The organism is Paenibacillus germinis, from assembly GCF_013141785.1.
Lineage (GTDB): Bacteria > Bacillota > Bacilli > Paenibacillales > NBRC-103111 > Paenibacillus_E > Paenibacillus_E phytorum.
In genome coordinates this window covers 1-57,671 of record NZ_WHOC01000028.1, presented here as the reverse complement: position 1 = coordinate 57,671, position 57,671 = coordinate 1, and the positions used below count along the sequence as shown (strand labels likewise).

The window sequence follows — 57,671 nt, the reverse complement described above, 5'->3', positions numbered from 1 at the left end:
AATGACTTTCTTCAGATTTGGCATTTTGTCCAAATAGGGAGTCAAATCAAGGAATGCTCCTGTGTCGGCAAAGTTTTGAATATCATCCTGTTTAACAAGCATCACATCAGGCAGTGTATTCGTTGCGATCAACGTTTTCTTTTTATCATCGTAGTTGCTTTGAGGGACACTTTGAAGATTTAGTTTTACATTTTTACGCTTTGAAATTTCCTGAACGGCTTTTGAATTGGCCACGATAGCTTGCGATGCGTGTTCGTACCTCATCCAAGTCAACGATAGCGGTTGGGCCGACACTGGGGTGCTTGACGCACCAGCAGTAGTTGCCGGAGTCGCCGTATTATTCGTTGAAGTCGTTGAACTGCTTCCACAACCGCTAAGCACACTTGATAGCACTAGTAATGAACCAGTTACTGCCATAATCCCCTTTTTTGATTTCATCGAATAAATCCTCCCATGTAATTGGTTTGCCTTACACGAGGATCATAGCACACCATTTTCGAGCATTTGAATATCCAAATTGGCGTTTAAAGCACCGTTTTTCCGCTATTCTGACCTTGATTCATTTCTCCGCTATGATGCAAAAAGTCGTAATGCACGATAAAAAATCACGGTAGGTCGATTCACTTTCCCTCCATGCACCAAGGCAGGAGCACTTCTTCGCTCAGTCACCAAGAATATCAGCCTGCAAAGTCGGAGTAGCCTTCGTGACACAAGAAGACCGCACCCAGCTAGGGAAGCGGTCTTCTTATCGAATATTATTTATATAACGGCCTCAATTGTGTACAATCCCGGTAGTCAGCGGGTCAAATACCGATCTTCGGCATCGTACCTACAAGCAGTTTACCACCTTCATGTTCGGCTACTTGCTGCTAGCATTACCTGGCACAACAACGACTCTTGTTGTTGCAACAAAGCCGCCGTCCAGCGTTGTCGCAGTAATTTCCGCTTTTCCTTTACTTACACCTGTAACCAGACCTGTTAACTCATCTACCATGGCAATACTGGAATCACTGGAACTCCACAAAATTGTTTTATTGCTTGCATTGGCAGGAGATACGGTTGCAACAAGTCGTTCAGAGTTGCCTATGCCTATTGCAATATTTTTCTTTTCAAACTCCACCGTTTGCGCAGCAATCGCTGCCGGATCAACGTACAAATATACTCTCAATGGTGCTTTGAAGAACGGCAGCATCTCGCTTGTTACACCCTGTGGAAGCATTGTCTCATCAACAACACCGGTAAGGTTGCTAATTAAAGCATTCAGTTTATAATTCGCTTTAATAGCTGCAACATCCCAATTCACTGGCAAATCAACGGAAGGAAGCACACCGTTCGCTGCCCCCGGTTTATAGGAGGTATATGCTTTAATTGTTGATGGGAACAGGGCTTTAATCGCACTATCGGTTGCCGTACTGATATTGAAAGATGCAGGAACTGCAATTTCACGATCGAAGCTTTCATATTCTCTAATAATGTTTATAGTATCACCTTGCTTAATCCAGTCCTCGGTAATTCTGGAGAACGCAATATTTTTATAGCCGCTCAAGGATTGATTAGCAGAGTCCTTATCCAGCGACGAGAAGAACCGGCTGAAGCTGATCAGGATATCCCCATTATCTCCTTGCGTTATGGCAGGGTAATGGTAGCTTCCCGTACTGCTTCTTGTATCTAGGGCAAGATGCCTTCTGTATTTCCACGTTCTTCCTTCATCGTCTGATAAGGCGACAGCCAACGTGTTCCGGTTCGATTCCGTATCTACGTGAACAAATGCCCAATTGCCGCTCTTCAGCTGTAGAAGGTCGTGACCTACACCCGGATCCTGCAGTTCAGGAACGTCCTTGACCGTTGACCACGTCAATCCCTTGTCTTTAGACTCGGAAGCCACCACACGATAAGGTCTTGGACCATTGTCACGCATATAAGCTACAATCGTGCCGTCTTGTCTTTGAGCCATCGTGGCCTGAATGTTGGCGACACCCACAATTGGCTCACTCATCTCCCAACGAACCGAGTTATCCTCAAGAGGTTTGGAAGGATCATACTCTGTAAATGCCATAATGCTCATTTCCAAGACATCCGAATACAGGGGCAGAAGCAAACGAACTTTGCCGTTGCCAAGATCTACTGCAAACGGCTTGTCTTTGGTTTGCCAGCCGATCCGACGGGCGAGCGGATAACCTGAACGAGGCTCATAAATTTTGTCCGCAACTGTCGGAGCGTACAGATATTTAGTCGGGTCGCCGCCACTGAGCTGCATAATCTGCGTGACTAAACCATCAAATTCAGCTTCATTCACTTTACGGCTCATACCTGCTCCGCCATCTGCAACTGGTTTGAACAGATACTCTTTTTGGTCAGCAAGCTTGGCTTTTACTGTATTCACGAAACCTTTTGCCAACTCTGGGCGCGCAACAACAGGTGGTGTAGCCCAAGAAGGTCTTGATGTTGCCCCAGGTCTATCATCGAGCGACAGACTTATATGATCGTCTGGGCTGTTCGGATCGACTGTACCGCCGATGTTTTTACCGAGTTTAATCCCAACAGTTTCAGAAAATGTCCATTTAGGCACTTTATTGCCAACCTCTTCAATCTCATAGCTACCTTTTTCGGCATAAGCATATCTCGGTTGGGAAGTTTGCCATCTGCCCGCCAATACGGGATACCAGAAAAACCAGAGACGGTCGCCGGAATCAACGTATACGACAGGATTAATATCAGCAATATCTTGAGAATCGGTCATTACAAACGGTGTCTTCCACGTTTTCCCACCATCCACTGATCGCGCTCCCATAATTCGTGTCGTAGTCGCATCTCGTTCGCCATTTCCCTGAAACCATACACATAACAACTCTCCGCTTGGCAATTCTACAATACTTGACCCGTGTATGTGGTCGCCTATATCACCATTATCCTTGATTGGATTAAAAATATTTACAGCTTTATCGGAAATGTTGAGTGTTCCCGTAGGAGCAGCAAAGGCAGGAACAATACTTGTTGCAGAGATTGCCATACAAACAATCAGTGAAGTGAGTAACTTGAATTTCCTTTTCATCTACATGACTCCTTTCATTGGGTAACCTTAATGATGAATTTAAAAATGGTTCCGTAATTGTTGCTTACAGCAGTTATCATTGCAGTTCCTGTTTTAATTGCAGTCACGTTCCCGGTCGTAGTGTTAGTTGTAGCTACAGCAGGCAAATCTGAAGTCAAAGTAAGTGTATCGATGGCTGCATCGGACGATTGTCCGCTTATCGTTAGGTTGTAGGTCAGTTGTGTAGTTTGTCCTACTTGCAGTTCAATTGTCGGCAACATTGTAACACTGTCAAAAGTCGGTGAACTTCCTGCGCCGTAAGTTGCTGTCACAACAGAATCAAACAACGTCCCAATTTCGCTGCTTGCGATCTTAGAGAAGCCAATCGTTCTGTCTTCGCCACCACCAACTTTAGGAATTTTATACGTATAGTTCATCAAAGCGTTCCCAGCACTGTCAACGAGAACCGATGGATATTCATAGCTCTCTTTGTTGTTCATGCCATCCTTAATCATGATCGGCTTCCAGGTCAATCCTTCATCGGATGAAAGCAATAAACTGAAAGAATTTCTATTTCCGTCTTGCGTCGTCTTAATTTCGCTGCGTGCGGTTTCTTGATTTGTAGCTATCAACCAGTTGCCATTTGGAAGCTTGGAAAGTTCAAAGCCGCCATCGTTTTTCAAATAAGGATCAACTTTCGGAACACTCCACGTAACTCCGTAGTCGGTTGAATCCGAGTATGTCGTGTGCCATGCCATGCGTCCGTTTCTGCCATCTAACTTACCGCTTCTAAAATAACCGCGAATCGTACCATCATCCTTTTGAATCAACGAGCCTTGAATCGTACCAGATCCAACAATGGGGTCACTAAATTTCCAAGTGATACCATGATCATCGGTATACGCGCAAACTGAATTTGCCAACGAATCCGAATATAATGGCAAAATCAATCTTTTGGTTACGCCATCAGCAAGTGTTACTTCAATCGGTTTATTTTTTGTTTGCCAGCCAAGTCTGCGGTAAATGGGTCCCCATGTATTAACGTTATTGTCTGCACCAGAAGCACGCTCAATTGAATTTTGAACAATTGGCGGCTCATATTTGGAATAAGTAGAACCAGTAACTGTATAGACTCCCTGTGTAAGCATCGTGATGACTTCATCTGTTCTACCCGCATATACATCGTCGTAAGGCTTTGCGGAATTCAAATATGACATGTACTGATCATATTTATTTCTCATCGAGACAACAAAGCTGTCTGTAATAAAACGCGTGCCGCCAAACTTTGAAGTTACGGATACATACTTTGACGGGTCCAGAGGACTCGTTGGCGTCACTTTACTTGGATTTACAAACTTAATCTCCGCACCTTTGATGCGATAATTCCAATTTCCATTTGAGTACGTACCTTCGCCAAACATGCCATCCCCAACATTGGTGTAAATTGGCTGTGGATAGTGCCACTTCGCATTTCCGCCATTGCGAGCGGCATACTCGTAGTTGCCAATATCCGCATACATAAATTTAGTTTGAGTAGATACCCATTGGCCATTGTAAATAACGCCGTAGAACAACCATAGTCTTTGTTGGCTATCTACGAAAAGAACCGGGTTATTATCTGGGAAATCCCATGTATCATAAACAACAAATGGTTCTGTCCAAGTTTTCCCACCATCCTTCGAGCGAGAACCGATCAGTTTCGTTAAATTCCCATCTCTTTCTCCATTTCCGTTAAACCATACAGAGAAGAGCGTGCCATCTGGCAGTTCTACCATCGTGGAACCGTGATTGGCAATGTTGTCGACGGGCATCATGATAGAATGACTAATGCCCTGCGGCGCTGCTGCATCCGCAACTACAGAACTAAACATACTAAAAATTAACATTAGAGACAAAAAGAGACTTACACGTTTCATCTTCTTCAAACTGGGTCACTTCCTTTCATATTGTTAATAACAACTAATTCTTTATCTTAAAAGAAATTTGACGCATCACCGAATCGGTCTGTATCAAAAATTCTATTAATTCAACTTGCGAGTGTATACGTTTACATGATATTTCGTCGAATAATTCGTTGAAGTCATTGAACTGCTTCCACAACCGCATTTCATCTAATAAATCCTCTCATGTACTTGCTTTGCCTTACATGAGGATATTAGCACACCATTTTCGAGCATTTGAATATCCAAATTGGCGTTTTATAGCACCGTTTTTCCGCTTTTCGGACCTTGATTCATTTCTCCCCTATGATGCAAAAAGTCATATTACACGATATCCGCCACGTTATAAAAAAAGCCATTCCTAGGAATGGCTGGGTCAGTGCATTTATCGGACATCACATTAAATCATTCCAATATTTTTTATGTATCTTTATCACGATTTTCTTTATGCGGGTGCTTTCTGCTGCGCAGCAACAAGGACGATGAACATCCGTAGGGAAGATAACGACAAACATGCCGGGTTTTAAATAAATCACCGATTCTTCCTCGATGCTAAAGTCGTAAAACGCAATGTCTATCCGAACCTTCGAACTTAAAGACTTCAGACAAATGGTTTTCTCAATCTGAAACGGCATGGATTGCATTCGCGCCGTCAATAAAATGATGACCTCATCCGGGTCGTCTTTCACAATTTCATAATCCCACGGCACAAGAGCTGACTCTCCACGGTGCAACGTCGCACCTCGATAAACATGAGTTTCACTGACCTCTGGAAACATTTCCTGCCAACCGCCAAAATAGGTCATTTGATAGTCCGAAAATAGGGGCTGGGGCAGCAATAGGTTTCTGCTCGCAAACCAAATGAGATCGCTGTCGGTTCGCTTATGCAACTATCGGGCTGGCTCTGCCCCCCTATCTAAAAGTAAGGTAATGTGTAACACTTCATTCTCGAGCGAAATCGCACGATGACCATTAACCCTGAGGTCGTCCTGAATCCGGCATTTGAAATTCCTGATTTTCCGATACATAGAGCTTCCCAACTCAGCGCCTCTTTTCTTCAAGTTCATCTGTCAACTGAGAGACATAGGCAATTAATTCATCTGCAATCCGCTCATGGCATTGGTCAAACGGTAAGATCGGCTCTCTCACGCGTGAGGTATCGTATGTCCCTTGCCTGTATAGGAGTCGTTTGAAAAAGTGGATCGACACGTCCAGATGCTGGTTCGCGAACGCCAAAACGGGAAGGAGCCGATAAAATAAATTAACAGCCTCCGCTCTCTTCCCTTCCGCGTACATTCTGTATATCGCGGTATACACTTCATGCATACCAGTAGGCATAAAGGCATGAATCCCACGGTCCAAGCCCTCAATAAACTGTGTCACGGCCCATCCTCCGGCAACATGCAGGCCGCCGCCCGTCGCTTCCAGGACCTGACTGTACTTTACACCTGCTGGAACCACCTCGATTTTATAGCTGCGGAACGCCTCAATCTCGCGGAACAGCTTGGCGATTAGCGGAACAGGCACACCAAAACCGGAAGGATCCCAGTCTTGCAGCATCAAAAAGCCAGGATTAACACCGGCAATCTCCCGCACATCCCGCTCGAATTGCCGGTCATCCTGATACGGAATATTCACCAGAATTCCAGCACACCCAAGTCCGATGAATTGTTCTGCATACTTCAACCTTTCAACAGGAGAATAGGCTGTTGCTCCTCCGATGACAGGAACACGTCCGCATGCTTCCTCCACCACAACCCGGGTCATGCGCAGCCTTTCCTCTGGCGTCAGGTGATACAGTTCCGCAGCCAGACCGGGCACGAGAAAGCCCACTACTCCCGCGTCCATCGCCAACCGGACATTCCGCCGTAGTGAAGCCTCGTCAAGCTCATTCTGTATGGTGAACGGGGTGTTCAAAACCGTAATAATGCCGCGCATTGTTAACGGATCCACAGTTGCCTCACTCCTTGCTTTCACGATGTTCTTACATCCGTTCGAATTACTGCATGATGCATTCACCCTTCTCCATTACTAGTTCGAAATGCATTTTCGTACTCATCAGGATGCGGCTTCATAAGCTATTAACTTGACCATAATAGGAGCCGTATACATAGGTTTTAACTATGAATGGCAAATTTTTGTGCAAGCGGAAAGCACACAATTTACTATCAATTTGATTTTTCTTGATTATTCCGGATGTTATCCAAATAAGACGTCAGCTCGTGAAATATACCGCTTTCTTCTTAGCACAAGCACGGAACATGCGGTCATGCCCCCTTAGTGATACATATTAGTACGCCTCACTGTTCAGGGATTGCTTCGACGGCGCAACCTCAGTATAAGCGCCTCGCGAAAGTGATGAACATCACCAAATTGCCATATCATGAACCATTTTAGCGCCTCCAGGGTATGTTCCATTTCTCCGCCTATGTTTCATTTTTCTTCCACACTGCGGTGTAAAGAGGAAGCATGTGCATTTCAGTCGTCCATAGGCACCATTTTCCAGAATAAGTAAACATACAAAAGCCGCTCGTGTGAACGATCTAATTCACATGAGCGGCGATATACTTTTATTTTTGCAACAAATTGCGAATGACTTGGGCTGCTTCTGCTCGTGTCGTCATTCCGTCAGGAATAAATTGACCCGATGCGCGTCCTTGGATTAAACCAAGTTTCGCCGCCGCTCTGACAAATTCCAATGCCCAAGGAGCTACTGTAGATTCGTCATTAAATGAAGAGCTTGTATTCCCTACTGGTTTCGTTCCATTGATGCTTGCATAAGCGCGCATCATCATTGCTACCATCTCTTGACGTGTGATGCGGGCGTTTGGTTCGAAAATCGTGTCGCTCTTTCCTGCGACAATCCCCGATTTTACAGCCAAAGCAACCGAATCTGCATACCATGCATTGGAAGCAACATCTGAAAACTTTTGCTCACCCTTCGTTTTGAGGTTAAGGGATCTGACAATCATCGCTACGAATTCAGCACGAGTAACGGACCGTTCAGGCTCGAAATTCATTTCGCTAATCCCCTCAACAATATGCTGGGACGTTAATATTTGAATCGTGTCCGCAGCCCAATGAGTTGATAGAACGTCGGTAAACGTTCTCTTGAGTTCGAGGATTGCATATTTACTGAAGTGATATACCTCTGCAACCATTTCCCCATTCCTATTTTTTCCACCGATAAATTCAAGCTTTCCATCATCGGCAATATAGTAGATTGCGGATAATGACTGGTTCATAGAAGGATCGGATTTCAAATGAATCGTAATGGCTTTGTCAAACTTCGACAATTCAAAAATTTTCCCTTCCTTTGTAACAATATGCAAGCTAAGTTCGTACACTTCACCCGATATTCTAATCTGTACTTGATTGGGAGCCAAACCTTTTGCGATAATTTCGCGCCCTTCTAAATTGGATAACGCCTCTTTCTTCAGTACAATTTTACTTTCCTTCAATTCATCAGCAGATACCTTAATTGCCAACTGCTGAATTAATTCAGACGGTATATTTAATGTAACTTTGCCCATCTCAAGCTTAAGTTGATTGTGAGCAAGCAGTTCCGCTGTGTTAGAAGGAAGCTCAATTTCCTTGACATCACCGCTAACGGTGACTGTGGCGACCCCATTCCCGATATGTCCCGAAATATCGCTCGCTTTTACGACTAGCACTTCAGGTTTTTCGCTTATTGGGTTGACTTCTTTTTTAGGTGTGTTGTCATTTGGAGCCGTGCTTTGGCCATCATCAGGGTTACTACTATTCACTGTTACCGTACAAATTGCTGTAAAACCGCCATCTGCTGTTTTCACGGTAATCGTGGCCGTTCCTGCTCCTACTGGTGTCACAACGCCATTGCTGTCCACTTTTGCTACCGCTGTATCGCTCGAACGCCATGTTACCGTTTTGTTCGTCGCATCAGTAGGATTAACAGTTGCTACTAGACCATACACGGAACCCGACACACTCATCGTCAGTTCATTGACATTCAGCTTAACGCCGGTTACTGCAACATTCAATGTATTCACAGTCACTTCGCATGTTGCCTTAAAGCCGCCTTCCGCTGTAATCACGGTAATCATGGCCGTTCCTGCTCCTACAGGCGTCACTACACCATTGCTGTCCACTGTCGCTACCGCTGGATTACTCGAATTCCATGTTACTGCCTTATTCGTAGCATTGTCCGGGTTAACGGTTGCAACTAGAGCGTACACGGAACCTGAGACACTCATTGTCACTTTATTCTGATCGAGCGTAACGCCCGTGACATTAACATCCTCCGCTACATTTACAAATATCGGATTCGAATACATCCATAAATCTTTATAATTCCGCGCACTCTTAGATTCATATGAATTATCTACAAGAGCAACGTCAAAGATTGGATTTCCGTATTCATCTGTTTCATTCTCCACGCTCGGAGCAAGATTAGTCGCCCGCAGCCTGAAATATTGGTTTTTACTTACCTTACCAAGATCATAGGTCATGACGTTCCATCCGTCTTCGACCTTCCAGTCATTACTATTGAAGGTGTGGATTACTTTTGTTGTACCATTGGTGTCTTTGTTATAATCTGCTGTTCCAGATTCAATCTTACCGGTCACTTCTCCGGCGATAAGATCAATATGATGGACTTTTACAACATCTCCATTATTATTCTTTTCAGGGCTTTTGAAGCGGATTGTGATTTTAGCATTGTCCCCTTGTTTAACCTGAAGCTCTTCACCCATTTCTTTCTTGTTATCCCCATTTGTTATATGAAAGTCGAGCGCGTTCATTAGATCTCCAAATACGGAAAACGATTTACCTGACCGCATGCCATCCACGACGGCTTTCATATCGCTACCCTTTACCCATGTATAGTTCTTTAAGTATTCGCCTGGCCAGTAATCAGGAGCATGAAAATCAGAGTTTCCGAAAACCCAAAATTTCCTGCCCTCTCCTAACAAAGCATCCCAAAATCCGCCAACCTGCGCAAGCTTATAATCTACACCGCCATATGATCTAGCTTGAGGATCCGCTGTAGAACTATAACCACCTCTGCCGCCCTCCATCTGGTTACCCAGCATGCCTTCAAATCCAAAGCTTATATTCGGCGCCGCATTGTTAAAATCGCGGAAATCTGATATGGAATACTTCAGCTTCCTTGAGGGGTGATTGATCAGAAAATAACTGGTATCCGCATAATTTTCCTTAAGCCATTCGATCCCTTTTACTGCATCCTCATGTGTTTTATTTACCTTAGGCAGACCTGCATTCGTCCACTTCTCAATGTCTTGCAGGGTAAACATATGTTCGAATTTGCTTACGGCTTCTGTATCATCTGTAATAATTCCCACCGATGCATGCTCGTGTGATGGGACATCCCACTCGAATCCCGGAAACATGATTTTATCTTTATACTGTGTACTTAATTTATTTAATTTAGGTATGGCGTAATCGTTGATTGACTGAGAACGCGGAATTTGTTTTCCTATTTCTTTAGCCTCATCATCTCGATGAGATAGTCTCATATGATCAGCAGTTGCAACCCAATCAAGGTTATACTTATCAAACGCATTATGTATTAAATCTGTGAGCGAATTATTTGCGTCATCCGATAATGACGAATGGTTGTGGAACTCTCCTACCATCCATCTAGGTATATCCTTCGCAACACTTACAAAGATCGGATTCGAATACATCCATAAATCTTTATAATTCCGCGCACTTTTTGCAGCAGGTGTATCTTCTGCAAGAGCAATATCAAATAGCGGATTTCCGTCTTTATCTGTTTCATTCTCCACGTTCGGAGCAAGATTCGTCGCCCGCAACCTGAAATATTGATTTGCATTTACCTGACCAAGATCATAGGTCATTACGTTCCATCCGTCTTCGACCTTCCAGTCTTTGCTCGTGAAAGTATGAATCACTTTTGTTGTATCATTGGTATCTTTATTTTCGTAGTCCGCTGTCCCGGGTACAAGCTTGCCGGTGACACCGCCCGCTATAAGGTCAATATGATCAACCTTTACAGGATCTCCATTGTTGTTCTTGTCAGGGCTTTTGAAACGAATGGTGAGCTTAGGGCTATCCCCATTTTTCACAAGAAGTTCTCCACCCATTTCTTCCTTACTAGCACCGTTTGTAATAGTAAAGTCGAGCTCGTTCATCAAGTCTCCAAACACAGAAAATGATTTTCCTGAACGCATGCCATTCACGATGTCCTTCATATCGCGACCTTTTACCCATGTGTGGTTCTTAGCGTATTCGCCAGGCCAGTATCCACTGCCATTAGGAAAATGGAAATCAGAATTCCCAAAAACCCAGAATTTCCGGCCTTCTCCTAACATAGCATCCCAAAATCCGCCAACCTTCGCTAGCTTGTAGTCTACGCCGCCATAGGATCTACCTTGAACATCTCCATTATGATCATAACCACCTCGGGTGCCCTCCATCTGGTTCCCCAACATGCCTTCAAAACCAAAACTAACTTCTGGAGCCGCATTGTTAAAATCGCGGAAATCCTTTATGGTATATTTCAGCTTTCTTGAAGGATGATTAACAAGAAAATAACTGGTATCAGGATAGTTATTTTTAAGCCATTTGATCCCGTTTATTGCATCCTCGTGCGTTTGGTTTGTTTTGGCCAACTCTTTATATTTCTCAACGACCTGATCACCAAACATTTGTTCAAATTTACCCACTACATCTTTGTCTTCTGTTACAATCCCCACAGATCCGTGCTCGTGGCCCGGAATATCCCATTCAAATCCTGGGAACATGATCTTATCCTTATACAATTCTTTCGATTGGTTCATCTTTGGAATTGCATAATCATTGATGGACTGTGAACGCGGGATCGTTTTATTTAATTCTTTCCCCTCATCATCTCGGTGAGATGATCTCATGTGATCGGCGGTTGCAAGCCAATCCAGATCGTAGATATCAAAAGCATTTTCCAATACACTTGCGAGACTTTCCTGTGCATCATCTGATAAGTAAGTGTGCGCATGAAATTCTCCGCTTACCCATCTTGCACCATCCGTTTGCGGTTTGCCGCTAACAGCAGCCTCGTTACCGAAAACCTCCAATTCTGCGAGCCCCACGTTACTCCCTGTACCACCACTAATTTCAAACTTCAGGGAGGTTATCGTTTTCGCGGGAAAGGTAAACGTCGTTGGCTTGCCTCCTGGATCGATATTAGACACTTCCATAGTACTGCCGTCGCTGAAAGTAATTAAGCCGCCATTCGCATTATCATTTATGTTGGGTCTATCATACACATTAATTTTAGTGATCTTAACCGCTTCCGGCCATTCTAATTTTATCCATGGTTTCGTTTCACCTTTGGAAGCCCATTCATATTGATCCATTACAATGGGCTTGCCATCTTTCACGTTTTTAACTGGATAATCCGAGTTGTATTCAGAAGATGCGGTCACGATTGCTTTCTTAGCCACATTCACTTTCCTCGGAGTAGAATAGTCTAATACAGTAACCGTAAATTGTTTTGTATCCTTTTTACCATCCTTTGTAATGGTGGCTGTCAACGTAACTACTGCATTCCCTAAGCCGGCCGCAGGGCGATGTACGGTACCGTTCGTTACAATAACTGCAGGGTTGCTAGATTCCCAGCTGATCGTAGTCCCATTTGCTCCTGTAACTGGAAGTACCAGATTTCCTGTTACTTCGTTCATCTCTATATTACCAAGATTAAGCAAGCTTTTATCTTTCAATACCGGATATTGTACGATTGATTCCTCAACTATATCCTGTACGGCCTGGTTAACAACGGGATGATCCGCCCTAAAACCAAATGGAAAAACCACACTGTCCGTATCTATTGCGATTTGATTATAATCAAAAGAAAGCTTATTATCTGATGACAAAGAAATCTTCATATGTACGAAATCTTCGCCACGTGCTCTGCCGATAATCAATGGAATACCGTTAACTACCGTTTTTAGATCTCTGTGACCATGAGCCCCCAATACAGCATCTACACCTTCCAGCTGCTTGGTAATGTCAAATATCGGACCTTTTGTGTCATCATCATTCTCCTCGTGAATATTTGCCACAACAATTTGAGCGCCCTGAGCTCTCGCTGCAACTGCTGCTTTGTTTACTTCAACTGCAATATCCTTGAAAACATAAGCATCAACCGTCCCAGGCAGGGCATATTGTGTATCTCGCGTCACAGAGCCAATAACCGCAATTTTGACACCGTCTTTTTCAAATATTTTATAGGCATCAAGCACTCGTTGATCGTTATTTTTATAAAAGAGATTAGCCGCAAGTAAAGGGAACTTGTTGCTGCTGTACACATCTTTGGTGACCGAATCAAGTCCCCAGTCAAACTCATGATTGCCCACCGTCGATGCTTCCATGCCCATGGCATTGAAAACCTTCATGACAGTCAATCCATGTATCAAATCGTAGAGATTCTTATCCTGATAATTATCTCCGCCTCCAAGAACTAGCGTGCGATCCGGGTTCTGACTTCTTATTTCTTCAATATTACGAGCCAATACCGCTGCAACAGGCTGATTCTCTCCGTTAACCAACGTTCCATGAAAATCTGGAATCTGAACAATGTCAAAAACCTTGTCATCCGCGGCTGCAAAAGCAGTGGGGAGAGGAATGCTCTGACTGAGTAATACAATAACTAGTGAAACAATAGAAAATAACTTGCTAGCTTTTTTAATAAACAATGTTTCGACAACTCCTATTGGTATATAAATTTGTGCCCGTTGCAACAGAGTTATTGTATCAAATAGTATATAAAGCCGTTGTTAAGATATTGTTAATCATCCATTTATTGGACCTAGATTGACTAAGCAAGTAAAACAAAAAAAATAGTCGGGCAGGAGATATTTCTGCGCGACTATCTTTCAACAACATATCATAATGAAAAAAGGAGCTCGAGATTCAGTTTCTTAATTTCTCCTGACGCAACGGCAACCATTCCAATACTGTTTGGATTTTACGATCCCAATAACCCCATTCATGTGTGCCGGGCTCTTCTTCATAAGTCAAATCCAATCCAAGCTTGCTGCAATGATCCCGAAAACGTTTATTGGATTCATAGGTATAGTCCTCCGTGCCACAGTATTGATAGAGCAGCGGGGCAGCTATATTCGTTTGACTCACTTTATCTGCAAGATGGAACAAATCATTGGTGCTGCCATGAATAGTCGAGCGATCGCCAAACACTTGTTGGAATTCCTCGCCTAGACCGTTAATCTGATTGTCGCTGACATCCATAGGACCAGACAAACTGGCAGCAGCAGCGAATTTATTAGGAAAATTCAATGCTAATTTAAATGCCCCATATCCTCCCATGGACAAGCCCGCGACAAAATTATCTTCCTTTTGATCTGACAATGGAAAAAACGAGCGAGCTAATGCGGACAACTCCTCACTGATGAAACTCCAATAATTATATCCGTTAGCCATATTCGCGTAGTAACTGCGATTTACAGCGGGCATGACGACAGCTATTCCTAATAGCGCTGCATATCTTTCAATAGAGGTGCGGCGCATCCAAATGGTATGGTCGTCTGAAAGCCCATGCAGCAAATACAGCGTCGGATGCTTCGTTCCCCCAGCACGATTGACCAAACCAATTTGCGAATGGGTAGATTGGGGAAGGATTACATACATAGATGTAGAAATTTTCAACGACTCCGAGTAAAAATGACAATCAATAAAAGCCAATTCATCACTTCCCTTTCGTATATTTATTATCTAATCTGATCATTCCAAGCTTCAATGTTCTCTGCATGTTTTGGTTTCCTTTTCAATACGTACTTTTTTTGTCAGTGAATCTATATTCCTTACCCTAACTGTTCACTCCTTTCATTATGCTGCATTTGATCAATAAGCTCTTCGATGCCTCGACGGATAACGGACTCAACCTCCAAAGCAAAAGAAGAGGAATAGCCAAATACCATTGTCGAGTCTTTGCTTTCATACCCGCCTTCTAGAATTTGCTGAGCTGTCGGAATATAGCCAAGCATTCCATTACTGTAGCCAACTGGAAGCACAGTACCATTAGAAAGCGACTTTGCCCATAATCCATACTCGACCACGATCTCGCCATCTATCGCTAGAAAGGCCAGCTTCTCGGCAATTTGTACAAGCTGCATATGCAGAGGTACACTCTGTCGAAGCTGTGCCGGCTTGGCCAATATTTGCTGCTTCCAGCCAGCCGTCAGCTCATCATCATCCTCGTGCGGCATCAATTCGTCATCCTTTAGAATATGTTTAAAGTGAAGTTCAACCTGTTTCGTCCAACTTACAAGCTTAGCTGGCTTTAACGTTTCCATCGGCTGCTCCAGAATGTTTAATACAGTTTCTGCTAAAACCTCTCCATTTCTTACCACGTCGTAATGGTCTCCACTATAAAATTTATTATCCTTATATAGAGCAGGACGAATATCCCCGCAAAAGCCCTGTAAAAAACAACTTACCCCGTCGCCCAATACCTTATCCAAAGCTTCCATCGCCATCCCACAATAATCTGAGGTAATTAAATTTGCGTCCGTTGTAGTGGGATGACAGGTAAAGTGAAATAAAATGCCTATGATTCGAAGATCAGCTGACATAAAACGAATAACTGTCACTGTAGGATCATTGACTCCATCCGGATTTGGTGCCATCACAGTAACTCCGTTTGATTGTAATCGACGATTGATGCTTATTCCCTCACAGGTGCCAATTCCTAGCTCGATGGTTACAGGCTCTAAATTCATTTGTGCTTTCGCTACTGCTTCTTCGACTTTAATCTCGAGAAAATCCACATACTCACTTCGAAACTGCCCCAGTAAGGGGCTAAATTGATTAGAGGTCTGTGGTCCACCATGGGTATGTGATGCGTGAAATAACATGTCTGACCGTTCGATTCCCCATCTTGCTTTCAGCTTTTTGCAAAGTTCTTCCATACGTTCGGAGCCCCACCAAATGATGTCTCCCTGCACAAGAAGTTTTTGGCATAGTCTGCCGGAGTCATCCTCTTGAACGAATAACCACACTCGCAGAGATAACCGACTGGACGTTCCTGTACATGCCATCTTTCGACTGGCATATCCCGCTAAGGGTATGGCAAATGGCGGTGTAATATCCACTTTGGCTTTACCTAATTTAGTAGAAACCACTACAAGCTCTCCCCCCTTTTAATTACTTTTTGGCAAACATGCTCCATCCACCAAGAATAGGAGGATTTCCTTGATCAGACACTAGTAGTTCCTGATAGTTTGAAGCCACTTTACGCAAGGCATTGGCATATTGCTCAATCTCATCCTTCCGATAATGTTTGAACCAAGGTACTGAAAACAGTCGTTCGGAAATTGCATCCGTCACCGTTAGGCCACTATCCAGCTGCCTTACATCTCGCGAGCTGTTAGCAATTCGTGTAGGTTTTCCGTGGTTGTACACATCCGCTTCCGTAAACAATGGATGTTTGTGCAAAGGGATATTGCAACCAGGATAACAATCCCCAACTCCCTCAGCACGAACGGCCTCAGTAAAACGTGTAACTGAAAGTCCGCCAAGTTCCTCTGGCCTATAATGGCCGCGTGCCGCATACCACCCACCCATATAACTGCCGGAACCTTTGTCTGGGCGGTGCGCTCGTATTCCCTGCACACCTTCAAGCAAATCCCAGAAATAATTCATCGCAAGGCTAATTTGCTCATGCCTCGCATCATAATGCCGCAGCTGAACCCGACCCACTGCAGAGCTAAGCTGGTGCATACGGAATTTATATCCACCTGACGGGAGTCCAATATATGGCTTCAGGTTTGCCGTTTGGATTTCGTTGTCATTACGCTCATAATGACCAAAAGCAATAGCACGCTCATAGATTTCACGATCATTGCTCACAAGCATCCCTGCTTCACCGACAGCCAAAGCTTTCCCAGACATCAGGGACATTCCGCCAACATGTCCAATCGCACCTAGATTCCGTCCTTTATATTTCCCTCCATGTGCATGAGACACATCTTCAATAACCTTCAAATTATGTTTCTGAGCAATAGCCATAATCTCATCCATATCCGCAGGATAACCAAAATAATGGACTACAATGATCGCTTTAGTTCGTTCGCTAATACAACGTTCAATGGCCTTAGGATCAATGCACAACGTTATCGGGTCAATATCCGCGAATACAACCGTCGCTCCAAGCGTATAGGCAGAAGTACATGAAGCCCAAAAGGTAACGCTCGGACAAATCACTTCATCCCCAACGCCAACTCCACATCCAAACATTGCTGCAAGTAAAGCGCTCGTTCCATTATTAAAGCCCAACGCGTAGTCCACGCCCAGCCATTGGCGAAAGTCATCTTCGAACTGCTGCGTCACTTCCGTTCCTGACATCGCTCCTTTGCGCAACACATCTAATGCAACTTCCTCGTCCTCCTGTGTAATTATTGGCCAAGTAAACATATTTCCTAATTCTGCTATAACCGCCTTAGTTCCACCTAATACGGCTAATTGGCTTCCACTCATATTTTTCATCCTCTCGAGTTGTTTTTAGCGCTCTTTGGAACTTATGATATAATGAGACCTAAAAACGAGCATGCCAAAACAAGAATGAAACTAGCCATTTTATAACCGGAGGAAACAAATGTATGATCGTTTTTCCAGAATATGAAGATTTGATGGCCATTATTAAATTGAAGAAGGGCGAGCTTCCCCTTCACATTTCCATTCATACCTTAAAGAAGACCTCACTCCATCATCATGATTTTGTAGAACTGTCTTATGTGATTGAAGGCAGCGGTACAGAAATCATCAATGGCATTCGTCATCACCTGCAGCCTGGTACTTGCTCCTTTCTACTTCCACACCACATTCACGAGATTCAAAGTGATTCAGACAAGCCCATCATCAAATACTGCTGTATGTTCGATATCAATATGCTGCTAGGCTCATCTTATGAATCGGAGTTATCCAGCCTGCTTTTCCGCGTCGGATCTAGTATTCCTTCCTTCGTCGATTTCTCTTCTCCTATGGCTGATCGTATGCACAATATATTTGAGCTTTTGCACGATGATTATCTAAATACCGTTGGTATTGGAAGAAACAGCTTTATTCGAGCAAAATTGACGGAAGCTATGTTATTATTCGTCCGCGCCTCACATACCAATTATCCAAATGTGCTCCAAGTAGATGAGTCCGACGAGAAAATGAATTTTTGGAAGGTTTTGCAATATATGCATGTCCATTACTCAAAAAAACTAACGTTGGAGTGGTTGTCTCACCATTTTCGTGTTAGTACGCCATATATGAGTCGTTCATTTAAAAAACACTTAGGACGCAGCTTTCTCGAATATTTGCATGGGCTACGCGTGGAGAGTGCGGTTAGTATGCTCGTTTCCACCAATATGTCTCTTGCTGATATTGCAGCTGAGGCCGGTTTCGAATCCTATCGCAGCTTTTCCCGTGTTTTTCGTGAGCTTCGTGGTCAAACGCCAAGCGATTATCGAAATCATCAGAAAAATTCTCTAGAAGCACCTTAAATGCTCGAATGAAAGATGTTGAATTAAAATCAATGGGTTCTTCGGTATGCCGAAGAGCTTTTTTCGTTTGGGAATTTAAATCGTAAATTCCTATAGCTCCTATTAAATTAGCATGCAAAAAAGTATATAAATACATGAAAGTAATGCATGTTAAACATGAAGTTCCGAGAGTAATATAAAAAACAAGAAATCATTAAAATGAAACGAAGGAGAATGTTTAATGAATGCCATACCTTGGTTTAAAAAACCATTTAAAATTGTCGATTTCATTCCACCCAATCCAGAATTAATGGAAACCCTTGATTATCAGGAAGAATTTCTAATCCGTAAGGAGTTAGGATTCAATGCAGAGCACGTTGAAGTTCATGATGTCACCCTCGGTGATGCTGGGATTTGTTTCTATCCGTCTGAATTTGCTGTACGAACCGGCCGGAACATTCTAAAGGAAATAGGCGAGAACTATGATTCAATTGGAATACACCCTATTGTATATGTCAATGTTCATTGGATTTCTCCTTCACTAGCTGAGATACACCCCGAGTGGATCCAAGTATCAAGAGATGGATCCGTTATCTCCAGTTATTATGGAGCCGGTAACTATCACTGCGTTAATTCTCCCTACCGAGAAAGTCTGTTCGGTACAATTCGGACCATCGCCGAATATAACATTAAAGGGATTTTTCTCGACGGTCCTGTTTATCGGGTGGAAGGTTGCTTCTGTGAGTACTGTGCTGCTTTGTTTCAAGAACAATACGACTATTCCCTTTCTTCCATTAGGAGTGCTGCTGAACACCGCGATTTTTTCGACTTCAAGCGTTCCTCCATTGCCCGCTTCATGAAAGACTCGAAAGAAGCGTTATCCTCAGTCAACCCTAATGCCATCATCTATATGAACAGCCCTCAGTTGACACCAACCATATATTGCGGCCGTGATAACCGTATGACAATTCCTTATCAGGACTTGCTGATCGCTGAAGGTGGCTTCCTCCATGGTAATCTGCGTGAAACGCCCATTTGGAAACCCGCAGCAACTGCCATGCTGCTGGAATCTCAGGCACAAGGCAAGCCTTACTGTGTTGCCATCGCCGGTCGTTTGGCACCTTGGTCAAGATATCTTTTATCAGCGTCTGAAACATGGATCGTACATGCTATGGCAGTGGCGCACGGAGCCAGTACTTGGTATGGCGTCTATAATGACAATAATCGAGATACTCAGATGCAAACAGTTAAGCAAATCAATTCGTTTCTTGAACAGAATGTCGAATATTACACAGACACACGTTCCGAAGCGCAAACCGCCTTGCTTTGGTCCTATGAAACAGCAAATTACTATCAATCATCGGCTGAAGAAACCGATTTCACCTCTTTGCAGGACCATTTAGGGGAAAAACTAAAGGGGGACGCACGTGGCTCCTTTATGGGCTGGTTCGATGCTTTATCACGCAGCCAAGTTCTTATAGATATTGTTGATGAGACTTCCATTACGGACAATTCAATCTTCCGTTACCGCACTCTCATTCTGCCCGGCATTAGTTGTATGTCGGAAAAACAGGCGGAGCAAATCAAGCGATTTGTACGTAATGGAGGCAACCTCATCGCCACCTTTGATACATCCTTCTACGATGAATATGGCCAAGTTCGGGAATATCCTCTACTAGCAGACCTACTAGGGATTGCCACAGTCGATGAAATTACAGAGTTGCCTTATGATCATATACAAACCGAAGAAAATAAAGAATCTTATCTCAATGGCATAGATCAATCGCTAATTCCTGCCCCTATGCTGGCAGTAAAAATAAAGCCTCAACCTGGATCGCAGACGATTATGCACTATCGGTCTAAACAACCAGCCCGATACTGTGATCTGCCGCCAATAACGTCACATCCTTTTATGGTCATGAATCGATTTGAAAAAGGTTCAACCCTTTATTTCACAGGCAATGTGGACAAAGGCTATGAAAATTTCGCTCTTCCAGAGTACCGTAAATTAATGCGTAATGCTCTTCTGTCTTTTCATCCAGAACGCGTCGTTTTGGAGTCGCATCAAGGAATTGAATCGCTTCACCTATCGCTTCGGAGCCAGCCGCAGAGGTTAATGCTGCACCTGATCAACTATACAGGATCGATGACACGCCCCATCGAAAAAGTGATACCTTTGCACAACATCTCGATCCGTTTGAATGAAATGCTCCAGCCGGTAACGACAATCCGAAGTTTACGGACGTCTAATCTACTCCCTTTTCAACAAGATGGGGATTCAATCCGTTTTGTATTACCGCAATTAGAGGAATATGAAGTTATTGTCGTCGAATAATACAGTGTAATGTTTTTCAATAAAGGCGAAACGAATATAGCTTTCGTTTCGCCTTTTATTTCTTATCGGATTCGGGCTCTTTGCCGTAAAACCCGCACAGTTACCTTTGGAGGCAACTGTGCGGGTTTTATGATTTTTAACAGCATGCGGGCGGTTCAGCTACTTCGTCTCGAATGGTTACTGTCTAGCAGTTACGTTTACCATCATTTTTTCGCTCGATGTGATTCCAGCATAATTAACCAGTTCAGCGTAATACACGTAAACACCTGCCCCTTTATTTGTGATATTCGTCACTGTAGATTGAGCGGATGGCGAATGATCTGCAATGGTTTGTGTATCGATAAGAACATTGTTTTCATACAAACGATAGGTTCTTCCATTCGTACCCCACCACAAGTTCATCGTGACTTTATAATTGCCGTCGCCATCCCAGTTATCGTTGGACAAAACGGGTACAGCCGGTGCCGCTTGTGTAACGGTTACGGTCAAAACATCACTTCTCGTTGTACCGTAGGCATTAGTAAGCTCAACATAGTAATGATAGGTGCCATTTGCCTTACCGCTTATAGCGGTTACCGCCGTTTGTGCATTAGGTGTGTTGTCCGATAGGATTTGTGTATCGATCAACACATCGTTCTCATAAAGCTTATAAAGCCTCCCATTTTCTCCATACCACAAGTTCATCATTACATTGTACGTTCCATCGTTAATCCCTGTATCGTACCCATTGTTATTGGTAAGAACAGGTTTTCCTGGTTTTGCCTTACTCTTCGATACAATGTTGTTCACAACAGCTGTTAATGTCCCTTTGTTGCCAACTGCATCCACAAACTCGAAGGTAAAGTTGCCATTAAAGTAGAACGTATAATTGCTTGAATAAACGTTATTCGTGATCGTGATCGGTTTGCTTGGTATCAGGGTTGCGACAACATTTTGCGTAGTAGGCGTTGTGCTGCTATAAACCACCGTAGCTGTTGGAATAACGTTATCGATATTTCCTACTGCATAGCCGATTATCTTGGATAGGTTGCCTGCAGCATCCTTTCCTCTTGCATATACCGACGCATTCACAGAAACAACTACGGGATTCATATAAGCCGTCCATGTGCCGCTTTCGCCCATTTTGTATTCCTTCACCACTGCGTCAGCCGGGTAAGTAATCGTTAGGGTTACATTGGTATTGGTTGGAGTTGTAATATCGGGCGTCAATATTGCATCCGCTGGAGGAGTCTTGTCAATTTGTACGTTGATTGTGTGTTGCTCTTCAACGTTTCCCGCTTGGTCAATTGAACGGTACTGCACCTCATTTACTCCTTCATTTCCTAACGTGAACGGAGCCGTATAGGCGATCCAGTCGCCGCTTTCTCCAATCCTGTATTCCGTCTTATTAATACCGGAAAGGTTGTCTTCCGCATTTAACGTAATGATAACATCCCTCGTGTACCATCCATTACTGCCATTCGGAGCAGAAGGACTTACTGTGGCAACAGTTGTTGGCTTGGTATTGTCTACTAGGATTGCCACGCTAGCCTCCGCGCTTGTTCCGCCGAGCGTTGCGGTCGCTTTAACATGAACGGTCCCCTCACCTGAAGCAGTCGCTGTTACGATCCCTTGTGCGTCCACCGTAGCTATCGCACGATCACTAGAGAAGTTAAGGCTTGCTGTACTGAGGTCAGCCTGCGATCCATTGCTCATAATGCCGATGACAGTCAAGGTCGACTGATCCCCGCTCTTCATGATGGGTTTACTAGCTGTCAGTGTCACATGATCCAGCGTGATTACATTCACCTGCAGTTGGCCTTTTACACCTGAACCGTCGGCCGCTGCAGCATTAACCGTAACCATACCGGTCTCCACGCCTGTCAAGATACCGGTCGCGGAATCGATCACCGCCTTGCCTGTTCCGTCAACGACGCTCCAAACGACCGCCTTATTGGTAGCGTTAACCGGCAGTATCGCCGCGATCATAGGTAGGGCAGCGCCTTTCAGTACGACAGCCGAAGGATTTCCCGTGACCATTATGCTTTGTACCGGCACGTTTGCCCCTATTCGAACAAATTTGATTCCATCTGCTAGTATAAAGTTACTAGTGGTAAACCCGTTTGTGATGACGACGCTTCCCGATGAACCCGCAAGAAAAGGGGAGCTGCCGATCTTGTTCCATTTACCGCCATTTATCGATTGATTCACCTTCACAACGGTGGAACCTGCAGCCCCATTAATGGTGAATGGTGCATCCGTCGTTCCGGCCGTCGAATGATGCCACTCATACACATCATATATACCGCTGATCGGAATGAGTGGGGTGTAAATTGCGCTTGCATTGCCGTTCTTGCTCGCATTTAACGCGAAATCCCCTTTATTAGCACCGGTATTGATTCTCGTATTATCCCAAGTTGATCCCGTAAATTTGACGCCTGTCGCATCTGAATTGTCCATCGCGATCTCAACATTGTCCGGTATGAGGTCGAACGACACGTTGTCGAATAAGACTTTCCCCAAGCCCGAAAGGATACCGGTCTTGATGGTGATCTCCATCGGCTGCGTTACGACGAACGTATTGGCATAATAAGCATATTGATCGGTCAGCGCGATCGGCACCATCTGATGATCGCTCACCCCGTCCCACACATTAAGCTCCGCCTGAACGTCCGACCCGCCGGACAGCTTCTTAATGTAAGCGGACAGCGAATACGTTCCTGGCTGAAGTACCGTAAATTTCTGAATGAGATCGGTTCGACCGCCGGGTACCCCTGCTGAATTAAACTCTGCCGCAGCCCCACCCTGATACGGATTGTTTGTGTTCACATAGGCATTCGTCCCATATACACCTGAGCCCATGCTCCAGTTGTCAAATGTAACGGACGACGGTCCGCCAAGTGAGTCGCCCGATTTTGACTCAAAATTGCCATTTGCGAAAACAGGTGGCAGGCTGCCAGTCCGAACAAACTTAATCCCATCCGCCAGCATAAAGTTGCCGGAGGTAAAGCCGTTGGTCAGGACAACGCTGCCCGTTGAGCCCATATTGAAAGGAAAGCTGCCGATCTTGTTCCACTTATTTCCGTTCGTCGATTGATTCACCTTCACGATCGTAGAACCCGCTCCGTGATTGATCGTAAACGGCGCGTCCGTCGTGCCGGTCGTTGAATGATGCCATTCGTATACATCGTACATCCCGGCTAGAGGAATGAACGGCGTGTAGATGACGCTTGATTTGCCTTCCTTGCTCGTATTGAGTGCGAAATTTCCTTTGTTTGCCCCGCTATTCGTTCTCGTATTGTCCCAGACGTTGGTGGTGCCGGTAAACGTCACTCCCGTCGCATCTGAATTATCCATTACGATCTCGACATTATCCGGTACAGGATCGAAAGAAACATTGTCGAATACCACTTTCCCAGCACCTGACAGAATACCTATATTGACGGTAATATCCAACGGTTGAGTCACGGTATACGTCTTTGCATAATAAGCATACTGGCTGCTAAGGGTTACTGGAGCCAACTGATGATCGCTATTCCCGGCCCAAATGTTAAGTTCGGGTTGAACGTCCGCTCCGCCCTCCACCTTCTTGATAAATGCGGAGAGTGCATAGGTACCCGGATTCGTGACGGTGAACGTCTGGTACATATAAGTACGATTTCCCGCTGCTCCCGTCGAATTAAATTCCACAGCATTCACACCCTGATACGGGCTGGTTTTGTTCACATAGGCATTTGTCCCGTAAACGCCTGCGCCCATGCCCCAATTATCGATGGTAACGGCAGCTGGCCCTCCGATCGGATCACCCGACAGCTTCTCGATATCTCCGTTACGGATAATCGTAAGCGGCACATCCCCGGTAACACTGCCGATAGCAAGCGGCTCGCTGCTGACGACAAAGACCGTGTTCTTCTTCACGATTTTACCGTTGGAATCCACTGATACCGGATTCCCATAGTTGTCTATTACACGGATGATTTTATTACTGTTCGTTACGTTAATGTTGAGCAACTGGCTGTCCGCAGACAGGATGCTGAGGTAGTTCCCGTCCGTGCGGTGCAAATAATGATTAACCGTCAGAAAATTCTCTCCAGGGAAACCAGAATACGATCCTAAATACTGATCCGCCTTCCTGATCTGATTTTGCATGACGGCCGTCGTCTGAAAAATTTCCGTTGGAGACTGCGAAAACCTTGTGACGAACGTATCCGCATTGGGAACACCCATAGTGAAAAATTTCGAGAAGCCCGCCGACAGAAATTCCATATATTTCTGAACCGTACCATATAATTTCGATGTCATGGTTGGATAAATCTCGCCAAGAGGAAAGAACTCGCCTTGCCACAGCTTCAAATTCGGGTGAGTGATCTTCGCCTGAGCGTAAGCGGTGAGTATATCCGGGATATAATTGGTACCTTGATACCCATGTACATTATAGAAGTCGTAGTAACCGACATAAGGTTCTTGCAACGCATCAATCGTCATTTGGCGGTCGGCGGCAGTACCAGAAACCGAGGTGAACCCGCTCGTCGTGACATACAGTTCCAGATTGTTTCCCGTTTCTGCCAAATACTCTGTTTTCACCTTCTGAGCCTGTTCATGAGCGATCTTTAGCATCAAGAAATATTGTTCCTTTGTCCCTGAGAAACCAGCAGCGAGGTAAGGTGGATGAAAGTTTACCTCATTTACGATTTCGTAATATTTCACTTTGCCCGCATAACGTTTCATCGTCTGGTAGACGTAATTAGTCCAATCTGCACCATTGCCCGGGACTCCATTCTGATCTTGAATATCTTTGGAAACCCAACGATCTGCTGGGTATTGGAGGGAGGAGGGATAACCGTCAGTAGGTATCTCACTAACTGGGGGCCTTGTCGATGCCCAGTTGGAAGGATAGCCCATAACAGCCAATACATCCATGCCGGCATCCGTGGTCGCTTTCACATATTGATCCGCATGCTCCCATGTAAAATGTCCCTTCGTTGGCTCGATTTTATTCCATAGGAAAACCCTGGCGTCATCCCAAGTACGGGTAGCGTTCGTATTGATTTTCTTCCATGGGGAAATGTCGTAGCTGTAACTAGAGTGCGTCCCATAATAAGTCGCATAATTGCCATCAGCGACGGTAGTGTCGTTCGTTGGTACTTTGGAAATACCACTTTTATAAACGATGGGATCAGCGAAAGTTGAGCTTACCGTCGTTTCCAAATACCAGAAGCCCACTTGGCTGTTTAACTGCGGCAGAGTCAACTCCTCCATACGATAGGTGCCGTCCGCTGGTACAGTAATGATCTTCGGTTCGGTGAACACCACATTGCCAGATGGATCCGTCGCTTTGATACTGACCGTATATGTCTTCGCCGTACTTCCATAATTCACTGTCATAACTGGATAAACGGCCGCTTCATTTTGGTAGAATACTTCTTTCTCATTTCGGAATGCAGGTTTGACGACGCTGTACTGGGAGGAAGTATGCCACGGGGTAATAAATTTCTGCGATTGAATGGGCTGCCCCAGTGTGGCATCCGCCAGCAGGGCCGTGTCCACACCATGGGTAAAGGTGCTAGTGCTATGCTCCAATTCATTAGCCGCTAGCGCCCGAGTGGAAATTTTCACATTGGTAATGTTATAAGGGGCTCCCCTCTCTATCATAAATTCATAAGGCATGAATTTCTCCAACACAGCATTAACCGTGGTCGGCGAGCTGGTTAGCAAGACACCGTCCTTGTAGATGGCTGCGTAACCGCCAGCTCCCATTTTCCATGTGAAGGCAAGATTAAATGGCTGGCCGACGACATAGTTCAACTGATTCGGCTGCGCATAGGCGAACGCGCCATTGGTTGCTTCCCCGTTTTTGACGAAAAAGGTAAGCGGCTGATCATATGTCGAACCCGTCGGCTTCGAGATCGGTGGAGGAATATGGGCGTTGATTAATGTGAACCCTGGTCCACTCTGCTCGGGAATAAGACGAAATAAGAAGTCGTAATCGTTACCAAACTCCGAATAGGGCTTATCAATGCGTGCCGTCAGTTCAATTGTTCCTTCACTCGAGTTGATAATGCCCGGAGCGAAATCACGGTACCATGTTGCCGTATTTGTGAAATTATCCGTCTCATTGTCCGCATATGCTGACGGTACGACCATAAAGCACGCAGCAAGTAAGGTAGCAGACATTAGAAGCATCAAACATATCGATATTTTGAGCAAGCGGTATCTTCCAACTAAATCCGGAAATATTCTATTCGCCATACCTACACCTCCAATAAATTGTTGTTTCTACTGAATCCAGCATAAAACACCCACTCTCAAGCTTTTTCTTTCTGCTGCGGTTCTTCAATCCCACAAGAATTCGATAAATCACCTCATTTGTTAGCGCTTACATTTTAAGTTTTACCGAGATGCAAGTGCTGCTAAATCTATTTAGAAAACCTAAATGCCATTCATTTAACCCGAGATACACCTCCATTCTCAAGTGGTATGGTACTCATTATAAGGAAATGCACGAAGCTCGCACAACAGGACAGAAACGCGATATGTACGACAAAAATACGGAGTTATCCCATGGCTCTTACTATGACGGTGCATCTGTATTTACGATTACGAGTATGATGGTGATTGTGATGGTGGGATAGCTAGCAACTGAGGCTTAAGTTTCGCTACCGCTCGACAACCTGATCCTGGCTGGCTGAAAAACTGCAGACCACATTCCTCCCCATAATGGACCTGGATTCGTTGATTTACACTTTTCACGCCATAACCGCGAGTTTCTATTTCTAAAACCCCCTTCAATTGCTCTTCTGTCATTCCGATACCATCATCACTTACCTCCAAATATACAAATTCCCCCTGCTGAGATGCCCTAACCGTGATGGTACCCGCCTTACCTGGTTTAGGTCTAATACCATGAATGACAGCGTTCTCAACTAAAGGCTGCAGAATCATCTTGATAATCACAACGTCCGCAATCCCCTCTTCGATATCGGTCTCAAACCGGATTGCTCCGCGATAACGATAATTGATAATGTGCATATAACGGTTGACCTCTTCTACTTCCTCGGACAGTCTTATATGCTCTTTGCCCTCGTTTAGACTGAGCCGAAGGAACTTGGCCAGAGATTCAGTAATTTCTGCAATTTCCTTCGCATCAATGCGTAGGGCACTCCATTGGATGATATCAAGCGTGTTGTATAGAAAATGTGGATTGATCTGCGCATACAGCAGCTTCATTTCTGTCTCCTGCTTGCTAATTTTCACCTGATACACTTCTTCTATTAATGCTTTGGTAGTCATACTCATCTGGTTAAAAGAACGCTGCAATCGAGAATACTCATCATTACCACGAATATTTGTTTCCGTTTCAAATTGTCCTCCATCGGCAAGTCTTATTAAACGAATAAGCTTCTTTAGGCGCTTAGTAATAGAGCCTGAAATGAAAAAAGCAGTAATTATGGCAAGAATAGAAACGAATGCAGCCAAGGCGAACATGAAATTTTGAATGGATCTACTATTCATTCCTAAATGCCGCTCGGTCATCAGTAGAGATATATTCCAGTCCAACCCGCTCAACTTGCTATTCACTGCATAATAAGTACCTATACCTGGACCGAAATGGGTGATCCCTTCCTGACGGATGGGCAACGAGGACAAAAACTGCTGTTCCAACTTGACATCACCCAAGGGGAGATGCTTTACTCCGATCCTTACACCACCTGTGTGCACTAACGTTTCTGCTCCATCAGGAAGCCTTAGATCGTTAAGAATATCCCAAATGAACTTCGAATCAAACTCAATCATCACATAACCAAGGATTTGTTGGAAATGGTTGATATCGTGAATTTCTTTAATAAAGAGCACCTCGTCTGCTTGAGCTAATTGTAAGTGCTGAATCACATCAGCATGAAACCAAGCTTGCTTCTTGCTCTCATTCAGCAATGGCTTTAATGCAGAATCCTTTTCAAGCTCCCCTACACTGAAAAAATTCGGATTTGCTGATAGGAATGCCGGATTGCCCTTCATAAAAAAGCTCACCTTGAGTACATTTCTTTTCCCTTCATAATTGGTAACGTTTTTGTTGAGCACATTGAAGAAATCGATGACTTCGGCCGAAGTCAGTTGACGTTCGGCTACAGTTTGCAATACTTTTTGAATATCATAATTACTTTGTGCCAAATCTGCGATAACATAACCCACGTCAAGTCCAAATGCTACATTCTTCTCCGCTTGCTTCAGCGCTTCTAGATACGCGTTTCCAGTTTGCTCCACAACCGACTTGTGGATCGTTGTATAGGTGAAATAAACCAGCAAGAAAACCGGAACAATAATCAGAATTAAATAGGAGAAGACTAGTTTCGTGCGCAAATTGAGATTGTAATAGAATCCGCTCAGTACATCCGCTAATTTTCTCATCAGCCACGCTCCCGAAATTGTACAGGAATAACACCCACCAGCTTTTTAAATATTTTCGTAAAATAATAAGTATCCTGATATCCGACTAGATTAGCTACTTCGTATATTTTAATTGCGGGATCACGTAGTAACTCCTGAGCCTTCTCAAGTCTCACCATCGTGATATATTCATTAATCGTTTGACCCGTTTCTTTTTTAAATAACCCCTGAAGATGGCCAGCAGACATATATACCTCTTCCGCAAGTTGTTGAATCGTTAGGTTTTGATTGTAGCTCTTCCGTATAATCGCCTCAACACTGCGAATTACCTTACGCGATTTATTGTTGCGCGATTCATTGACGATTTGTTCGATGAGAAGAAGCTTATCGAATACAAATGTTTCTATCTGGGTGCCGCTCTGCATCATTCTAAATTGCCGCAGTGAATCCTGCATCTCTTTGGCCGCTTCATGTCCGATGATGGCAGCTGCAGAACGAAAAGCTTTGACAAGAAGCTCACTGCAAAGGATGGTCAGAATCAGTATACTGTCCATTTTGTAGAGCCTAATGGATGCAAAAAACTGCTTTAACTCGTCGATTAGTGTTTCAGTCATTCCGCTGCCGGTCAGCTTAACGATACGCTCTCTTAAATCAATAATTATCGTAAGCTCTGTAGGTGCAGTACTGTCCACATAATAATGGCTGATATCGTCCTTAAGCCGTTTATACTCGCGTTCCTTTTCCAGTCTACCGATTACTTTGCCAACAACCTGCATCATCTCTTCACGATTGAAAGGCTTTAACAAATAATCAATTGCATCCAATTTTATCGAGGCTTTCACATATTGGATATCTTGATGTGCACTAATCATAATGACCATTAGATCAGGGTGTTCGATTTTCAGCGCCTCTACAAGCTTAATACCATCCATGCCTGGCATGACAACATCGGTTATGACTAAATCCGGAACGATCGTCTGAGCGATCCTCAAGGCTTCTGCACCATCCTCGGCTTCACCGGCAATTATAATCCCCAAACTTTTCCAGTCTATTAAATCCCTTAAACCTTCTCTGGTAATATAATCATCATCGACAAGCAGTAATTTGTGCATAAATCAACCTCCAATAGTTTGAGGTGCTATTGAAAACTCACACGAATAAATTCGCATGATTCTTGGATTGTCTCTGCTACCGCGGAGAAGAGTACCAAGCGTAATCCGTATTTCCTACGGCTATTACATTATCCTATTAGCAAGCGAATGCCTTCTTGTTTAATGTTCTGACTTGCATTATCATCACGATCATGTTGCGTCCCGCACTTCGAACATGTCCATGCTCGCAATGCCAAATGCTTCACGTTTGGATTGCGGGTTCTGCAGACATGACAAAGCTGACTGGATGGGAAGTTTTTCGCAACAAAAGAAAGGTTGCGCCCGTACCATTCCGATTTATACGTCAAAATGGTGCGAAACATCGCCCATGACACTTCGGCAATGGATTTTGCCATTTTATGATTTTTCATTAAGTTTTTTACTTGCAAGTCTTCTAAGCAGATCGTTTGGTTTTCACGATTCAGCTTCGTTGACAGTTTATGCAAGAAATCTTTGCGGGAGTTTGCAATTCGCTCATGAATACGAGCAATATGAAGTTTCGCCTTTTGCGTCTGACCATCGGAGCAAACTGCAAAGGTTTTGATACCAAGATCAATGCCTATGGCATTATCGTTCTTCGGCAACGGCTGTACGTCCGTTTCACAAAGAATCGAAACAAAATATTTGCCTGCGGCATTTCGCCGAATCGTTGCGTTGATAATTCGACCTTCCACTTCACGACTCTTGGCAAAACGAACCCAACTTAATTTAGGCAGTTTAATGCAATTGTCCAGCACCTCAATGTTTCCGTTCGTTTGCTTGGTCGTGTAGGACTGTACAGGATTTCGTTTACTTTTGTAATGAGGTCCATTATTCTGCTTTTTGTAGTAACGAGTGTACGCATCATTTAGGTTTTCTACGGATTTTTGTAGAGAGATGCTATCCACTTCCTTGAGAAAAGGATAGTGTTGCTTCATCATACGGACGGCTTTGATGGATTCGAACTTATTGAAACAGGAACTTTTCCATTCGTTGGATGAAAGCTGACCGCTTTGTTTCATGTCTTGGGCAAGATGCCAATACGCATCTTTCTGCTGTTGTTTGGCTAAAAAAAATTAAAGACAAAGCGAACACAGCCCAACGTTTTTTGGATCAATGACATTTGCTCTGGGCTTGGGTAGATTCGAAACTGAAACGCTTTTTGGATCATCAGCATTCGCCTCCTTGAATCATTATGGCACATATGTTCGTTTTTTAAAAGATAAAAACCGCCAATTCATCCCATCACAAAAGTAACGAGTGTTCTCGACTTTTCATAAAACAATACATTAGATTGACCATTTCATATACAGTTATTTTGATCATAAGATTTCTCGTTCATACAAGGACAAACGACTCCGTCGTCCTCCTGGGACGAGCGCGTTTGTCAAGGTAGATGCGAAGCAAAAGTATAAAACTTATACTTTCTTATCTACTCACAAAAAAGTATAGGGGAGCCTATGCCCTCCCTATACTTAAAATTTACGACCGCTTATTTTTTAGTAAGATTGCTATAGAGTGCTTTGCCAGTTTTAGTAAACCAATCCTGGGAGGCATTGATGACTTCCTGTCTGCCGTTTGCATCCGCTTTTTTGAAATATTCATCTACTGCACTGATGGGGAGCGCCCCATTAATGATTTTGGATACATACTCATTACGTAGATCCATCAGCGCTCTGCCTTTGGATAGCTCCGCATCCGTCTGCGGTCTATAGTAATTAATATTGAACACAGTATCATGTGGTCCAGCTGTCACATAGGAATTCATGTCTGGATTGAGGCCTGCGAGTATCGCATTGGGCAGCCAGATTTCTGGAGTCGTCCACATTCTATAATATAATTTATAAATAATTTGATCATAAATAGGTTTGATAGGCACTAAATTACCGCTCGCATCCTTATTGTAATGAACTCCTTCTTTACCATAGTTGATGAATAATTGTAAATCTTTGTCCTTCAGATATGTATTCAGTAAATCTATCGCTTCATTTTTATTTTTTGCATTCTTCGGAACCATATAATAGTTGGATACTGGTGCAGGAATGATATAGCCCTTTTGTCCGTCTTTACCCTCAACTGGCGGCATATACATGAGCTTGGCATTCGGGTCTGATTTGACCAACGCAGGACGGAACCCATTAGGCTCATAATAGCCAAAGTATCCGGAAGCTGCTTTACCTGATGATATTTTCTCCGCAACCTGCTGCGATTTGTTGAACAAATATTCGTTGTCTATAAGCCCTTCTTTGTACAGCTTAGCCAAGTACGTGAGCATATCTTTTAAATAGGCATCTTGTGCATCAATCAACTTCCCGTCCTTGACAATGAACGGCACAGCAAGGTTGTTTAAGCCGGATAAACCAAATGCACCTGTAATTACATCTAAACCGTCCAATGGATTCCCATTGTTTCCACCAGAAGCTACATATGGAATTGTACCTTTGCCACTAGGATCCTTATCCTTGATTGTTTTTAGAAACGTATACAAGTCATCGAGATTTTTCGGAGCCGACAAGCCTAGCTTATCCACCCAATCCTGTCTGACCAAGAAACCGCTTCCTAAATCCTGGTCTTTATATTTTTGAAAGGGTGAAGCCGGTATGGCAAGCTTTGCCCCGTCTAGGGTTACAGCAGCCCATGCGTTATCAGTTACATGCTTTTCTATCTCATTGCCAAACTGTTTGACCAGAGGTTCGACGGGGGTGAGCGCACCTTGTGCACTGAATCTCTTGAAGATCGTCAAATCATTCGTATAAATAAGATCGAATACATCACCTGATGCAAACATCAAATTGTATTTATCAAGCTGGCTTGCCGCTGGAATAATTGTCCACTCTACATTTTTATAGCCTGTTTTCTCTTTAATTGCGTTTAAAAACTGGTTATCACTTTCACTTGCGCCTTGTTCGAAGCCTTTGACTCCACTATTGCTTGGAACTGCAATGCGAATTTTGGCGTTTTTATCGAGCTTGGGCGTTGCAACAGCGTTCGTCTCTTTATCTGTAGCTGCAGCTGTAGCTGTAGTACCTTTCTCTCCTGTTGTCTCTTTTGTTTGGCTGCAAGCGGTAAGCAACACCAGTGTAAGCGCTAACAGAACAGACAAAACCTTTGTGTAAGTGAAACCCCTTTTCATTTTTCATTCCCCCAATTAACTATTATTGTTTAACAGCGCCTAGCGTCAATCCAGTTACAAAATATTTTTGCAAGAAAGGATATACAAGCAAGATGGGCAACGAGGAAATAAAGATCGCAGTAGCTCTGAACGTTTCTGAGGCAATATGGGCAAGTACCTCCGAATTATCTGTACCATTCTGGGTGGCGGCAGAAATGACATTTTGCAAAAATAAGGGTAACACCAAGACATTCTTTTTTGTTAGATACATGAGCGGGTCCATGTAACTGTTCCAAATACTAACGGCCGAAAAAATCGCGATAGTTGCAAGTAATGGTTTAGATAACGGGAGAATGATACGGAACAGCACGGTTAGATTTCCAGCTCCGTCTATTCTTGCCGATTCTTCAAGGCTAGACGGTAGCGATTCAAAATAGTTGCGAATCAGAATTAGGTTAAACACACTTACCATACCTGGAATAATGAGTACGAGTAAATTATTCATTAAGCCAGTTTCCTTAATGATCAAATAGGTTGGAACCAAGCCGCCATTAAACATCATCGTAAACACATACATGATATTGATCAACTTGTGTCCAGGTAATTGCTTTCTGGAAATGGCATACCCAACACACGCGGTAAAAAACACTTGCACCAACGTGCCTACAATTGTGACGATTATGCTGTTTCGGAAAGCAGTGCGAAAGTCAATTGCTGAAATTAAAGCTTTATAAGCATCGAATTGAAAACCCTTCGGCCACAAGCTAACCTGTCCGCTAATCACATAGGTCTCGTCACTAACCGACTTCGCAAATAAAGTGACATAGGGCAGTAAACATATTAAACTTATTGCGATTAATAAGCAGTAATTAAAGACGGTAAATACCTTTTCTCCATTAGACATTCTTTTGTCAAACATGCGTTGAATCCCTCTTTTCAGCTACCAGATTCCACGGTTGGAGTATTTGCTGCTGACCTTGTTCGCAATGATCAACAACGTGAAGCCAATAACGGAAGTAAATAGCCCGACAGCAGTTGTATAGCTGTAGCTGGCATTAAGTATGCCTTCTCTGTACACAAAGGTACCAATAACATCGCCCACTTTATAGACAAGTGGATTATAGAATAACAATACTTGCTCTGTATCGCTACCCAACATTTGAGATATGCGAAGTATGATAATGAATACGATTGTACTTGCGATTCCGGGAAGTGTAATATGCCAGATTTGCTTCAGTTTTCCGGCTCCATCTACTTCAGCTGCTGCATAAAGTTCCGGATCAATCGAGGTAAGAGCCGCTAGATAAATGATAGCACTCCACCCTGTTTCCTTCCATGCGGTTGAGGTTACCAGCACACTGCGGAAAAACCCCTCATCTCCGAGAAACTGAATCGGCGATATGCCGAGAGAGCGAAGCAGCGAGTTGACAATCCCCGTGCTTGGCGACAATATATCGACGAAAACCCCAGCGATCACAACCCATGAAAGAAAGTGAGGAAGATAGGTCAGTGTCTGTGTTATTCGCTTCACAAACCCTTTCCTCACCTCATTGAGCAGCAATGCCAATATAATGGGCAGCGGAAATTGAAAAATCAATTTGTACAAATTGATTAGAAGCGTGTTACCCAGAACACTCAAAAATTTCGGGTCTGAGAAAAGTACCCTAAAATTATCCAATCCCACCCATTTGCTAGCCATAAAGCCATCGAAAACTTTATAATTTTTAAAAGCGAGTGCTACTCCAACCATAGGGACGTAGCTGTAAACTAGCAAAACCAGCAAAGGAATTGCTATGAGCATATAGAGATCCCAATGTTGAATGATTCTTTTCGACAGGTTATTCTTTCTACTAGGTGCCAATCCCATATCAATAGCTCCTAGCATGTGCTGTTCAGTTATCCTTGCCAAGGTGCACCTCAATTCTCCTCTGGTATATCTTAATTATATGGATATACCGCAAGCCCTCGCAACCAGACAAGAACGCGAAATCTATGACAATAATGCGGAGTTATGATATGGATTTCATAATATACGATTGCGATGGCACTATAGGAAATAGTAATGACTCTTATCCTTGTCCAGCAAGGAATACCGTTGAAAATGCTGATAATGCGCGTTGTACAACTGCCCATTCTTAGCGGGCGAGTAGGTCAAATACAGCTGTTTACGGCTGTGTTCTGATGTATTTACACTACTTTGATGCGGTGTAAAAGAGTGAAACAGAATCATATCACCAGGATTGGTTTCCACAATCTCCCCAGTTTTGAGATCAATTTCAGCCATCTCCTTGGCATTCATGCCTCGTAATTCTCCTTTATCGGAACGAAGGTGATGATGGTAACCCGGGAATAGTTCAAGCCCACCATTAACCACTGTCGCTCCGTCTATTGCCACCATCACACTGATAAGTCCTTCTATTGGAAAGCCCTGCCACCAAGCAGCATCCTGATGCATCGCATAACCGGTTGCTCCAGGCAGCTTAAAAATCAATTTATCTTTAAACAATAGCGGTTCATCCAAATAAATATCACGCAAGGGTGCCAAAATACGGTCATCTCGAACCAAATCATCAAATACCGCGGAAATGTCATGGACGGGATCTAAACGCTCGATCTTAACTTCTCCGTTCGCATAACGCTTATGCCCTGCTCGGATATTATGGATATCCGTATATTGACTCAATGTGAGCAGCTTATCACATTCTGCTTGCAGCACCTTAGCCTCCTGTTCGCTAAATACATTACGCAGTACGAGATACCCCTTGTCCTTGTAGCTCTGAATTTGCTCATTAGAAAGAATGTTTATCCTTTTCATCCCCTAATCCCCTTTACATTTTTTTTTGGAAATCATATAATTATTTCACTTAAATGATCTCTCGTTTCTTATGATACTCCTGATGATTTATGTTTAACATACATTACTTTTTTATATTTTATATACTTTTTTGCATTTCATAATAGAAAGTAGTGAGCAGATATGAACAAAATCAGCCTCACAAGGTGTTATTATACGGCGCATAGAAAAGAATTTTTACTGGAGGAAGATGTTTATGAAGGATGGGTCATTCTTGCCGTGGAGTCCGGTCGATTTCAATTCTCTCTCGAAGAAGAAACAGCGGTACTTAAAGAGCCTGTGTATAACGAAGCTGGATTTGGTGATCTCGTTATTTGCCCACCTCATGTCGTCTTAAAAAGAAAGGTTTTGGAGCCTGTCTCTTTTTATTTCATTGAATTTACAATGGATGGAGAATACGCAAAAGGCAAAGTTTTAATCAGAAACTTTCAACGCCTTTCTTCAACTTTCAGCTACTTCAGACAAATCGCCGAGGAACCCTTAGAAGACCACCATGAATTTGCAAACCATTTAATTAATGATTTACTGCTTGTGAGTGCCAGAGAACAGAAATTAGCTCAACAACAGTCCCAAGATAAACAAGACCCTCTCACCGTTCATGCCATGGCTTATCTAAATCAGCACGCTTTTGGAGCGAAATTAAGCATGCAGCTCTTGGCTGAAAAACTTGGCATCAGTAATTCTCAACTATCCCGCCGATTTCAAGCTGCATACAGATACTCTCCAATTGAATATGTAACCTTACTTCGACTCCAGAGAGCAAGGTCATTACTGATCGACACAGACCATACAATCGACCATATCGCTGAGCAATGCGGATACCAAAACGGCTTTTATCTAAGTCGGATTTTCACCGCTAAACTAAAAATAAGCCCTTCGGCTTACCGAAGAACTTATCGATTTTAAAAAATACTGTTACCATTTAAGCCGGAATCCCATATTCCTCATGGGGTTCCGGTCTTATCACACTACACTTCCCCCTGGAACCGCCCATCCCGAAACCGCACAATCCATTTCGCCTGCTTCGCAATCAATGTGTCATGCGTAATCAAAATAATCGTCCGACCTTGTGCATGTAAACTCTTTAAAATATTTAAAATCTCCACACCTGTCTTCGAAACTAACGCTCCCGTAGGTTCATCCACCAAAATGATTGCTGGATTTCCTGCCAATGTTCGCGCAATAGCAACACGCTGCTGCTGTCCACCATATAGCTCTGATGGAAAATGCTTCTTGCGATCCAGCAAGTCCACCGATTTTAGAGCATGCAAAACGAGTGGCGCTCTTTCCTTTTTGCTCATTCCCCGATAAATCAAAGGCAACTCCACATTCTCATAGGCACTTAATCTCGGCAGCAAGTTAAAGCTTTGAAAAACGAAGCCAATCTTCTGATTACGAATCTCAGCAAGCCCAGAATCCTTGAGCACGTTTATTGCTTGACCATCCAGGTCATAGATACCTTTATCTACAATATCCAAACACCCTATAATGTTCATCAGCGTGGATTTGCCGGAGCCTGACGGTCCCATAATAGCCACGACTCTCCATGATCAATATCTAACGAGACGTCATCTAAGGCTTTAATCGTTACTCGCCCATCGTATAGTATTTACTGGCTTTCTCGATATGGACCATTACTTGCACAGGGTCCAAATAAATGAAGTATCCGATTCATATCCCTTACCGTTTCGCCTTATAAAACTCATGATACAGCTTCATCAGCGCCCGCTTATTTTACCACTTTCTACGAAAGCCTGTTCACCTGAATGCTGTTTCACAGCAACTTTAACCTCTTCAGGAATCGGCTCGATACAGCATTAATTTTCATGGGAGCCCACTGTTATTTTCATACCATCAAACGCACAGGTCACTCCGATTTCCGCAAGTACACGGTCAGTTTCGTCATGGGAACCAACACTTTGATGGGAGAAATGGGATGCTACAATGACGGTATTCTCCCTGACAACTTTGGTTTGACGCATTCTATCGAGCATGATACGGAAATCCTGAAGGTTCAAATGTTCTTTCCCTGGAGTATGGTTCAGTAACGTCGCTTCCATAATAACGGTGTCGAAAGCTTCATTCGCCAACTGCTCCCAGATCGACTCGTCATAAATACCGGTATCCGAAGCGATCAAGATTTTGACCCGACCATCATCGATGATATAATTCATCGCGTCCCCTATTCTAAGATTGTGCGTCGCTTCAATAGAACGAACCTTATAAGGCGACAAACTTACAGAACGTCCAGGTAAAAAAGGAATTCTTCGGATCCCTGCATCACTGTCTCTTCCGCCCGAAAGATCCCATGTCGCGAGTACAGAAGGTCCAGCCACCATCGCCAAATCCGGCAACTCGGTGGAAAGCCGGAACGGTTTAGCCCGAAGCTGTAAATTCGAGGGCGTAAAATGATCCAAATGATTATGAGTCACCAACATATAACGCAACTCAACAAGAGAAATGCCGAATTGGGCACAGGACGCAAATAAGTCCGGTCCCACATCAAGAAGCAGATCGTCGTTGATCAGAAAGCACTGACGTCTTCGAACGTTACGCCCTCCCTGCTCCCTGGCGTGTTGGCAAGTGCCGCAATTACAAAAAGGCGATGGAATTCCTTCAGCCGCTCCCGTGCCCAAAAATGTAATGTTCATAACCAGTTCTTCTCCCCTTGCCCCGATTATTATTTGTAAGTTCCTACAGTCCCGCCTTCAACAACAATCATTTTGGTCATGTATAGGACTTCAGGCTGTTTGGTCTTTTTTCTAATGATATCCATCAGCCGATACACGACATTTTCTATATCCGCCGGGTCCCCATAAACAGTCGTAAGTACAGGCTTGCTAATAGTCACTAATTCGGTGTAACCGTTCCCAATCAGGCTTACTTGTTCCGGAACCCTCACTCCATGCTCTCTCAAGTATTGTAGCGCCGAATATTGGATGATCGTATTCGCACACACAACGGCCGTATAGTCGATCTCTAGCACACTCATCTGACGGCATAACTCATAACCATCCTCAACCGGACTAATCTGGACTAACGATTTGTCGAAAGGGATACCTGATTCAAGCAGGGCTTCCTTATATCCCTCGAGATTGTCACGGTGGACCGGGTACTCGAGTGGTCCGACTAGAAACGCAATACGGTGATGTCCGTGATCGATTAAGTAACGTGTCGCCAGGTAATTCACTTTCTTATGATCGAACGTGACAACATTCGTGTTGTCACGTATCGTACCGCCATACAACAGAAAAGGTACCCCCGTTTTCTCCAATAAATCAAGCATTGCATCATCAAGGTCACCAGTCACAACATAGCCATGCGCTTCATTACTTTGTAGAAATTCTTCCAATCTCAGGTGCTCTTCATGTGACGCTCCCACATTTTTGAAAAGCAGTGAATAATCGAAATGACTTGCCGCATTTTCGATGCTTTTTAGTTCAACCATATAACGCGGGTCGCGTGCTTCCCGGTTGTACAGAATATAACAGATTTTGCGGCTTGCCTCGGGAATATCATATCCCGCTTCTTTGGCAGCTTTTAGAATCATTCGTCTTGTCTCATTAGAGATGGTGCTGACCGGTGAATTGTTAAGTACCAGTGATACAGCTGTACGTGAGATCCCGAGACGAAGGGCAAGCTCTTTCTTAGAAATTTTCATTTTCGGATTTCCCCTTCTTTCAGATGACTTAAGAGTACCATCTTATAAGAGAGAATCGCAAGTTATAAGTGTTACTATTACTGTTCAAGAAAAATAACGATATTATTCTACAAATTTTGTGCTGCATAGACAGAAAAGGGGATTAACCGGTGCTGGTACCCGATCAACCCCTCCAGCAGTTTATGGCTTATTGTAGCGATCTGCAGCCGCGGTATAGATCTTTAAGTATTCTTCAATTCCCATTTTCTTAAGAGTAGCTGTATAAGTATCCCATTCCGAGAAAGGAGCCGCGCCCATGATAAATTTCGTCGTCATCTCGTTCACGTAATTGTTAATATCAGCGCTCAGCGCGTTAAACCGCGGCAGCTCCTCAGCCGTGTACTTGAACGGACCCCATACGTCCTTCGGCCAGTAAGCTTCGTTCTTCTTGGTTGCCGCGATGTTGTCGGGATCGCTTTCCCCGCCCGTAAATGTTTTCTCTGTGAGCATAGCCGGATAATAACCGCCCATGAATGTTACATACTTCTTAAGATTTTCCTGATTTTGTTTGATCTCATCGGCGTACTCGGCCTTGCCGTTCTTCATGACAAAGCTTTTGCCTTCAAAGCCAAGGAAGAACATCTTACTTCCCTCTTCGCTATAGAAGTAATCGACCCAACGGAGAGAAGCTTCCGGATTTTTGTTGTTCTTCGTTATGACGAAGCTGCCCACATCCTGGACTGACGGTCTAGCACGCGAGAACAAACGGTCGCCATGCGGTCCGGTGAAAGCCAACGCCCCAATGTAGTCGTTTTGCTGAACATTGAAGCCAACTTTAGCGTTCGTATACATGAAACTACCATAATTGCCTTCTTTCCCTTTAGCCAGAAATTCGGGTCCGGGAAGCGTAAGAATATCTTTAACGAATAAATCTTCCTTATACAATTTGTTCATGTATTCAAGCAGTTCCTTGTACCGCCCATCCATCGGGATGAAACGGAGCTTGTTCGTCGTAGGGTCCACATCGACACGACTATGCGCGAGCCCTCGGTTACCAAGTCCCCACGATCCCTTCAAATGATCCAACAGTGCGGCGTAACCGCTTGCCGCATAAGGGATTTCGTCGTTTTTCCCGTTTCCATTCGGATCTTTCGTTTTGATTGCTTTCAAATATTGATAAAATTCTTCCGTAGTCGTCGGTTCTTTCATGTTCATTGTGTCAAGGTACTTTTTGTTTAACCATAACTGAGATCCGGTTCGGACGGACATAAAGCTCGGGTCATAGAACGAAGGCAGCGAGTAGATCTTGCCATCTGTCATGGTGATTGCTTTTTTGATTTCCGGATATTGATCCATCATTTTCTGAAAATTCGGGGCGTATTTTTTGATCAGATCGTTGAGCGGAATGAATAACCCCTGACCGCCATAATTCAGCAAATCCTCAGCAGAAAATCGGCTTGTATGAAAGGCGTCGGGTAAATCCCCGCCAGCCAACGTCAGATTGCGTTTCTCGGCCAAGCTTTCTGTTGGCACCAACTGCCAGTCAATGTTGATGTTTGACATTTTGGCGTACTCTTTCCATACTTCTACGTTATTCCAATCATTCGGTGCGGATGGCGATTTGCCCGCAAAAACCTTAAGAGTAATCGGCTCTTTCACGATTGGAAAACCCGATGTGCTAATCGTCTTGTCTTCCTTAACCTCGGCTTTCTTAACGTCAGCTCCGCCCCCGCATCCTGCCAGAATTCCGGCAGTCATTACGGTCGTTAGCAGAACAACATATCCCCTTCTCATTTCCATGCTTCCGAACCTCCAATTATATATTGTGAATAAGGACTTCATCCGTAAAGCTGATTAGCCCTTAATAGCACCGACAAGAACGCCTTTGACGAAATATCTTTGCAGAAATGGATATAGCATCAGGATCGGAAGGTTAGCTACGATAATGACAGCATATTTAATAATTTCCTTCTGTAAAATGATGTTCATCGTAAAGGCCGATTGCTGCATCTCATTCATATCTTCCTGAACGAGTATTTCCCGCAGAATGAGTTGGAGTGGATAATCGCTGCGACGGGTCAAGTAGATGAGTGCACTAAAGTACGAGTTCCAATGCCCAACGCTGTAGAACAAGATCAACACGGCGATGATCGGCATAGATAAGGGCAATACAATCCTCCACAATATCCCTATATTGCTGCACCCGTCGATCGAAGCGGATTCCTGGATCTCGTTCGGTATCCCGTTCTGGAAAAATGTCCTCATAATAATGATGTTCCATACCGATACGGCCCCGGGAATGACAAGCGCCCAAATCGTGTTCATCATATGCAGGTTCTTCACCAACAAGTAGGTGGGAATTAGCCCACCACTGAAAAACATGGTGAATACGATCATGGCGGTAATCACACCACGTCCAGCAAAATCTTTACGCGAAAGTGGATAAGCAGCGAGAATGGTCATGACGATATTGATCGCGGTGCCGACAACCGTGTACAGAATGGTATTTCCGTAGCCGGTGAGAATTTCTTTATTGTGAAATATTTTAGAGTAACCCTCCAATGTAATATCCATCGGCCACAACCACATTGTCCCATTAACCACAAGTTCGGGATTGCTAATAGAAGCACTTAGAACATATAGAAGCGGATAAAGCACAACGATAACAATGATCAACAGTCCTACATAAACGAGTAATCCGAAAAGCCGATCGGCTGTCGTTTCTTTGTACATCCTTTCCTTTCATCTCCTTTCAATTGATTTGCTTTTCTCACCAGAGAGCGGTTTGCTTAACTCTTCTGGCAATGGAGTTAACTATTAGAAGAAGCAAGAAATTGACGACGGAATTAAATAAACCGACTGCAGCCGAGAAGCTGTACTGCGCACCCAATATCCCGTTACGGTACACATAGGTAGAAATTACGTCTGAGGCTTCTACATTCAAATTGTTTTGCATGAGAAAAACTTTCTCAAATCCTACACTCATCACATGGCCCATATTCAAGATAAGCAAGATCATGATTGTGGGCATGATGGAAGGGAGATTGATGTGCCAAATTCTGCGTATCCTACTCGCCCCGTCCATGATTGCGGCTTCATGCATCTGCGGATCAATACCGGCAAGTGCGGCCAAATAGATGATTGAACCCCAACCCATCCCTTGCCAGACGCCGGTAAATACATAAACGCTTTTGAACCAAGCGGGTTCCGTCAAAAAAGCTATCGGCTGACCCCCGAAAATCTGTATCAGATGATTGATTATTCCCTTATTAGGTGACAAAAACATAAGGATCAATCCAACCATCACTACCGTTGACAGAAAGTGTGGAGCGTATGTGATCGTCTGTACAAACTTTTGAAATCGCTTTGAGCGCACTTCATTGATCATTAATGCGAGTATTAGAGGTGCTGGAAATCCGACGACAAGGGAGTATAAACTAATGCCGAGCGTGTTCTTGATAAGTCGCCAGAAGTAATAGCTGCGAAAGAAACGATCAAAATGCTCGAACCCCACCCATGGACTGCCCATAATTCCTTTTACAGCCACAAAATTTTTGAACGCGATCTGCAAGCCATACATCGGTATGTATTCAAATACGATAAAATATACGATGACAGGTGAGATGAGCAAGTACAAATCCCAGTTCTTTCGAAGCGACTTTGCAAAAACGGATACCCTCTTCGGTTTCACTAATGGAAGCGGTTCCGAGATCAATTCTGAAGAATTCGCCAAAATAAGATCAACCATCCTTTCTTGTTGCATTTGTCATTTTTTAATTTCGTTATTTTATTAAAATAATTTTTATAACACTAATATTCGCATAATATGTGAATTTTCGCAATACTTTTTTGATATAATCTAGTTATTTCCTTATAATATAAGGGTTTATTGATATTCGATTTCATTAATTTAATTGACGACGCAATTACGTGGTGTTATATTTTTACTAAGTTTTAATAAACATATCAAGGAGTGAAACTATGAGGTTAGGAATAATAGGTTACGGTTATCGGATTAGTCTCTTTCTCAAAGAATTGCTTAAAATCAATCCAAATTGTCAGATCGCGGCCATTGCGGATCTTAACGTAGAGGGAGTTAAAGAGAAGCTTGCGAGCGCCGGCCACCCCCTCCCGCACTTCTACACCAGTGCGGATGCCATGTTGAATAGCGAGCAGTTGGACGGCATCCTTATCGGAACCCGCTGCTCTACCCACACAGAAATGGCGCTAAAAGTTCTGCAGCGAAAGATACCTTTGTTTCTTGAGAAACCGGTGTCGACCACCCTACAAGATTGGGAAAGGCTACACACAGCAGCCAGAAACAACCCCACTCCGGTCGTGGTATCGTTTCCGCTTCGCTTTACACCCATCGTCCAACTCGCCAAAGAAATCGTAGAATCGGGTAAAATCGGTACTGTGGAGCATGTCCAAGCGATCAATAACGTCCCCTACGGAGGCGTTTATTATCACGAATGGTATCGGGACGAGAAGGAAACTGGCGGTCTTTTTTTGCAAAAGGCAACCCACGATCTGGACTACATACAATCCATCCTAAGAGGAACTCCAAGCAACGTTTGCGCGATAAAATCAAAGCAATTGTTTATGGGAAACAAGCCTGATGGATTACGATGCTCAGCCTGTGACGAGACGGATTGTCCTGAACGTGTTGAAATAAGCACAAGGTTCCAGATCCCGATCGATCACTGCTGCTTTTCGGGCAGTACGGGCAACGAAGATGCCGGAACCGCAATCATTCAATACCAGAGCGGCATGCATGTCTCCTATTCGCAAAATTTCATGGTTCGGAGAAACGCCCAAGCGCGGGGGGGCCGTTTTATCGGCTATAAGGGAACACTTGAATTCGATTTTTATAAGAACAAGTTACAAGTATACATGCACCATACCTCCAGAGTCGAAACCCATAACCTGGAAGTAAAGGGACCCCATTTCGGCGGAGATCCCATATTAGCCAAAAACTTCATAAATGTAGTCAACGGGACCGAAGCCACTAGATCCACTTTGCTCGACGGCCTATTAAGTGCCTTGATCTGCTTAAAGGCAAGGGAAGCGGCCGAAACAAAGCTCTATCAGAGCATCAATTGGGACAGTGAGAAGGAGAGTACTGTTCATGTTGGGATTTTCAATTAGTATACATTAAACCATCATTAGACAACCTTAGTCCGATATTCTAAAGGATTGAGGTTGTTTAATTTAGACTTAAAACGTTCATTTCAGTCACGAAAAATCCCCCTTAGTAAACTTTAGTGTCGATTCTTAACACTGTCTACTTAAAGGGGATAATATTAGATTGGATGGCCAATCTTATTTTAGAGAGAATCAGTCCATCATAAATTCGTTATCCTTCATAGGAAATGATGATTTCGCGCGTGGAATTAATCCATTGCACTTGAAGGCCTAGCGTTTCGGCAATAAATCTTATCGGCAAATATGCATTCCCGTTAATAATTCGTGGCGGCTCCTCAGAATCCGTTTCTATCCCATTGATCGATGCGGTGTAATTGTCTATCCAAAGATCGATTTGAGCGGCTTCCAAACGAATGCTCACTTTACGATCATCTTCATTCCAAGCCACAGTGCCGCCAAGCGCCTCGATAATGGACCGGATAGGCAATAACACCCTTTCGTTTATCAGCAGCGGTGTCGTATCCTCACTATGGGGATCCAGCTGTTGTTTGCGATCATTTACGTATAAGTAAGGGCTGTCGACAGCCAAGACGATCTTTGTACGAGGCGCCATCTTTCCTTCCCATTTCATCTTTTCAGCCGTAAAATTCATACGTTCCTCCATCTCCGGATGGGATGGAAACATAAAATGGGCAATGTTCATGTGTGCGTTGTCGGTTATTTGAAAAAAAAGCCCGAATTCGACTTTAATAAGCATCTCACCTGCAACAGCACCGATATCCCCTGTCGTAAATCGTATAGACAAGCACGGAATGCCGGCGGAAACCGTATCTTCAGTTGCCTTTAGGCGCAGCGGTAACCGGGTTCCATTAACCCACACCGATATCTCTTTATCTACAAAAGGCTGAATGGGAGGGACATATTCCGAAATTTTCTTATCTTCGATGAGCTTCGCTTCCGCCTCACTAATATACGCAAGACGCATGGCGAGGTATTTGTCTATTAGAATTTCGACCTCTATCTGATTCTCAGTCAGTGTCCACTCTGATTTACTGAGAAGCAGCGGATGCGCATACGCATTACCGGATGAAGCAATCATGCTTGAGAGTAGAAAAAAAAGAGCAAAGTAGATCCCTCGCAAACAATCGATGCGACTAAACATCTTACAACTCCCTCCACTTAACATACCTTCAAATCCTCTACAATTGGTACCCGCCCAACCGCTCCAATAACCAAAATAAACCGAAAGCCATAATGACAAATGAAACAGCTACTGTTAATTTCCTCGCCTCAAGTTTCTTGTGGGCCAAAATCATAACCGGCAGGACAACAAGAAAAATGATGCACTGCCCGATTTCCACCCCTACATTAAAAAAGACTACCGAGATTAGGAGTGTGGATTTAGCCACAAGGAACGTTTGCAAAACATTGGCGAAACCGAATCCGTGAATGAGTCCGAATACGAATGTGATCCGCCAGCGATCGATCACTCTCTTCCGAACGATATTTTCATAGGCCAACCAGCAAATTGACAAAGCAATAGCAGATTCGACAAAGTAGGTACGGAGTGAAACGATCCCTGTTGCCGCTAGAAATAAAGTAATGCTATGCGCGATAGTAAAGGACGTAATGATGCGAACTGCTCCCTTGAAAGTAAGACCGACCACAAGCAATGCCAGCAAAAACAAAATATGGTCGTAGCCGATTAAAATATGTTTGATGCCTAAAAGAACAAAGGAAAATGCACTCCTCCAAAGAGGCGTTCCCTCCACAGAACGGTCCTTCATTCCCGGGACTCCGGGATCTGCAATTGTTATCGGGTCAGCACTAACATCAGCAGGCGATACCGTCGATCTGTCGACAAATAAAGCCCGCTTTACAGCCCCCTCCCATACGGGGGTAGACGATGTGAAAATATGTTGGATTCCGCCGTGCGAGCCGGGAATGATCACCTCAGCCACATTTGCATGCAAATTTTTCGACTCGTCCATCAGGAACCGATACTCGAATTTTACTTTATTCTCGTCTTCACTCCATACAATGCCATCTGCGTGTGCACTTACTTCAAAATAGAGAGCCGCTTCCTTCTCGACCAAACGAATTCCGTCTACTTTAACCGGATATTGGGTTTCGTTGATTCGAACTGATATCTTGCTTTCCGTGTACGGCTGGATCACTTCATGAATGACTTGCTTCATATCCGTTTCTGATTCCAACCGGTACTTGCCGCTGCCAAGCTCTTTAAGCTGTTTGAAATAGGACTCTTCTATCCACAGCGTAATCGAAATTTGATTTTTCTCCAATGTCCATGTCGACATTCCTATATTGGCATTGTCATGGGCGTCAACCGAGGAGGCTGTAAGGCAGACGAACAGAGAAAGAAAGATTGCGGTGATAAAAAGCTTGCGCATAACCGTTCCTCCAATTAGCGGAATATTGCTTGAAGCCGAAAAGCTGCTATATCCTAAATCTATAGCAGCTTTTCACAAACAAACGTTACGGGGCGATCTGGTCGTTGGAAACTGTCCCCGGAGTAGGCGATTGGCCCACAGCCATTTTCTTCAAATAATCAGACCCGTCTACTGGATATTTATACTTGACGGACTTTCCGTCTACGGAAGCATCCGCCCCGTGAGTCCCCACAGGACCATGCACCTCTCTTACATTAGTCCCGTTGTTATATTTAGCCCTGAATATTCGCTTGCCGTCCGAATTCTGGAGCAGATCGATCCAAGTGGTACCATTATAGCGGAGCCCATAGGTCGTGTTGTCCGATTGAAGCTGCAACACCTGATCGGACGTAAAGCTGGTCCCGTAGGCCGTATTGAAATTCGCTAGCGTCTTCGTACTGTTTAGTTTTTTGATCCAAACCACCCTGGCCGTTTTTGCCGGGATTATAAAATCCGTCGTGATATCGATAGGAGCTGAATAGGTATCTTTCAGTTTATAATTTTTCAAGTTGATATCGTTTTTAGAGTTGTTGTAAATCTCGATGAAATCGTAATCCTCATCATAATAGTCTCCGGTGCCGTCATCGACGCCGGTATTTCCGGGGGAGTTGCCGACAATTTCCGTTACATACAACTCTGGCAAATGAATACCGCCAGTGATGGTTTTCAACACACCTCCGACCGTAGCCGTGACCTTAGCCAAAATCCGGTAAGTTCCCGATTCGCCTGCTGGAGCCCAAGTTGTCGAAGCGGTAGATGTATTTCCTGCTGCAATCGAACCAATCGTCACTTCGCCTACTTTGTTTGCACTGCTGAAGTTATCAGCCGGCGTATTATAATCATCCTTAAAGAACTCCACCAAAACGTTCAACAACGCCCCGGCCGTCGTGTTCTTAACATTAGCATTGACCTGCACAGGTACTCCGGAGACTGTCGTAGCCTGTGTACTCATAGTTAATTGCGTTCCGGCTGCATCTGTAATCCAGATCGGAGCAGTTACCGCCCAATCGCCGTCGGTCTGTTCGACTTTCGCAAAATAATAGTTGTACTTTGGATCGATGGCCGTCGTGTAATGAGCCATCCTCGAGTTGAACGTTTGCGAGGACAGAATTTGTCCGCCAGGTCCGTACAAGGTAATTTTGGAAATCGTGTCACTCGCTGAATCTGCCGCCATTACTGACACATTCAAGGTACCAGGATTCGACAATCGGGAACCCATAGGTTTACCGTTGATTTCGAACAAGACCTTCAGATCCCTATCACCGTAGCTTGTATATACTCTTCGCGCCCTAATCGCATCCATAATCGAATCTCGGGTATTCGCTTCCGCCAGAGCAACGGTACGGTTGTCGTCCACCAGCCAGGTTTCATTATGTTTGTCTCCGTTCCAAGATGGAGCGACATGCCAACCATTGTCCAATGCCCGGATATAACGGTCAAACTTCTCACCGTTTTGCACCACATCAACCAATTCCATAAGTGCCGTTTGATCATCGGCAGCCTGGTTGTAATAACCGAAATCCTCAAAATCGCCCCAATAGGCATCAGGATGATTGAATTGAAAAATGGCTTCCGGGTATTTGGCCAATTCGTCCCATACATCCAGCATATGGATTTGCCGTCCGCCTACAGTGTCCCATCTGCCTAGAAACCAGTCCGTATTGAAACCGTTTCCATGTCCCCATATGGCAGTTGTGGTGTTGAAGGTCATTTCCCATCCGGCAAATCCTGAGAACTTGTATTTCTCCGTCGCATTGTCTGCCTGCAGACGCGTATCAGCCCACTCGCCATTCGCAACGTGTGGGTCGCCCCCATCGATATAATTGGAGTGGTCGCTCAATCCAAAATAATCGGCATTTTGGTTTTTGGCCGCCGCATAAGCGGACTGCGGCACATTCGTGGACGTTTGTGACGCATCGTCGGAATACTTGGTGTGATCGTGCATCTGTCCACCGAACCAATTGAACGGATTACTTGGAGTCGGATGCTGATTGTTCACGAGTTTGCGCATTTTGGTGCTGCCATCCACAGGGTAGCCATAGACAATACTCGTATCCGTCGCCGTATCGATCGTAGTGCTTGCGGGAGTAGCGGTACCGTCGTTATACGTCGCCGAGACAATGACAGTCCCCCCATCGGTCCGGAGCTCCACCGTCTTTTGTCCGTCGTTTCCCATGCCTTGTGTCTGCGTAACAGTCTGTTCATATACTTTGGCCGAAGTGAGGTACGTGCTTGGCAAATCGTAATGGTCAGCGAATTGAGCCAAGGTGTATCCATTACTTTGGGTGCCTCTTGTCCAGACGATCATCCGGCCGAATGCTGGTATATTTTTGCTCGCAGTCATATTATAGTCGTAATAATTGGCCAAATTCGCATAATTCCAATAATACCGAATCGTATAGCCTGCAAGATCTATCGGAGTCGCCGTATTGTTATACAGTTCAATAAATTCGAAAGCTTCTGCTGCATCTGTAGGGCTAGAAGAATTCACCATCAGTTCGGTGATCCAAATATTTGGCGATGAGGGGATTGTACCAGGGGTAGGTATCTGATTGGCGTCTATCTTGCGCATCGTTTTGTTACCATCTACCAAGTACTGAGGAAATTCATAAACGATACTACGGTTCTCTACCGACGTATCTTCCGTCAATGTCGTATTATCAATCACGCTATCGTTATACTTCGCGATACATACTTCAGTACCCGAATCTGTTGCAAGTATCAGCTTTTTAATCCCCGTGTTGCCAAGTCCGCCGTTCGACGAACCGAGGTCTAGCGTGTAAAGCGTCGAACCAGAAAAATTGGTACCGTAATGCGTGTTGAAATCGGCAAGCGTCCTCCCTTGTGCATACATGTTCTTGATCCATACCACCCGTACTTGACCTGCTGCAATCGTCTGGCTCGTCGTCATATTCCAGGTAACCGACCCGGTGGGCGTCTGCCATAGAATAAACTTGTAGTTGGCAAGATCAATACTGCCCGATGTGTTATTCTTCAATTCGACGTATTCGTACTCATCAGATATCGAGCCGCCGTTGGCGCTCGAATTGGCCAAGATCTCGGTAATCATCAGATCCGGCAAAGTTGATGCCGCCGAGGCTATGTTTTCAAGCGACCCGGCAAGATTCATTTGACTGTAAACACCGATGAATAACGCACACGCCAGTATAATCCGCAAAAAACATTTCCGCATAAACAATACTCCTCTCATTGTCCAGTGTTTCGAATTAGCAAGTTCCATCTCACAATCTCTTATTCGCCGAAAAGAGTAACGCTCATGTCTGACCATCGAGAAAATCTTGCCGCAATCTGTTCTGGTTATGTAGCCGTCGTTGTTTCACCCCCTTTCCTATGAGTACAATCAATAATAAACGTTATTTTAATAACATACATATATAACACATATCTTCACATAAACATGTCATTTTTGCAATAATATTTATTAATAATATACAGTATTCATTTGCTTTTAACCCATGAATTTCAGCTTGTAACAATTGACCAAATTCATGAATAAGTGTTATATTTTATTTGTTTCATAATAACGATGAACAGAAAGAAAATCTTTGGTGTATAAATCATCATAAAGTGAGGGGTTATTCGATGCGCATCATGATCATCCGGCATGCGGAACCGGATTATGACAATAACACAATTACCCAACAGGGTCATCTGGAGGCGAAAGCATTGGCAAGACGCCTGCGTCTGGAAGGCGTCGACCGCATCTACAGCTCACCGCTCGGCAGAGCACTTCATACAATGCAATATACAGCAGAGGCAACCGGCATTAAGCCTGTTATCGAACCTTGGATGACCGAACTGCAAGGTTGGTACATAACAGAACCAAAAGGCACAGATAGAGTCGCTTGGAACGTAGACGGTGAATGGGTGCGCGCGAACAGACCGCTGCCTTCGAGTGAAGACTGGCATCAGCGTCATCCGTTTGATAAACCGGACTTTTATAAAAACTACGAGATGCTCAAAACGAATGCCGACCGATTCTTGCTTGCGCACGGTTATAGACGGGAAGACGGAAAATATGAGATCATTCAGTCCAACCAAGAGCGAATTGCGATATTTTGCCATCACGGCTTCGGCCTCGCTTGGCTCGCCCATTTACTTGAATTACCACTTTCGCTCGTGTGGACTGGTTTTTGGCTGGCGCCGAGCTCCGTCACCACGATCCTATTCGAAGAACGAACCGTTCGTTGGGCAGTTCCCCGCTGTCTAGGTCTCGGCGATGTGTCGCATATCTATGAAGGCAAGCTGCCGATCAGTTCGTCGGGGCTTCAGGCCAATACCGATTAGGGAGTACCCCACCAGTTGAAGTCACCCAAAGTTTATTTTTTCGTACGATAAAGGGAGGTACTGAATGAAAAGTTTCGCAGGATATATATTTGATTTGGATGGCACGATCTATCTTGGAAATCGCTTAATTGATGGCGCAATTGAGGTCATCGAATCCCTACAATCTAGACATAAAAAAATCTTGTTTTTAACGAATAAAACAATTGAAACCAGAGAGAAATATGTTACAAAACTGAACGATTTGGGCATAAACATCGGGATTGATCAAATCTTGAGTCCAACACTTGTTACTATTCGGTTTTTAAAAGAAAACTATAATGGCTGTAGCATATTTGTGATTGGGGAAGCAGTGATCAAAGAAGAATTCAAGCAAGCGGGCTTTACTTTCGCGGTATCACCTGAAGAAACGGAAGTCGTAATCATCTCGTGGGATCGCAACTTCCACTATTCTCATCTGGATTTTGCCTATCAAGCTATTAAAAAAGGAGCCATTGTCCTTGCCACAAATCCAGATAGAACTTGTCCGATTGAGGGAGGAGATGTTCCTGACTGCGGGGGGATGATTGGAGCTATTGAAGGAGCAACGGGAAAGAAAATCGAACTCATTACCGGTAAACCGTCCATTTATATGGTCAAAGCTGCATTAGAGATCCTGCAATTGAATGCAGATCAATGTCTAATGACAGGCGATCGGATTGAAACGGATATTTTGATGGGTAAACTAGCAGGATTGTACACGGCATTGGTTTTGACAGGAGTTACACAAAAGTGGGATATCCAACAGTCAAACTATCAACCTGATTATATTCTCAATTCCGTGTACGACCTCCTTTTAGAGGATACTATCGAAGAGACCGCAAGTATCAAATGAATAAAAAGGGTTCAAATGAAGCTGCGAATTGGATTGGTTGGGGCTTTCGAAAAAAAGACGACTTTCAACTCGATTTTTGAATTGAAAGTCGTCTTTTCGATTATGTTTTGGGTTTTCTTATCCTTACTGTAGCTATGGCGTAGGGATAACATCCCTTAGTTCCTTTATTGCCCAATCGAAGTAACCCGATCGAGCACTGGTTGTTGTATGATGTCTTGGCTTTTCAAGTAATCGAAGAATGCCCAATGATCGCTCTCAACCCGAACAGGGTTAGCGTAGCCTTTAAACGTAGGGTAACCGTCATTCCCACGAATCAAGTAAGCCAATGCTGCAACACGATAAGACTTATCTGGATCCAGTGATTTACCTTTAACTTTGATATTCTCTGGCTCGACGCGTTGACCCATTGGTTTGCTCCGATCGAAGGAATAATGGACATTGTACGAAACGGCAAGAGGATAAAAACCCTCGGTACCATCAGGCTTCATTCTCCACTGTTCCTCAAGAATTTGTTCGATCTGCCTGCCGGTCATAGTTACTACGACAACCGGATTCCCGTATCCGTGTGCGTACCACATTTCACCGAATAAAACTCTTCCATTTTGGTCTGCCGCATTTGTCCCCTTCGCGTAAAGCAGGTCACCTTGAAGCGGACTAATTGCAGTGAGAGCGAAATCTGCCGGCTGTGAAGCTTTTTTACCGGTGGCATAATGTGCGTCAGCCACCAAGTCTGCAAGTGTGCTCTCGCCATTTCCATTACGGCTGCGTGTCAAGTCACCCGTTATCTCAGCTACGGGTTCAGCGTAGCGTTCCTTCCCGCGCTCCACCCAATAGGATACCATCTGGGCGATCTCTGGATCGGCTGGAACATCCCGGGTGACGGGGTGGTTGATCGATATTGTTCGACTGCGCACAATATCTTTGCTTACCCGATCGATCGATACGTTGATTTCACTAATCAGTTTGCCATGGTTTGCTCCTTCAATTACAGGCCGAGGATTACCATTAGGATCATCGATGGAGCAATTGAAAGATGCGTGCCAGTGTCCTGTAAAAATGACATCAATCGCCGCTGAAGCTTCACGAGCAAAATCTATTGCCGGTCCTTTCGGGTTTGAGCAGCCTTGGAAATATCCTCCTGCCGTCCCCCCTTCATGGACTACAGCGACGATTGCTTGTACACCCTGATCCTGTAATTCCTTAGCATAACGGTTGGCTGACTCCACAAGTGGATCCATAACAAGATCGCCTTCTTGAAAAGACGTCGTGCCACTCACCGTATCGGTTACCGTCAACCCAATGAAACCTACTGGAATAGTCCCACCATGCCCATCTGAAATTTGTTTAATCATATAGGGCTTGGTTATAAGCTTACCAGAGTGGGCATCACGCACGTTTGCCGATATATAAGGAAAATCAGAGCCATGAAACATCTCGCCAGTCGAGTCTGTGAAACAGCTATCCACATCACGTTTACCGAAACACTTACCGTCCTTCATATGTTTAACAAGAAAATCTTTGGAATCGTCCAACTCGTGATTCCCCACCGCAGAAAACTCCACGCCTATCGCGTTGAGGAATTCAACGGTCGGTTCGTCGCGATATGCCGTAACCTCAAATGGCCAACCGCTGAAATTATCGCCAACTGATAGCACGATGGAATTGTCATGCCCTGCTTTGAGCTGCTTGAGGTGAGTTGCATTATAAACCGCCCCACCCACGGTAAGCTGACCTTGCGGTGACCAGATCTGGCTGTTGGACTTGTCGTTATAAGCTTGGAGATAACCGTGGAAATCCGTAATTCCCAGTAATTGCAGATCGACAAGGTCCGTTTTTTCAGACTCAATTCCTGTATTTGTTGTTTGATCTTGTGCAATCGCCTTCGACGATACGACGCTAATTAAAAGACTTCCGATAAGCAGGGCAAATAATGAAAACTTGCAAAGGCGGTTAATTGTTTCCTTCACTTCCATTGCCTCCTCTTGGATTACTGATTTCTTTTGATACTGTTTATTTAACATTTTTACAAACAAAACAGTTATGTAGCCGCTCGTGTTGTCGTTACTGATCTCCGATTGCGTTGTTCACCACCTTCCCATGAGGAGAAATATAACGAACGTTATATTTTTAAATTAAATATATAACATTAATTCTCACATATAAGTGCAAATATTGCAATGATATTTTTAAAAAAAAGCCCCCACTCACTCGTATAAATTCAATTTATATTTGCCTGTGATAATCAAAATCCCCTTTGGATGAATGTTATTTTTTCATCATATGAATAACATTAATGTGGAATGATTCCATTTAGTCCTAAGTGCAGGAATATCCCTCCTGCACCACCAATTGCCCACAAGGTTGCGTTTGAATGCATGAGTCGATTTTTGAATGCCTCTAATTTTATCTCTGTCTTCCCCGGTTTGATTTTATATAAAAGCAGTAAAACTAGCGATGGAAGCACCATCACAATATTATAAATGGCTATAGTTGGCAGCCAAATAAGAATAGGTAATTGATTATAGGTTATCAGCCCTAACGTCGCCCAATAAGGGACTGCTTGCGTAGCTTCAATGAAAAATACGGAAAAGGCAATCATGACAATCACTTTCACACGTAAAGCTCCCCCTAGTTTTCGAAAAATGCGGGCATACAAATTATCATTTTTGCTTTTAGTTAGTTTCGGTAATGAGAAGCTTAAATAAATAAGTGTCACACCGGCGATCAAGAAAATAACATCTACAAAAATGCTTTTCTTTAACTGCTGAAACAAATCGATCACAGGTTCGATTCCAAGCATGAAAATAACACCCAATATAAAATAAGCACCCTGGGTAAGAATCAAAAACAATAATAAATGCTGTCCCTTCCTTTTTGATTGGGTAAGCATGATATAAGCTGTTGCCCCTAGCACACTGGGGCTTATTGTGTCCAACACAGCACATAAGAAGAAAATGCCGAACAGAGTTATCAAACCAAATTCCATAAAAAACGCCCTCCGATTTTGTCATACAATTGACTTACCGAAAAGATTGTAATACAATTGTATTACAAAAAGCAAGGAGAATTTACACTTATGTCGAAAACAGAAGCCCGCAACAAACAAATGGAACTAATTGCTGATGCTACGTTCCGTGTTATCCAATCTGTTGGACTTGAACAAACAACGATTCGGAAAATCGCAAAAGAAGCTGGTTTATCACTTGGCACTGTTCAATATTACTTCCCAACACAACAAGATATTTATTTGTATTCCATGGAGCAGCTTTCAAAGAGAATACTTGAGAGAATTGTTCAGTCTGTTCAGAAGGGGGATCCTGTTTTTGAGGGAGTTGTGACCATGCTTAAGCAGTTCATTTCTAATCAAGACCAGGATCCAATGATTGAGAATGAAGTGTGGCTAAGCTTTTCTCTTATGGCGTTGAGGGATCAGGCTTTAGAACATTTAAGCAGCAGCACCCATCAATCTACCAGAGAATTTATGGAACTCATTCTTAATATCCTTCAACAAAACAACTATTTGCGTGATGCTCTGGATCTCGAAATGGAAGCAATGAATTTACATGCTTTTATCGACGGGTTATCTTTACACGCCATCCTTTATCCAAACTCGTTTGATGAGAAAATGATAGAAAATCGGATCAAAGATTATTTAAGGAACAAATGTAAATGAATGGAGGACTATTACATTGAGAAGTGACCAAGAAATGATTAATATGCTTGTAGATTTTGCTATGAATGATAATAGAATCCGATTGGTAACTTTGGAAGGGTCACGTACAAACAAAAATATTCCTACTGATACATTCCAAGATTATGATATTTCTTATTTTGTAACTGAAAATGATTCTTTCAAGGAAAATGATCAGTGGCTTAAAATATTCGGGAATCGTACTATGATGCAAAAACCCGAGGATATGGAGCTCTTTCCTTCAGAATTAGGGAATTGGTTTTCATATATAATTCTTTTTGAAGATGGTAATAAATTAGACTTGACACTTATTCCAATTGATGAAGTTGGGGATTACTTTGCCAATAGTGACGGTTTAGTTGAAGTCTTGCTTGATAAGGATACTCTTATCAAAAATGAATTGCTTGCAGACGACCGTCATTATTGGATTACAAAGCCAACTGCAAGAGAATTTGATGATTGTTGCAATGAATTCTGGATGGTTTCAACTTACGTAGTAAAAGGATTAGCGAGAAAAGAAATCCTGTTTGCAATTGACCATTTAAACGAGGTTGCCCGACCTAACTTGTTGAGAATGATGGCTTGGCAAATTGGATCAGAGCAAGGTTATTCCTTTAGTGTGGGGAAAAACTATAAATTTATAGATCGTTACCTTCTAATTGAAGATTGGGAAGCATTACTATCAACTTATTCTGAGAATAGCTACCAAAACATGTGGCAATCTTTATTTACTTGTTATGAGTTATTTAGAAAATACTCTAAAGCTGTAGCAGAAAACCTCGGATATAAGTATCTAGATTACGATGAAGCCATCACCAAGTATACTGAAGATATTTATAATTCATTGATGTGAACTATGGAATTCACCGCCTTTGAAATGCCAGTACCCGTCCACATGTCATCTGCTACCAAATTCCCTTCCCCCCACTGGGTCCCCATGGTTGCAAAGCAATAAAGAACAATGGACCAGGAGCGTTTTTCTCCTGGTCCATTGTCCTTTTAGGTAGTGGGTGGCGGTTTCCAGTGGCCACGTAATTCGATGTTGTCTCGGAATGGTATGGAGCGGTCTTTATAAGCTTACAGTTTTAAAGAATTCTGAACATACCTCATGGCTTCGATATACCCCCTTTGCCCTGCCCGGTTCATCATCTCCTCGTGATTGATTTCTTCAATACGTTGCTGGATCCACCAAATGTTACCCAATGGATCGCGTACACGTCCGACACAGTCACCAAAAAATAAATTTGTCATTTTTGTTACAGAAGTGGCTCCTGCATTTAGCGCTTGTTCATACACAGTATCACCATTTTCAACGT

The 57,671-nt window shown here is 43.7% G+C and carries 36 protein-coding genes and 1 pseudogene (1 of these 37 running past the window's edge); 8 read left to right on the top strand and 29 right to left on the bottom strand.

Annotated features, from left to right (window positions below):
- The 9 genes from GC102_RS06185 to GC102_RS06125 form a co-directional block, all read right to left on the bottom strand.
- Positions 1-438, bottom strand: partial view of an extracellular solute-binding protein gene (locus GC102_RS06185; RefSeq protein ID WP_171688673.1) — the 5' portion only. It extends 1,182 nt beyond the left edge of the window; only the first 438 of its 1,620 coding nucleotides appear in the window; its start codon is at positions 436-438; the stop codon falls past the left edge of the window.
- Between the two features lie 421 nt (positions 439-859).
- Positions 860-3,052, bottom strand: coding sequence for an exo-alpha-sialidase (locus GC102_RS06180; protein ID WP_171688672.1), 2,193 nt, complete (start codon positions 3,050-3,052; stop codon positions 860-862).
- A 14-nt stretch (positions 3,053-3,066) separates the two neighbouring features.
- The gene (locus GC102_RS06175; RefSeq protein WP_246320757.1) at positions 3,067-4,947 is read right to left on the bottom strand and encodes an exo-alpha-sialidase; all 1,881 of its coding nucleotides are present in this window, start codon (positions 4,945-4,947) and stop codon (positions 3,067-3,069) included.
- A gap of 419 nt (positions 4,948-5,366) precedes the next feature.
- A complete protein-coding gene (locus GC102_RS06170) occupies positions 5,367-5,861 on the bottom strand; it encodes a YhcH/YjgK/YiaL family protein (RefSeq protein WP_171688670.1) in 495 nt (164 codons plus the stop codon).
- Positions 5,862-6,012: 151 nt separating this feature from the next.
- The gene (locus tag GC102_RS06165) at positions 6,013-6,924 is read right to left on the bottom strand and encodes a dihydrodipicolinate synthase family protein (protein ID WP_216627957.1); all 912 of its coding nucleotides are present in this window, start codon (positions 6,922-6,924) and stop codon (positions 6,013-6,015) included.
- A 617-nt stretch (positions 6,925-7,541) separates the two neighbouring features.
- Complete coding sequence (locus GC102_RS39030) at positions 7,542-13,664, bottom strand: S-layer homology domain-containing protein (RefSeq protein WP_216627956.1); 6,123 nt, start codon at positions 13,662-13,664, stop codon at positions 7,542-7,544.
- A 217-nt stretch (positions 13,665-13,881) separates the two neighbouring features.
- The gene (locus GC102_RS06135; RefSeq protein WP_171688669.1) at positions 13,882-14,670 is read right to left on the bottom strand and encodes an alpha/beta hydrolase; all 789 of its coding nucleotides are present in this window, start codon (positions 14,668-14,670) and stop codon (positions 13,882-13,884) included.
- 119 nt (positions 14,671-14,789) lie between these two features.
- Positions 14,790-16,109: a neutral/alkaline non-lysosomal ceramidase N-terminal domain-containing protein gene (locus GC102_RS06130; protein WP_171688668.1), complete on the bottom strand. Its 1,320-nt coding sequence runs from the start codon at positions 16,107-16,109 to the stop codon at positions 14,790-14,792.
- 22 nt (positions 16,110-16,131) lie between these two features.
- The gene (locus GC102_RS06125) at positions 16,132-17,463 is read right to left on the bottom strand and encodes a DegT/DnrJ/EryC1/StrS family aminotransferase (protein WP_171688667.1); all 1,332 of its coding nucleotides are present in this window, start codon (positions 17,461-17,463) and stop codon (positions 16,132-16,134) included.
- 122 nt (positions 17,464-17,585) lie between these two features.
- On the opposite strand from GC102_RS06125, the gene GC102_RS06120 reads away from it, so the two are divergent.
- On the top strand, positions 17,586-18,476 hold the full coding sequence (locus GC102_RS06120; RefSeq protein WP_171688666.1) for an AraC family transcriptional regulator: 891 nt from the start codon (positions 17,586-17,588) through the stop codon (positions 18,474-18,476).
- A gap of 220 nt (positions 18,477-18,696) precedes the next feature.
- A complete protein-coding gene (locus GC102_RS06115; RefSeq protein ID WP_171688665.1) occupies positions 18,697-20,790 on the top strand; it encodes a beta-galactosidase trimerization domain-containing protein in 2,094 nt (697 codons plus the stop codon).
- 177 nt (positions 20,791-20,967) lie between these two features.
- On the opposite strand, the gene GC102_RS06110 is transcribed toward GC102_RS06115, so the two are convergent.
- The 8 genes and pseudogenes from GC102_RS06110 to GC102_RS06075 form a co-directional block, all read right to left on the bottom strand.
- The gene (locus GC102_RS06110; RefSeq protein ID WP_171688664.1) at positions 20,968-27,018 is read right to left on the bottom strand and encodes a golvesin C-terminal-like domain-containing protein; all 6,051 of its coding nucleotides are present in this window, start codon (positions 27,016-27,018) and stop codon (positions 20,968-20,970) included.
- A gap of 348 nt (positions 27,019-27,366) precedes the next feature.
- A complete protein-coding gene (locus GC102_RS06105; protein WP_171688663.1) occupies positions 27,367-29,175 on the bottom strand; it encodes a sensor histidine kinase in 1,809 nt (602 codons plus the stop codon).
- Positions 29,175-30,266, bottom strand: a complete 1,092-nt coding sequence (locus tag GC102_RS06100; protein ID WP_171688662.1) for a response regulator transcription factor — start codon at positions 30,264-30,266, stop codon at positions 29,175-29,177. Before GC102_RS06100 ends, GC102_RS06105 begins: the two co-directional genes overlap by 1 nt.
- Before the next feature lie 128 nt (positions 30,267-30,394).
- Positions 30,395-31,458 (bottom strand): annotated as a pseudogene (locus GC102_RS06095) (RNA-guided endonuclease TnpB family protein).
- A 318-nt stretch (positions 31,459-31,776) separates the two neighbouring features.
- Entirely contained in the window at positions 31,777-33,417 is a 1,641-nt protein-coding gene (locus GC102_RS06090; RefSeq protein ID WP_171688661.1) for an extracellular solute-binding protein, read from the bottom strand.
- Positions 33,418-33,439: 22 nt separating this feature from the next.
- Positions 33,440-34,315: a carbohydrate ABC transporter permease gene (locus GC102_RS06085; protein ID WP_171688660.1), complete on the bottom strand. Its 876-nt coding sequence runs from the start codon at positions 34,313-34,315 to the stop codon at positions 33,440-33,442.
- A 21-nt stretch (positions 34,316-34,336) separates the two neighbouring features.
- A complete protein-coding gene (locus GC102_RS06080) occupies positions 34,337-35,263 on the bottom strand; it encodes an ABC transporter permease (RefSeq protein WP_246320753.1) in 927 nt (308 codons plus the stop codon).
- Positions 35,264-35,443: 180 nt separating this feature from the next.
- Positions 35,444-36,211: a phytanoyl-CoA dioxygenase family protein gene (locus tag GC102_RS06075; RefSeq protein ID WP_171688659.1), complete on the bottom strand. Its 768-nt coding sequence runs from the start codon at positions 36,209-36,211 to the stop codon at positions 35,444-35,446.
- Positions 36,212-36,373: 162 nt separating this feature from the next.
- On the opposite strand from GC102_RS06075, the gene GC102_RS06070 reads away from it, so the two are divergent.
- Complete coding sequence (locus GC102_RS06070) at positions 36,374-37,156, top strand: helix-turn-helix domain-containing protein (RefSeq protein ID WP_171688658.1); 783 nt, start codon at positions 36,374-36,376, stop codon at positions 37,154-37,156.
- 62 nt (positions 37,157-37,218) lie between these two features.
- On the opposite strand, the gene GC102_RS06065 is transcribed toward GC102_RS06070, so the two are convergent.
- The 6 genes from GC102_RS06065 to GC102_RS06040 all read right to left on the bottom strand — a co-directional run bounded on the left by GC102_RS06065 (position 37,219) and on the right by GC102_RS06040 (position 43,638).
- Complete coding sequence (locus GC102_RS06065; RefSeq protein ID WP_171688657.1) at positions 37,219-37,779, bottom strand: ABC transporter ATP-binding protein; 561 nt, start codon at positions 37,777-37,779, stop codon at positions 37,219-37,221.
- A 288-nt stretch (positions 37,780-38,067) separates the two neighbouring features.
- The gene (locus tag GC102_RS06060) at positions 38,068-38,901 is read right to left on the bottom strand and encodes an MBL fold metallo-hydrolase (RefSeq protein ID WP_171688656.1); all 834 of its coding nucleotides are present in this window, start codon (positions 38,899-38,901) and stop codon (positions 38,068-38,070) included.
- A 29-nt stretch (positions 38,902-38,930) separates the two neighbouring features.
- Positions 38,931-39,911 (bottom strand): LacI family DNA-binding transcriptional regulator, encoded by a 981-nt coding sequence (locus GC102_RS06055; RefSeq protein ID WP_171688655.1) that lies wholly within the window; start codon positions 39,909-39,911, stop codon positions 38,931-38,933.
- Positions 39,912-40,091: 180 nt separating this feature from the next.
- On the bottom strand, positions 40,092-41,690 hold the full coding sequence (locus GC102_RS06050; protein WP_246320752.1) for an extracellular solute-binding protein: 1,599 nt from the start codon (positions 41,688-41,690) through the stop codon (positions 40,092-40,094).
- A gap of 54 nt (positions 41,691-41,744) precedes the next feature.
- On the bottom strand, positions 41,745-42,623 hold the full coding sequence (locus GC102_RS06045; RefSeq protein WP_171688654.1) for a carbohydrate ABC transporter permease: 879 nt from the start codon (positions 42,621-42,623) through the stop codon (positions 41,745-41,747).
- Between the two features lie 37 nt (positions 42,624-42,660).
- Positions 42,661-43,638, bottom strand: coding sequence for an ABC transporter permease (locus GC102_RS06040; protein ID WP_171688798.1), 978 nt, complete (start codon positions 43,636-43,638; stop codon positions 42,661-42,663).
- Between the two features lie 233 nt (positions 43,639-43,871).
- On the opposite strand from GC102_RS06040, the gene GC102_RS06035 reads away from it, so the two are divergent.
- Positions 43,872-45,038, top strand: a complete 1,167-nt coding sequence (locus GC102_RS06035; protein WP_171688653.1) for a Gfo/Idh/MocA family protein — start codon at positions 43,872-43,874, stop codon at positions 45,036-45,038.
- 208 nt (positions 45,039-45,246) lie between these two features.
- Here the strand turns inward: GC102_RS06035 and GC102_RS06030 are convergent, their stop codons facing one another.
- The 3 genes from GC102_RS06030 to GC102_RS06020 form a co-directional block, all read right to left on the bottom strand.
- Positions 45,247-46,197 carry a copper amine oxidase N-terminal domain-containing protein gene (locus tag GC102_RS06030; protein ID WP_171688652.1) on the bottom strand — a complete coding sequence of 317 codons (951 nt, stop codon included), beginning with the start codon at positions 46,195-46,197 and terminating at the stop codon, positions 45,247-45,249.
- 37 nt (positions 46,198-46,234) lie between these two features.
- Positions 46,235-47,446: a HupE/UreJ family protein gene (locus GC102_RS06025; RefSeq protein WP_171688651.1), complete on the bottom strand. Its 1,212-nt coding sequence runs from the start codon at positions 47,444-47,446 to the stop codon at positions 46,235-46,237.
- A gap of 85 nt (positions 47,447-47,531) precedes the next feature.
- A complete protein-coding gene (locus GC102_RS06020) occupies positions 47,532-50,678 on the bottom strand; it encodes a lamin tail domain-containing protein (RefSeq protein WP_171688650.1) in 3,147 nt (1,048 codons plus the stop codon).
- Between the two features lie 410 nt (positions 50,679-51,088).
- On the opposite strand from GC102_RS06020, the gene GC102_RS06015 reads away from it, so the two are divergent.
- Complete coding sequence (locus tag GC102_RS06015) at positions 51,089-51,793, top strand: histidine phosphatase family protein (protein ID WP_171688649.1); 705 nt, start codon at positions 51,089-51,091, stop codon at positions 51,791-51,793.
- Positions 51,794-51,857: 64 nt separating this feature from the next.
- Positions 51,858-52,664 carry an HAD-IIA family hydrolase gene (locus tag GC102_RS06010; protein ID WP_171688648.1) on the top strand — a complete coding sequence of 269 codons (807 nt, stop codon included), beginning with the start codon at positions 51,858-51,860 and terminating at the stop codon, positions 52,662-52,664.
- Positions 52,665-52,828: 164 nt separating this feature from the next.
- On the opposite strand, the gene GC102_RS06005 is transcribed toward GC102_RS06010, so the two are convergent.
- Both GC102_RS06005 and GC102_RS06000 read right to left on the bottom strand, forming a co-directional pair.
- Positions 52,829-54,631 carry a bifunctional metallophosphatase/5'-nucleotidase gene (locus tag GC102_RS06005; RefSeq protein ID WP_171688647.1) on the bottom strand — a complete coding sequence of 601 codons (1,803 nt, stop codon included), beginning with the start codon at positions 54,629-54,631 and terminating at the stop codon, positions 52,829-52,831.
- Positions 54,632-54,954: 323 nt separating this feature from the next.
- Positions 54,955-55,650, bottom strand: a complete 696-nt coding sequence (locus GC102_RS06000) for a GAP family protein (RefSeq protein ID WP_171688646.1) — start codon at positions 55,648-55,650, stop codon at positions 54,955-54,957.
- 90 nt (positions 55,651-55,740) lie between these two features.
- Here GC102_RS06000 and GC102_RS05995 point away from each other — a divergent pair, with 90 nt between their 5' ends.
- Together GC102_RS05995 and ant(6) are read left to right on the top strand one after the other, a co-directional pair.
- Positions 55,741-56,337, top strand: a complete 597-nt coding sequence (locus GC102_RS05995) for a TetR/AcrR family transcriptional regulator (RefSeq protein ID WP_171688645.1) — start codon at positions 55,741-55,743, stop codon at positions 56,335-56,337.
- Between the two features lie 16 nt (positions 56,338-56,353).
- Positions 56,354-57,208: an aminoglycoside 6-adenylyltransferase gene (gene ant(6), locus GC102_RS05990; RefSeq protein ID WP_171688644.1), complete on the top strand. Its 855-nt coding sequence runs from the start codon at positions 56,354-56,356 to the stop codon at positions 57,206-57,208.
- Positions 57,209-57,432: 224 nt separating this feature from the next.
- Here ant(6) and GC102_RS05985 read toward each other — a convergent pair.
- Positions 57,433-57,671, bottom strand: a 239-nt coding sequence (locus tag GC102_RS05985) for a VOC family protein (RefSeq protein WP_512698985.1), incomplete at its 5' end; no start/stop codon positions are given.

Coding starts and splice junctions, on each gene's coding strand:
- GC102_RS06180 (WP_171688672.1), bottom strand. CDS start 3,052: ATGAAAAGGAAATTCAAGTTACTCACTTCACTGATTGTTTGTATGGCA.
- GC102_RS06175 (WP_246320757.1), bottom strand. CDS start 4,947: ATGAAACGTGTAAGTCTCTTTTTGTCTCTAATGTTAATTTTTAGTATG.
- GC102_RS06125 (WP_171688667.1), bottom strand. CDS start 17,463: ATGAGTGGAAGCCAATTAGCCGTATTAGGTGGAACTAAGGCGGTTATA.
- GC102_RS06120 (WP_171688666.1), top strand. CDS start 17,586: ATGATCGTTTTTCCAGAATATGAAGATTTGATGGCCATTATTAAATTG.
- GC102_RS06115 (WP_171688665.1), top strand. CDS start 18,697: ATGAATGCCATACCTTGGTTTAAAAAACCATTTAAAATTGTCGATTTC.
- GC102_RS06110 (WP_171688664.1), bottom strand. CDS start 27,018: ATGGCGAATAGAATATTTCCGGATTTAGTTGGAAGATACCGCTTGCTC.
- GC102_RS06105 (WP_171688663.1), bottom strand. CDS start 29,175: ATGAGAAAATTAGCGGATGTACTGAGCGGATTCTATTACAATCTCAAT.
- GC102_RS06100 (WP_171688662.1), bottom strand. CDS start 30,266: ATGCACAAATTACTGCTTGTCGATGATGATTATATTACCAGAGAAGGT.
- GC102_RS06090 (WP_171688661.1), bottom strand. CDS start 33,417: ATGAAAAGGGGTTTCACTTACACAAAGGTTTTGTCTGTTCTGTTAGCG.
- GC102_RS06085 (WP_171688660.1), bottom strand. CDS start 34,315: ATGTTTGACAAAAGAATGTCTAATGGAGAAAAGGTATTTACCGTCTTT.
- GC102_RS06080 (WP_246320753.1), bottom strand. CDS start 35,263: ATGGGATTGGCACCTAGTAGAAAGAATAACCTGTCGAAAAGAATCATT.
- GC102_RS06075 (WP_171688659.1), bottom strand. CDS start 36,211: ATGAAAAGGATAAACATTCTTTCTAATGAGCAAATTCAGAGCTACAAG.
- GC102_RS06070 (WP_171688658.1), top strand. CDS start 36,374: ATGAACAAAATCAGCCTCACAAGGTGTTATTATACGGCGCATAGAAAA.
- GC102_RS06065 (WP_171688657.1), bottom strand. CDS start 37,779: ATGGGACCGTCAGGCTCCGGCAAATCCACGCTGATGAACATTATAGGG.
- GC102_RS06060 (WP_171688656.1), bottom strand. CDS start 38,901: ATGAACATTACATTTTTGGGCACGGGAGCGGCTGAAGGAATTCCATCG.
- GC102_RS06055 (WP_171688655.1), bottom strand. CDS start 39,911: ATGAAAATTTCTAAGAAAGAGCTTGCCCTTCGTCTCGGGATCTCACGT.
- GC102_RS06050 (WP_246320752.1), bottom strand. CDS start 41,690: ATGGAAATGAGAAGGGGATATGTTGTTCTGCTAACGACCGTAATGACT.
- GC102_RS06045 (WP_171688654.1), bottom strand. CDS start 42,623: ATGTACAAAGAAACGACAGCCGATCGGCTTTTCGGATTACTCGTTTAT.
- GC102_RS06040 (WP_171688798.1), bottom strand. CDS start 43,638: ATGGTTGATCTTATTTTGGCGAATTCTTCAGAATTGATCTCGGAACCG.
- GC102_RS06035 (WP_171688653.1), top strand. CDS start 43,872: ATGAGGTTAGGAATAATAGGTTACGGTTATCGGATTAGTCTCTTTCTC.
- GC102_RS06030 (WP_171688652.1), bottom strand. CDS start 46,197: ATGTTTAGTCGCATCGATTGTTTGCGAGGGATCTACTTTGCTCTTTTT.
- GC102_RS06025 (WP_171688651.1), bottom strand. CDS start 47,446: ATGCGCAAGCTTTTTATCACCGCAATCTTTCTTTCTCTGTTCGTCTGC.
- GC102_RS06020 (WP_171688650.1), bottom strand. CDS start 50,678: ATGCGGAAATGTTTTTTGCGGATTATACTGGCGTGTGCGTTATTCATC.
- GC102_RS06015 (WP_171688649.1), top strand. CDS start 51,089: ATGCGCATCATGATCATCCGGCATGCGGAACCGGATTATGACAATAAC.
- GC102_RS06010 (WP_171688648.1), top strand. CDS start 51,858: ATGAAAAGTTTCGCAGGATATATATTTGATTTGGATGGCACGATCTAT.
- GC102_RS06000 (WP_171688646.1), bottom strand. CDS start 55,650: ATGGAATTTGGTTTGATAACTCTGTTCGGCATTTTCTTCTTATGTGCT.
- GC102_RS05995 (WP_171688645.1), top strand. CDS start 55,741: ATGTCGAAAACAGAAGCCCGCAACAAACAAATGGAACTAATTGCTGAT.